This is a genomic window from Pseudotabrizicola sp. L79 (genome assembly GCF_036553525.1).
GTDB lineage: Bacteria > Pseudomonadota > Alphaproteobacteria > Rhodobacterales > Rhodobacteraceae > Pseudotabrizicola.
Map to the genome: position 1 here is coordinate 561030 of NZ_JAZHDA010000053.1, position 45419 is coordinate 606448.

40 protein-coding genes, 1 tRNA gene and 3 pseudogenes (1 of these 44 only partly in view) are annotated in these 45419 nt (G+C 60.6%); 23 read left to right on the forward strand and 21 right to left on the reverse strand.

The features are described from left to right. The 3 genes in view from V3C85_RS17650 to V3C85_RS17660 are tightly spaced (at most 39 nt apart) and all read right to left on the reverse strand, a layout consistent with a single transcriptional unit that may run on beyond the window. On the reverse strand, positions 1-137 hold the beginning of the coding sequence (locus tag V3C85_RS17650) for a BCCT family transporter (protein WP_331796752.1). The gene continues 1408 nt to the left of window position 1, outside the view; only the first 137 of its 1545 coding nucleotides appear in the window; it begins with the start codon at positions 135-137; the stop codon falls past the left edge of the window. 39 nt (positions 138-176) lie between these two features. Further along, positions 177-1190, reverse strand: a complete 1014-nt coding sequence (locus tag V3C85_RS17655) for a membrane dipeptidase (RefSeq protein WP_331796753.1) — start codon at positions 1188-1190, stop codon at positions 177-179. Then, positions 1187-2638, reverse strand: coding sequence for an aldehyde dehydrogenase family protein (locus V3C85_RS17660; protein WP_331796755.1), 1452 nt, complete (start codon positions 2636-2638; stop codon positions 1187-1189). Before V3C85_RS17660 ends, V3C85_RS17655 begins: the two co-directional genes overlap by 4 nt. Before the next feature lie 89 nt (positions 2639-2727). Between V3C85_RS17660 and V3C85_RS17665 the strand changes: the two genes are divergently transcribed. The 7 genes and pseudogenes from V3C85_RS17665 to V3C85_RS17695 all read left to right on the forward strand — a co-directional run bounded on the left by V3C85_RS17665 (position 2728) and on the right by V3C85_RS17695 (position 8495). After that, positions 2728-3591 carry a LysR family transcriptional regulator gene (locus tag V3C85_RS17665; protein ID WP_331796757.1) on the forward strand — a complete coding sequence of 288 codons (864 nt, stop codon included), beginning with the start codon at positions 2728-2730 and terminating at the stop codon, positions 3589-3591. A 132-nt stretch (positions 3592-3723) separates the two neighbouring features. Next, a complete protein-coding gene (locus V3C85_RS17670; protein ID WP_331796758.1) occupies positions 3724-4431 on the forward strand; it encodes an ABC transporter ATP-binding protein in 708 nt (235 codons plus the stop codon). A 20-nt stretch (positions 4432-4451) separates the two neighbouring features. Beyond that, positions 4452-5315: an ABC transporter permease gene (locus V3C85_RS17675; RefSeq protein WP_331796760.1), complete on the forward strand. Its 864-nt coding sequence runs from the start codon at positions 4452-4454 to the stop codon at positions 5313-5315. A 6-nt stretch (positions 5316-5321) separates the two neighbouring features. Then, positions 5322-5579 (forward strand): annotated as a pseudogene (locus V3C85_RS17680) (FtsX-like permease family protein); the annotation flags it as partial. A 195-nt stretch (positions 5580-5774) separates the two neighbouring features. Further along, a complete protein-coding gene (locus V3C85_RS17685) occupies positions 5775-6791 on the forward strand; it encodes an ABC transporter permease (protein ID WP_331796835.1) in 1017 nt (338 codons plus the stop codon). A gap of 5 nt (positions 6792-6796) precedes the next feature. Continuing rightward, positions 6797-8029 carry an efflux RND transporter periplasmic adaptor subunit gene (locus tag V3C85_RS17690; protein WP_331796762.1) on the forward strand — a complete coding sequence of 411 codons (1233 nt, stop codon included), beginning with the start codon at positions 6797-6799 and terminating at the stop codon, positions 8027-8029. 151 nt (positions 8030-8180) lie between these two features. After that, positions 8181-8495: an SH3 domain-containing protein gene (locus V3C85_RS17695; RefSeq protein WP_331796763.1), complete on the forward strand. Its 315-nt coding sequence runs from the start codon at positions 8181-8183 to the stop codon at positions 8493-8495. Positions 8496-8540: 45 nt separating this feature from the next. Here V3C85_RS17695 and rsgA read toward each other — a convergent pair whose 3' ends face one another. Then, entirely contained in the window at positions 8541-9575 is a 1035-nt protein-coding gene (rsgA, locus tag V3C85_RS17700) for a ribosome small subunit-dependent GTPase A (protein ID WP_331796765.1), read from the reverse strand. 332 nt (positions 9576-9907) lie between these two features. Between rsgA and V3C85_RS17705 the strand changes: the two genes are divergently transcribed. The 7 genes from V3C85_RS17705 to V3C85_RS17735 all read left to right on the forward strand — a co-directional run bounded on the left by V3C85_RS17705 (position 9908) and on the right by V3C85_RS17735 (position 18000). Then, positions 9908-11464 (forward strand): trimethylamine methyltransferase family protein, encoded by a 1557-nt coding sequence (locus V3C85_RS17705; protein ID WP_331796766.1) that lies wholly within the window; start codon positions 9908-9910, stop codon positions 11462-11464. Between the two features lie 702 nt (positions 11465-12166). After that, positions 12167-12337 (forward strand): hemin uptake protein HemP, encoded by a 171-nt coding sequence (gene hemP, locus V3C85_RS17710; protein WP_331796767.1) that lies wholly within the window; start codon positions 12167-12169, stop codon positions 12335-12337. Next, positions 12334-12849 carry a hypothetical protein gene (locus V3C85_RS17715; RefSeq protein ID WP_331796769.1) on the forward strand — a complete coding sequence of 172 codons (516 nt, stop codon included), beginning with the start codon at positions 12334-12336 and terminating at the stop codon, positions 12847-12849. Before hemP ends, V3C85_RS17715 begins: the two co-directional genes overlap by 4 nt. 15 nt (positions 12850-12864) lie before the next feature. Then, positions 12865-14127 carry an imelysin family protein gene (locus tag V3C85_RS17720; protein WP_331796771.1) on the forward strand — a complete coding sequence of 421 codons (1263 nt, stop codon included), beginning with the start codon at positions 12865-12867 and terminating at the stop codon, positions 14125-14127. A 297-nt stretch (positions 14128-14424) separates the two neighbouring features. Next, the gene (locus V3C85_RS17725; RefSeq protein WP_331796836.1) at positions 14425-15954 is read left to right on the forward strand and encodes a di-heme oxidoreductase family protein; all 1530 of its coding nucleotides are present in this window, start codon (positions 14425-14427) and stop codon (positions 15952-15954) included. Further along, positions 15951-16928: an imelysin family protein gene (locus V3C85_RS17730; protein WP_331796772.1), complete on the forward strand. Its 978-nt coding sequence runs from the start codon at positions 15951-15953 to the stop codon at positions 16926-16928. The genes V3C85_RS17725 and V3C85_RS17730 overlap by 4 nt, the downstream gene beginning before the upstream one ends. A 1-nt stretch (position 16929) precedes the next feature. Continuing rightward, on the forward strand, positions 16930-18000 hold the full coding sequence (locus V3C85_RS17735) for a DUF1513 domain-containing protein (protein ID WP_331796773.1): 1071 nt from the start codon (positions 16930-16932) through the stop codon (positions 17998-18000). 241 nt (positions 18001-18241) lie between these two features. On the opposite strand, the gene V3C85_RS17740 is transcribed toward V3C85_RS17735, so the two are convergent. Together V3C85_RS17740 and V3C85_RS17745 are read right to left on the reverse strand one after the other, a co-directional pair. Next, a complete protein-coding gene (locus V3C85_RS17740) occupies positions 18242-18595 on the reverse strand; it encodes a hypothetical protein (protein ID WP_331796774.1) in 354 nt (117 codons plus the stop codon). Positions 18596-18878: 283 nt separating this feature from the next. Further along, entirely contained in the window at positions 18879-19766 is an 888-nt protein-coding gene (locus tag V3C85_RS17745; RefSeq protein ID WP_331796775.1) for an AraC family transcriptional regulator, read from the reverse strand. A 157-nt stretch (positions 19767-19923) separates the two neighbouring features. Between V3C85_RS17745 and V3C85_RS17750 the strand changes: the two genes are divergently transcribed. Then, on the forward strand, positions 19924-20871 hold the full coding sequence (locus tag V3C85_RS17750) for an SDR family oxidoreductase (RefSeq protein ID WP_331796776.1): 948 nt from the start codon (positions 19924-19926) through the stop codon (positions 20869-20871). Positions 20872-20920: 49 nt separating this feature from the next. Beyond that, positions 20921-21424, forward strand: a complete 504-nt coding sequence (locus V3C85_RS17755; RefSeq protein ID WP_331796777.1) for a hypothetical protein — start codon at positions 20921-20923, stop codon at positions 21422-21424. A gap of 34 nt (positions 21425-21458) precedes the next feature. Here the strand turns inward: V3C85_RS17755 and V3C85_RS17760 are convergent, their stop codons facing one another. Further along, a complete protein-coding gene (locus V3C85_RS17760) occupies positions 21459-22247 on the reverse strand; it encodes an SDR family NAD(P)-dependent oxidoreductase (protein ID WP_331796779.1) in 789 nt (262 codons plus the stop codon). Beyond that, positions 22240-23268 (reverse strand): LLM class oxidoreductase, encoded by a 1029-nt coding sequence (locus V3C85_RS17765; RefSeq protein ID WP_331796780.1) that lies wholly within the window; start codon positions 23266-23268, stop codon positions 22240-22242. The genes V3C85_RS17760 and V3C85_RS17765 overlap by 8 nt, the downstream gene beginning before the upstream one ends. Before the next feature lie 107 nt (positions 23269-23375). Here V3C85_RS17765 and V3C85_RS17770 point away from each other — a divergent pair, with 107 nt between their 5' ends. Together V3C85_RS17770 and V3C85_RS17775 are read left to right on the forward strand one after the other, a co-directional pair. Then, the gene (locus tag V3C85_RS17770) at positions 23376-24281 is read left to right on the forward strand and encodes a LysR family transcriptional regulator (protein WP_331796781.1); all 906 of its coding nucleotides are present in this window, start codon (positions 23376-23378) and stop codon (positions 24279-24281) included. 159 nt (positions 24282-24440) lie between these two features. Then, positions 24441-25148, forward strand: a complete 708-nt coding sequence (locus V3C85_RS17775) for an NAD(P)H-dependent oxidoreductase (protein ID WP_331796782.1) — start codon at positions 24441-24443, stop codon at positions 25146-25148. Between the two features lie 79 nt (positions 25149-25227). Here the strand turns inward: V3C85_RS17775 and V3C85_RS17780 are convergent, their stop codons facing one another. From V3C85_RS17780 to V3C85_RS17800, 5 genes are read right to left on the reverse strand one after another with little or no spacing between them, the layout of a single operon-like run. Further along, positions 25228-25767 (reverse strand): RICIN domain-containing protein, encoded by a 540-nt coding sequence (locus V3C85_RS17780; protein ID WP_331796783.1) that lies wholly within the window; start codon positions 25765-25767, stop codon positions 25228-25230. 32 nt (positions 25768-25799) lie between these two features. After that, a complete protein-coding gene (locus V3C85_RS17785; protein WP_331796784.1) occupies positions 25800-26525 on the reverse strand; it encodes a DUF1499 domain-containing protein in 726 nt (241 codons plus the stop codon). 29 nt (positions 26526-26554) lie between these two features. Further along, on the reverse strand, positions 26555-27913 hold the full coding sequence (locus V3C85_RS17790; RefSeq protein ID WP_331796785.1) for an efflux transporter outer membrane subunit: 1359 nt from the start codon (positions 27911-27913) through the stop codon (positions 26555-26557). After that, positions 27910-31017 carry an efflux RND transporter permease subunit gene (locus tag V3C85_RS17795; protein WP_331796786.1) on the reverse strand — a complete coding sequence of 1036 codons (3108 nt, stop codon included), beginning with the start codon at positions 31015-31017 and terminating at the stop codon, positions 27910-27912. The genes V3C85_RS17790 and V3C85_RS17795 overlap by 4 nt, the downstream gene beginning before the upstream one ends. A gap of 3 nt (positions 31018-31020) precedes the next feature. After that, entirely contained in the window at positions 31021-32208 is a 1188-nt protein-coding gene (locus V3C85_RS17800; protein ID WP_331796787.1) for an efflux RND transporter periplasmic adaptor subunit, read from the reverse strand. A gap of 77 nt (positions 32209-32285) precedes the next feature. Between V3C85_RS17800 and V3C85_RS17805 the strand changes: the two genes are divergently transcribed. Together V3C85_RS17805 and V3C85_RS17810 are read left to right on the forward strand one after the other, a co-directional pair. Beyond that, the gene (locus V3C85_RS17805) at positions 32286-32888 is read left to right on the forward strand and encodes a TetR/AcrR family transcriptional regulator (protein WP_331796788.1); all 603 of its coding nucleotides are present in this window, start codon (positions 32286-32288) and stop codon (positions 32886-32888) included. A 561-nt stretch (positions 32889-33449) separates the two neighbouring features. Then, entirely contained in the window at positions 33450-34430 is a 981-nt protein-coding gene (locus tag V3C85_RS17810; protein ID WP_331796789.1) for an Ldh family oxidoreductase, read from the forward strand. Positions 34431-34779: 349 nt separating this feature from the next. On the opposite strand, the gene V3C85_RS17815 is transcribed toward V3C85_RS17810, so the two are convergent. The 5 genes from V3C85_RS17815 to V3C85_RS17835 form a co-directional block, all read right to left on the reverse strand. Next, positions 34780-36165 (reverse strand): aspartate ammonia-lyase, encoded by a 1386-nt coding sequence (locus tag V3C85_RS17815; protein ID WP_331796790.1) that lies wholly within the window; start codon positions 36163-36165, stop codon positions 34780-34782. A gap of 4 nt (positions 36166-36169) precedes the next feature. Then, positions 36170-36916, reverse strand: a complete 747-nt coding sequence (locus V3C85_RS17820) for an amino acid ABC transporter ATP-binding protein (RefSeq protein ID WP_331796792.1) — start codon at positions 36914-36916, stop codon at positions 36170-36172. Between the two features lie 14 nt (positions 36917-36930). Further along, positions 36931-37803 (reverse strand): amino acid ABC transporter permease, encoded by an 873-nt coding sequence (locus tag V3C85_RS17825; protein ID WP_331796793.1) that lies wholly within the window; start codon positions 37801-37803, stop codon positions 36931-36933. A gap of 1 nt (position 37804) precedes the next feature. Then, complete coding sequence (locus V3C85_RS17830; protein ID WP_331796795.1) at positions 37805-38539, reverse strand: amino acid ABC transporter permease; 735 nt, start codon at positions 38537-38539, stop codon at positions 37805-37807. 76 nt (positions 38540-38615) lie between these two features. Continuing rightward, on the reverse strand, positions 38616-39425 hold the full coding sequence (locus V3C85_RS17835; RefSeq protein ID WP_331796796.1) for a transporter substrate-binding domain-containing protein: 810 nt from the start codon (positions 39423-39425) through the stop codon (positions 38616-38618). Between the two features lie 194 nt (positions 39426-39619). Between V3C85_RS17835 and V3C85_RS17840 the strand changes: the two genes are divergently transcribed. After that, positions 39620-40474, forward strand: a complete 855-nt coding sequence (locus tag V3C85_RS17840) for a MurR/RpiR family transcriptional regulator (RefSeq protein WP_331796797.1) — start codon at positions 39620-39622, stop codon at positions 40472-40474. Between the two features lie 8 nt (positions 40475-40482). On the opposite strand, the gene V3C85_RS17845 is transcribed toward V3C85_RS17840, so the two are convergent. After that, complete coding sequence (locus V3C85_RS17845; protein ID WP_331796799.1) at positions 40483-42906, reverse strand: GcvT family protein; 2424 nt, start codon at positions 42904-42906, stop codon at positions 40483-40485. Positions 42907-43128: 222 nt separating this feature from the next. Here V3C85_RS17845 and V3C85_RS17850 point away from each other — a divergent pair, with 222 nt between their 5' ends. Together V3C85_RS17850 and V3C85_RS17855 are read left to right on the forward strand one after the other, a co-directional pair. Next, positions 43129-44040: a LysR substrate-binding domain-containing protein gene (locus V3C85_RS17850; protein WP_331796801.1), complete on the forward strand. Its 912-nt coding sequence runs from the start codon at positions 43129-43131 to the stop codon at positions 44038-44040. Positions 44041-44182: 142 nt separating this feature from the next. Beyond that, positions 44183-44467: pseudogene (locus tag V3C85_RS17855) on the forward strand (transposase); the annotation flags it as partial. 126 nt (positions 44468-44593) lie between these two features. Here V3C85_RS17855 and V3C85_RS17860 read toward each other — a convergent pair. Together V3C85_RS17860 and V3C85_RS17865 are read right to left on the reverse strand one after the other, a co-directional pair. After that, a pseudogene (locus tag V3C85_RS17860) lies at positions 44594-45022 on the reverse strand (DDE-type integrase/transposase/recombinase); the annotation flags it as partial. 226 nt (positions 45023-45248) lie between these two features. After that, a tRNA-Met gene (locus V3C85_RS17865) sits at positions 45249-45325 on the reverse strand. Between the last annotated feature and the right edge of the window lie 94 nt (positions 45326-45419).

The window sequence follows — 45419 nt, forward strand, 5'->3', positions numbered from 1 at the left end:
ACCAGCGCCGACAGCCCATCGATATCAACCAGCGCATACAGGCAAAACAGAAGGATAAAGCCCCCCGTCAGCGCGAACAGCGGTTTGTTGACATTGCCAAGCATCCCCCTGCCTCCCGTCAGTGTGAAATCCGTCATGCCCGTTCCTCCCCGAACGATGTTGCGCAACCGCTGGCCCTAGCCTGCGGCATGAAATCTGTGGCCATCGCGCGCTTGCTGCGGGCCAAAGCTAATGTCGAAAAAACGCATCCAGTTGGCGCCCATCACCCCGTCGATGGTGGCCGCATCCATCCCCGAGGCGGTCAGCCCGGCCCGGATGCCGCCGAAATCGCAGTTGTCGTTGAACCAGCCAGGCATCGGCGGAAAACCGGGCGCGTCGGCGCTGCCTTCGCCGTAATCCACCGTTTTGGTCCAACGGCCCGACCGCATCCATTCCACGATGCTGTCGGGTTGGTCCTGACACAGATCGCTGCCAATCCCCACTTGGGCCGGGCCGACCAGATCAACCGCGCGGGCCACCATGTCGCACCAGTCTTGCAACGAACAGGAGCTGCCGTTTTTCAGGTGATGCGGATAGACCGACAGCCCCAGAAACCCACCCGACGCCCCCAAAGCCCGCAACAGATCATCCGATTTGTTGCGCAGGGCGGGATGCCAACTGTGCGGATTGGCATGGCTGATGGTGATCGGGCGGCTGGAATGCTCGATGGCATCGCGGGTTGACCGCTCGCCCGAATGGCTCATGTCAACCACCATGCCAACGCGGTTCATCTCGGCCACCACAGCGCGGCCCATGCGGGTCAGGCCGCTGTCGGTGGCTTCATAACAGCCCGAGGCCAGCAGCGACTGGTTGTTATAAGTCAGCTGCATGAACCGCAGGCCAAGGGTGTGCAGCACCTCGACCAGCCCGATGTCATCCTCGATGCAACTGGGGTTCTGTGAACCGAAGAAAATCGCGGTGCGGCCTGTATCGCGCGCCCGCTGCACATCCGCCGCAGTGCGGCCCTGAAAGATCAGCTCGGGAAAGCGCTCAAACCAGCGGTTCCAGGCCTCGATCTCCAAGACGGTTTCGCGAAACGTCTCATGGTAGGTGATGGTCACATGAACCGCATCCACCCCCCCCGCGCGCATCTGGCGAAAGATCTTTTCCGACCAGTTGGCATATTGCAGCCCGTCGATCAGCGGCGTCATTCCGGCGCCCCCGCCGCAACATAGGCGGTCTTGACCGAAGTGTAGAACTCTGCCGCATAACGCCCCTGTTCGCGCGGGCCAAAGCTGCTGGCACCGCGCCCCCCAAAGGGCACATGGTAATCGGTGCCTGCCGTCGGCAGGTTCACCATCACGCAGCCCGCATTCATATTGGCGCGGAAATGGCTGGCCCGCGACAGACTGCGCGTCATGATGCCCGCCGTCAGGCCAAAGGCACTGTCATTGGCCAACGCCAAAGCCTCGCCATAGCTGCCGGCCTTGATCACGCAGGTGATGGGGGCGAACATTTCTTCACGGTTGATCACCATATCATTGCGCGTCTGCGCAAAAACGGCAGGGGCCATGAAATACCCGTCGGTTGCCCGTTCCAACCGCGTGCCGCCACACAGCAATTCCGCCCCTTCGGCGCGGCCCTTGTCGATATAGGCAAGGTTCTGGGCAAGCTGGCCTTCGCTGACCACCGGGCCAAGCTGGGTGCCCGCCTCTAGCGCATGGCCAACCTTGAAGGCATTGGCCGCCACAACCAGCTTTTCCACAAAGGCGTCATGCACGGCTTCGTGCACGATCAACCGGCTGGCAGCGGTGCATTTCTGCCCCGTGCCACCAAAGGCCGCCCCTGCCGCATGGGCCACCGCCAGATCAAGATCGGCGTCATCCATGATCAGCATGGGGTTCTTTGACCCCATTTCCATCTGAACCTTTGTCATGTTGGCCACCGCCGCTGCCGCGATGCCACGCCCCACCGGCACCGAGCCTGTAAAGCTGATCGCCTGCACGCGCGGGCTTTCCACCAGACGCTGCCCCACATCACGGCCCGACCCCAACACCATGTTGAACAGGCCTGCCGGAATGTCTTGCCGCGCGATGATCTCGGTCAGCGCCACAGCACTGGCAGGCGTCAGGTTTGCGGGCTTCCACACCACAGCATTGCCAAAGGCCAATGCAGGCGCGATTTTCCACGCAGGCGTTGCCACCGGAAAATTCCAGGGGCTGATGATCGCCACCACGCCCACAGGGTCACGCCGCACGTCAATTTCGATGCCGGGGCGCACAGACTCGGCCAGATCGCCTTGGTTGCGCAAGGCTTCGGCTGCGAAATAGGTGAAGAACTGGCCGGCGCGATAGACCTCGCCCTTGCCTTCGGCGGCGGGTTTGCCTTCTTCGCGGGCGATGATGCGGCCGATCTCCTCGGCCCGCGCCATCAACTCGGTGCCGATTGCCATCAGAACATCGTGGCGTTTCTGAATGCCCGCCGCCCACCAGATCTTCTGGGCGCGCGCCGCGGCGTCCAGCGCCTCGTCCAGTTGCGCGGCACTGGCCTGCGCATAGATCCCGATCAGATCCGACACATCCGAAGGATTCCGGTTTTCCACCTCGGACGCGCCTGCACGCCACTGGCCATTGATGTAAACCTGTGTGTTCTGGGTCATGGTATCGGCTCCTTTTGCGTCAGGCCTAGACCTGCGAATAATTTTAGGCAATCTGGAAGTTCTGAATGTAATTACAGGTTTTCTGAAGCATGAAGCTTGAGATGTTGCGCGTCTTTCAAGTGACCGCCGAACGCGGATCGCTGGCCGCCGCCGCCAGCAGCCTGGGCCGCACCCCTTCGGCGGTGTCGATGATGCTGTTGCAACTGGAAGAAGACGTGGGCGGCGCCCTGTTCGAGGCCGGACGCAAGAACCGGCTGACGCCTCTGGGGGCCTTGGTGCTAGAAGAAAGCCGCCGGGCGAATGAGGCCTTTGAGCGCAGTGCCAAGGCCATTCGCCGCTATGCCAGATCAACCGCCGGCTCGGTCCGCATCGCCGCTGTGCCTTCGGCCACCGTCAGCCTTTTGCCCGCAATCGTCTTGCAGTTTCAACGCGAACGCCCCGAGGTTCGGCTGGACATCAGCGATGTTGACAGCGCCGCCGTCCGCCGCCGCCTTCAGTTTGACGAGGCCGATATCGGCATTCTCTCTGCGGCGCCGGACGACGCCTTTGACAGCGTTCTGATTCAAAGCGCGCCCTTGGGCATCGTGTGCAGGCGCGGCGGCCCGATTGCAACGGCGGCACAGGCCAGCAGCGCAAGCTGGGCACTGTTGGCGCATGAACCCTTGATCGTGAATCCATTGTGCAATCGGGTGCAAAACCCGGTCGTGCAAGACCATGTGATCCGCTCTACGCTTGAGGCACGCAACACCACAGCCCTTTTGGCCTTTGTAAAGGCCGGGCTTGGCGCGACGATTCTGCCGGAAAGCGCGCTTCAAGGATCGCAGGATGCGTTGGTCTTTGTCGAACCAACCGACCCGCCCACCTTTCGCCACCTGCACAAGATCCGCCAACCCGGCCGACGCAGCAGCCCGGCAGTTGATGCCTTTTGGCACAGCCTGCCCAGCGTTTACTGAACCGCGGATCACATCAGGGCTGGTTGCACCAATGTTCACAGGGCGGCGCCACGCACCCGACGAACTGGCGTTACCCCCGTTTATCGCCCAGTATCTTCAGCAAGGACAAAGCACCATGGACATGATCGTGGGATGAGGAAGAACACGTTTTCAACCAAAGGGCTGACAAAAGTGTATGGGGAAGGCCGATCTGCCGTCCATGCGCTGCGCGGGGTTGATCTGGTCATTCCAGACGGGGAAATCGTAGTGCTGCTGGGCCCGTCAGGCAGTGGCAAATCCACCTTGCTGAATATCATCGGTGGCTTGGACAGGGCGACAGAAGGCGAGGTATTTTTTCAAGATCAGAATCTCGGTGACATGACGGACAGCCAGTTGACGCGCTATCGCCGCGACCATGTTGGCTTTGTGTTTCAGTTCTACAACCTGATGCCCAGCTTGACTGCACGCGAAAACGTAGAGCTTGTCACCGAGATTGCACTTGACCCGATGGGTGCAGACGAAGCCCTGGCCATGGTAGGGTTAAGCAAGCGGGTTGACCATTTCCCCGCGCAGCTTTCGGGCGGCGAACAGCAGCGTGTGGCAATCGCGCGGGCCGTCGCCAAAAAGCCAACTGTGTTGTTTTGCGACGAACCAACTGGCGCGCTTGACAGCACAACAGGGCGGGCCGTCCTGCAGGTGTTAAAAGATGTCAACGAGACGCTTGGGGCCACTGTGCTGATCGTGACTCACGCCGCAAGCCAGGCGGCCATGGCGGATCGGGTCATCCATTTCGCCGATGGCCGTATCCGCGAAATCATTGTGAATGCCACAAAAAGCCCGCCAGAGGAGATTCAGTGGTAAGCCCTCTTGATCATAAACTGATGCGGGACCTATGGCGCATGAAAGGGCAAGCCATTGCCATTGGAATGGTGATTGCCCTTGGCGTTGCCATGCTGGTCATGATGACCGGGCTGGTGACTTCGTTGAACGAAACACGGACGACCTATTACGAACGCTATCGCCTTGCCGATGTCTTTATCCCGGTGACCCGTGCACCAGAGCGAATGGCCGAACGATTGGCGGCCATTGAGGATGTGGGCACGGTTGAGACCCGTGTCAAAGGCACTGCTCTGATCGACCTTGCCCATCAAGACCTGCCGGTGCAGGCGCAGGCCTTGTCGTTGCCCGATCTGCGCTCGCCCCAGCTTAATGACGTCTTTCTGACCGCCGGGCGTGTGATCGACGCCAATCACACGGATGAAATCTTACTGTTGCAATCTTTTGCAAAGGCCCACGGCCTGCGGCCCGGAGACCGTCTTTCAGCTACGATGAACGGTGCCAGGCGCAGCTTTCAGATTGTGGGCCTGGCCCAATCACCCGAGTTTCTTTACACGACCGCGCCCGGAGAGATGATCCCCGACGATGCCCGTTTTGGGGTGATCTGGATGAGTCGATCTGCCATGGCCGCCGCCTATGACATGGACGGCGCTTTTAACGAGGCACTGCTTTCCTTGGTGCGCCCAACAAACCCGGCAGCCGCCATAGCTGCCGCCGACCGCATTCTGGCCCCGTTCGGCGGCACTGGCGCTTATGGGTTGGCCGATCACACCTCTGATCGTTTCATCAGCGACGAAATCGGCGGTCTTCAAGCCGCCGCCGCTGGTGTTCCCCCAATCTTCCTCGCCGTCGCTGCCTTCCTTCTTTACACCGTCATCAATCGAATGGTGCAATCCGAACGCGAGTAAATCGGATTGCTTAAGGCGTTTGGCTACACCAATGGTGAAGTTGGCGCACATTACTTCAAGCTGGTCATGGTCATAGCGATTGGCGGGGCATTGGCCGGTTGCCTGATCGGAATCGCGGGCGGGCGGGCACTGATCCAAGTATATACGGTTTATTACAAATTTCCGTTTCTGGTCTTCCAACTTGATCCGGCCTCCTTCGCGATTGGCATTTCTGTCAGCATTCTGGCCTCCTCCATTGGGGGGCTGATGGTCTTGCGCCACATCTTTGCCTTGACGCCGGCAGTTGCAATGCGGGCCCCTGCACCGGCAGATTACAGCCGCACAGGCAGAAGTGGCGCTGCACTGAATGCCTGGCTCGATCAGCCGTCCCGCATGGTTCTACGCCGGATCGTACGCCAACCTTGGCGCATGGCTGGTGCAATCGTCGGTATTGCCTGCGGTATGGCTTTAAGCGTGTCTATGATCACGATCTACGCGGGCTTCGACCGCACAATTGACCTGACCTTCAATGTCTTGGACCGCAGTGACCTGGCGGTAACTTTCACCCATGCAGCCTCGGATACGGCGATCTTTAATCTACGCCGGATGCAGGGCGTGATTCAGGTCGAACCGGTGCGGCATGTGCCCGCGATCTTGCGCAATGGCCTTGCCACCCACCGTGGGGTAATCACCGGAACCATCCCAGACGCCCGTCTGCACCCAGCACTTGACAGCAGGCTGCGCGACATTGATCTGCATGACAATGGCATCGTTCTCTCGACCGCTGTTGCTGATATTCTTGACATCAAGCCGGGAGAGCTTTTGACCGTTGAAGTGCGTGAGGGCCGCCAGCCTGTTTTGGTTGTCCCGGTGACAGCCATCGCAGAGAGTTTGCTAGGGGCACCTGTCTATATGGAAATAGCCGCTTTGAACCGCGCCCTGCGTGAGCCCAACCGCGTTTCGGGTGCCTATCTGACCATAGATCAGCGGAATGCCTCTGAAATCTATCAGGCCCTGCAAGCCATGCCCACAGTGGCGGGCGTCAGCCTGAAATCGCAGGCCGAATTCGCCTTTCAAACCTTGATGAACACAGGCGCAGGTGCGATCCGCTATGTGATGGGGACCATCGCCTTTGTCATCACCTTTGGCATTGTCTATAATGCGGCACGGATCGCCTATGCCGAGCGGGCCCGGGATCTGGCGAGCCTGCGGGTGATCGGCTTTACCAAAGCCGAGGTGGCCTTTGTTCTGCTTGGCGAACTGGCCGTCGTCGTGCTGGTTGCTCTGCCCGTCGGTGGTGTCTTGGGCTACTACCTCTCGTTCGGCATCGCCTCTGGCTTTTCAAGCGAGCTTTATCAGATCCCAGTCGTTTTCGACCCAACCAGCTTTGGGTTCGCAGCCATGGTCGTCCTCGGGGCAACACTGGCCTCAGGTTGGTTGGTCACACGAGATATCGACCGGGCCGATCTGGTTTCGGCTCTGAAGACAAGGGAGTAATTGCCATGGCCAAGGCACGAAGACGATCCCGGCTGATCCTGACCGCTGTGGCCGTATTGCTGGTCGGTGGCGCGCTGATGGTCGCGTTCTGGCCCAAAGCGACGATGGTTGATATCGGAGAGGTGACGCGTGGCTCTATGCGTGTGACCATCGACGAACAAGGCCGCACCCGTGTCAGGGACGCTTATGTCGTCTCGACCCCGGTGGCCGGGCAGCTACAGCGTGTCACAGTGCAACCAGGCGACCCCGTCGTGCGCGGTGAAACAGTTGTGGCGCATATGCACCCGACCAATCCGGCGGCCCTTGATGTGCGCACCCGCGAACAGGCACAAGCTGCGGTAGCTGCTGCCGAAGCGGCGTTGCGGGTGGCCCAAGCCGATCTAAATGCCGCCCTGGCAAATCTTGACCTCGCCCGGACAGAACTCACCCGAACCGAGCAACTGGTGGAACGCGGTATTTCATCTGCGGCCGCCTTGGACCGCGCCCGCCAGTTTGCACGGGTGACCGAGGCAAATGTTGATACGGCCGAGGCCGCGATCAGCATGCGCGAAGCCGAGATTGCCAACGCGCAGGCACAGTTGATCGGGTTCGACGATCAACGACTGGCAGCAGCCATCGGGATCACATCAAGCGACATACCGCTTTATGCCCCGGCAGATGGGCGCATTCTTCGCGTGATGCAGCAAAGTGAGACCGCCCTGCCCGCGGGCACCCCGATCATGGAAATCGGCGATATCACCAGCGATCTGGAGGTAGTGGTTGACTTACTGTCCACCGATGCAGTGCAGGTAGTCGTCGGCTCCCCCGTCATTATCACAGATTGGGGCGGGCAAACGGATTTGCTGGGAGAAGTGATCCGCATTGACCCTTTTGGCATCACCCAATTCTCGGCCCTGGGCGTTGAAGAACAGCGCGTCAAGGCCGTGATCGCCTTGACCAGCCCGGCAGAGGCCTATGCGGGCCTTGGTCATGGCTTTCGGGTCGAGGCCCGGATTGTCGTCTGGACCAGCGATGACGCCGTAATTGTGCCCGCCAGCGCTCTGTTTCGAAGCCGCGGCAACTGGGCGGTGTTTACGATCATCGACAATCTGGCCCATCTGCGCCTCATCAAGATTGGCCGCAATAACGGCATTGAGGCTGAAGTTCTTGACGGACTCTCTGAGAGAGATCAGGTCATTCTTTATCCCTCTTCTGGTCTTTCAGCCGGGATGAAGGTTGCCCAGCGTGTGATCAACTGACAGTGCAGGGCGCCCGCCCGACATAGTCTGCGCGATACATGACAGGCACGTTCCAATCAAAGCGGCCCACAGCGCCAAGGTGCCAAGACCTTGCCCGGCGCACCTTGGGACGCCTAAACTAAGGCACAGGCAGAACGAGCAGGAGATAACGATGCATAGCACTGTCTTTACCACGCTGGCCGTGGCATTGCTGGGTTTGGCCACCCACGTTGGCGCGGCACATGCTGGCCCGACCGGTTATTATGAGGTCACCGGCGTCTCGGAAGATGACATGCTGAAAATGCGGGCCGGTCCCGGAACCGGGTATCGCGTGATCGTGGGGCTGCCAAATGGCACCCTGTTGCGTGTCCGAAGCTGCGAGCAGACAGGCAGCACCCGTTGGTGCAGAGTCACGCTGAAGGAAGTGCGCGGATTAAAGGGCTATGTTTCGTGGGCCTATCTGCGCGAACAAATGAGCGCTCCGTGACACCCGCATGGGCGAGGCGCCGCCGCAGCAAACCCGAGCCTTGATCTAATGTCGCTTACCGCGCGGTTTGACTTTCTTGTTGCCGCGCGGCCCTGTCTCGACAGGGGTGTTGCTAAGGTTTTCCTCGGTCAGCTTGCGCCAACGATCAAGCCGCGCCGGATCAATCTGCCCAGCGGCGACGGCTGTCTGTACGGCACAGCCCGGCTCGTGGCTGTGGGTGCAATCATTAAAGCGGCACGACGGCGCCAGCTCTGCAATCTCTGCAAAAACAACCTCCAGCCCGAACGACACATCGCTGACATCCAGCGAGCGCATTCCGGGCGTGTCGATCACCCAACCGCCGCCCGGCATGGCATGCAGCGAGCGTGACGTGGTTGTATGCCGCCCCTTGGCGTCGTTTTCACGGATGCTGCCCGTGGGTTGCGCTGTTTCAGCCGTCTTCTCAGACAGTGCGTTCAGCAAGGTCGACTTGCCCACACCCGACGACCCGACAAGAGCGACGGTCTGCCCCGGCCCGCACCAAGGCGCCAAGCATTGCGCCGCCTCTGTTCCCTTGGCATTCACCATCACAACGGCCAGCCCACGCTGCAATTCTGCCGCTTGTTGGGCATAGGCGGTGGCATCGGAGGTTTGATCAACCTTGGTCAGCACAATCACCGGTGTCGTGCCCGAGTCGTTGGCCAAAGCCAAATAGCGTTCCAGCCGCGCCGGGTTGAAATCATCATTGCATGACGTGACGATGAACAACGTATCGACATTCGCCGCGATCAGCTGCGCGGTATATCCACCTTCGGTCCGCCGCTGCAAAAGCGCACGCCTGTCCAAACGCCGGACAAGCAGATGGGTGTCAGGCCTGACCAGTGCCCAATCCCCAACCGCGAAATCCGTGGTCTTGGCATTGATAGGCAACTCGATGCGGACCGGGCCCAAACCAGATTCAGCCGTCAACCGCGACCGGTGAACCGTAGCAATACGCATTGGCACCAAACCTTGATCTTCGACCGCCAGTTGATCGGCAAAGAAATCTGACCAGCCTAGGCTGCTATGCGGTGGGGGTGCTGGATCTGCAGGTTTGGTCACTGCCCCTGAATGGCCGCGAAATGGGGTCATGGCAAGCCATTTTGCATCTGCAGGACAACCTCTTGCAAAGCTATGCCCCCCACATGAGCCCCCCGAACCAACAGGTCCAGCCCGCCAGAAAACCGACCAGATTTGCGATCACGCGCAGTTGCTCTGCCTGCCTTGCAGCTGCCGATGCTTGGCCTGTTGGGGCGGAGAAGTTTTCTATGGACAGCAGTATCTATTGCTGCGCTGGATTCAAAAAACAGGTGAACAGCATGCTGACGGCATCAGTCGTAGGGAGGGCTGGATGAAAGCCCATTCTTATTCCTCTACGCAAGACGAGGCACAGCATGACAGACGCACTCTTGGACCAATCGCGAGGCAAGCGGCGACGTGGCCGTAACGATGGCACGCCTTCGATCCCGAAACGCGTGATGAACTACAGCCAGTTGCGCAACCCTTTTCCCACGATGAACGTGTTTTCAGCCGATGAGGTTGAGAGCATGCACGAAACCGCCCTTCGCACGCTGGAAGACCTGGGGGTAAGGGTGCTGCTGCCCGAGGCCCGCAAAATTCTGGCTCAGGGCGGGGCGCGGGTGGATGAGGCCAATCAAATGGCCTACATAGGGCGCGACATGGTGCAGGCCGCAGTTAAAGCGGCACCTAAGTCGTTCCTGTGCAAGGCAGGTGCGCGACCGCGTGACATCAAAATGGAGCTGGGCTGCCTGTCTTTTCAGCCCGGCGCAGGCTGCCCCAACGCAACTGACCTGCAACGTGGCCGCCGCTCTGGCAGCGGCCGTGACTTTCGCGAATTGATTCAACTGACCCAGCATTTTGACGTTTTCCAGATGGTGGCACCGCTGGTCGAGCCGCAAGACATTGCCACCCATCTGCGCCATTACTTCACAACACAGGCGCAACTGACGCTAAGCGACAAATTCCCTTTTGTCTTTTCGCGGGGCACCCCTCAAGTGTTGGAAAGCTTTGAAATGATTAAGGATTTCCGGGGGCTGTCAGCAGCAGATTTTTTGGCCAATCCTTACTGCTACACGATCATCAACACCAACAGCCCGCGCACTTTGGATATTCCGATGGCTCAGGGGCTGATCGACTTCGCACGCTATGGCCAGATGGCGATTGTGACGCCGTTTACTCTGATGGGGGCCATGGCCCCGATCACAGTCGCAGGGGCCATTACCCTTAGCCATGCCGAAGTGCTGGCAGCCATTACGCTGAACCAACTGGTGCGCCCAGGTGCACCGATCTGCTATGGCACTTTCACTTCAAATGTCGATATGAAGTCAGGTGCGCCCGCATTGGGCACACCCAGCCATTTTCAGGCCAGCCTTGCCGCAGGGCAACTGGCGCGGTTTCTGGGTTTGCCGTGGCGGTCGGCGGCCGGGTCTGCCTCTAACCTGAATGACGTTCAGGCCGCGAATGAAAACCAGATGGGCTTGTGGGGATGTCTGATGGCAGGGGCGTCCATTATTATTCATTCGGCTGGTTGGCTGGAGTCGGGGCTGAGCATTTCTTACGAAAAGCTGATCACAGATGTCGAAGTGCTGAACATGATTGCCGAACTTTGCGCGGGCAACACTGCCACCACAGACGATATCGGTTACGAAACCGCAATCAAAGAGGTGGACCCAAGCGGCCATTTCTTTGCCACCACCCAGACCATGGCGCGCTACAACAGCGCATTCTATGAACCCATCGTGCATGAATATGCCAATTTTGGAACATGGACAGAGCGCGGTGCCAAAGATGCCAACATACGGGCGACGGCAGTCTGGCAGGCAATTCTTGCCGCAGACCAGCGCCCCGCAACAGATGTTGCCCGCGTAGAAGCCTTGCAAAGCTATATTGCCCAACGCTCCAAGGCTGGCGGTGCACCACCAGAGAGTTGAGGTGACCGTAAGGCCCATCACTCTGCTTGGCCGGGACGACCCGGACAAAGGCCCATCGGTGAGGAACACGGAGGTAACCAGTGACACCAAACGTCCCGCGATCGGCACGAAACTGCTTCACGGTGTGTCACTGCTAGCGCAGTCGGCCCCATGTCGCACACTTGGGCGGACGCGTCTTAGCCTTCACATGCCTCTTGGCTGCGTTGCGGGGTGGGCCAGCCCATTGAACCAGCTATTCGGATCACAAGGCGATGTGACAATTGCGGCCTTCGGATGACGTTCCATGGCCTTGTGTAGATCAATTCGTGCCCCGTCGCGCGGTGCGCGAGTGAAGGGACAGATCGCCCCGATACTGGTTCTCGACGACGCCTCACCTGCGCTGAACAACCCCACCGGCAGAATATAAGACTATTTCAGTCAACTATTGATGTTGACATTCCTGACTGTTTCAGTAATTTTTTGATGATCTTCCTAGCCACCCCTGCGGGCAGCCCGGATCACATCCATGCCGATAGGTGCCAAATTGCCCGCAATGATTGCCCTGAGAAGACGTCTCTCGCGTGACTGCCCTACCCAGAACGCCAGCGAACACACCCGCGACCTCGGATTGTGCTGGCGCGAACTTTTCCAAATGGCGACAGGTGGCATTTGTCCATCGGATCAACGGCTGGAATTGCTGCTGGACCGCATCGAGCGCATGCCATGACCATACAACGCCCATGGCCCACACCCGCCCAAACGCCCGTACCGCCGCGCCCGACCTATTCAGCACGCGACCTGACCAATGGGGGCGAACAAGCGCAGATCGTGCTGGACGATCAGGTGTACACCCTGCGCATTACCCGCGCGGGCAAGCTGATTCTGACCAAATGAAGATGCGGTTCGACTTTCCCGACGACGCGTTCCCGGCCGAGCGTCGGCGTGGCGCTGCCCCAGTGGGGCATCTACAGGAACTGCCACCGGCTGAGTTGGCTGCAATCGTCTATCTGCGCGCATGGTGCGAAGGCGGAGCCGAGCGACAGATCATCAGCGAAGATTTTCGACGTGTGATGGGCGACGCTGAAGGCGTGCACGCAGTTGACACGTTCAATGCACTGATGGGTGTGCTGCTCAGAAATGCCCGCAGGCCAATCATGCGTCACGGCCTTGGGTGTCGGTGCTTTGGTGGGGACGAAAGCGCATTTGCCCAGATGCTGGCCGCCGCCGTCAGCCAGGATCGCGATGACGCCATGTTGTTCGCCGCAACGCTTGTGAAAGGCGATGCCGCGTGGGCCGCTGTTCAACTGGCTGTGGATTTGCAGCAGGTTTTCCTGCGCCTGACACGCATGCCGAGTGCGTCACAGCCACCAAAGCACGGGCCCAAGCGGTCCGCCTATCATCACTGAAAGGAATTAACCCCGATGAAACGCACCCTTTTGGCCGCCATCGCCACTACGACGCTGACCACATTGCCGGCATTTGCTGTGGAGCGGGCGGCGGTGTTGAACACCTATGCCGACATCGCTGCCGCGAAATACGCAGACAGCGTTGCAACCGCCGAGATCCTGCAACAGTCAATCGACGCCTTTCTGGCCGCGCCATCACCCAAGACGCTGGCCGCCGCGCGCGATGCATGGCGAAAGGCGCGTGTGCCCTATATGCAGACCGAGGCCTATAGGTTCGGCAACCCCATCGTGGATGAGTGGGAGGGGCGGGTGAACGCCTGGCCCTTGGACGAGGGCCTGATCGACTACGTCGATCCGGTTTATGGCGGCGCGACCGACGAAAACGCCTATGCCGTGCTGAATGCGATCGCCAATCCCAGCTTTACCCTTTCAGGGCAGCAAATCGATGCTGCCAGGATTACCCCCGCCCTGTTGCAAGACACCCTGCAAGAGGCGGACGGCGTCGAGGCGAATGTCGCCACCGGATATCATGCGATTGAATTCCTGCTGTGGGGTCAGGATCTGAACGGTACTGATGCGGGCGCAGGCAACCGGCCTTGGACCGATTACGCCATGGGCGAAGCCTGCACAAATGGCCATTGCGAACGGCGGGCCGAGTATCTGCGCGTCGCCACTGCGCTTTTGGTCAACGATCTGGCCGAAATGGCCGAAGCCTGGCGGCAAGGAGGGGCTGCACGCGCAGCCCTTCTGGCCGATGAAACCGCGGGCGTATCGGCTATTCTGACCGGGATGGGTTCGCTGTCTTACGGCGAATTGGCCGGAGAGCGGATGAAACTGGGCGTCATGCTGAACGACCCAGAGGAAGAGCATGACTGCTTTTCCGACAATACCCACATGAGCCATTACTACGACGGCGTCGGTATCCAGAACGTCTATCTGGGCCGCTACATCCGGGTCGATGGCACCGAGGTGGCAGGTCCGTCTCTGTCGGATCTGGTGGCAGCCGCCGCCCCCGATGTCGATGCGCAACTGCGCAGCGAACTTGCCGCTTCGGTCGCGGCCCTTGGTGCGATCCGCGATGCGGCGGAAAACGGCATGGCTTATGATCAGATGCTGGCCCGTGGCAATGCGACGGGCGAGGCGCTGATTTTGGGCGCAGTCGATGCGCTGGTTACCCAAACCCGGTCGATCGAGCGTGCGGTGGCCGCGCTGAACCTTGATGGCGTCAGCGTTGAGGGGTCTGACAGCCTCGACGACCCCAATGCCGTGTTTCAATGAAGGCGGCGATGATCGTCGCTGACTGGATCGCCATCATTGATCGCCATAGTCGCATTGCGACGGATTGGATGCGCGCCACTGACAGGCAGACAATCATCACCCGGAAAACACAGGGCGCCAATGTCGCAAAGACCCCGTGCAAAAATGAGGAAAGGCATATCCGTTTGCCTACCTCCCAGACGCTGCGGATTAAACACTTGGGGGTCGGCCCACGGCCAGATCGGCGCCGATGCCGCCCTCAAGAAAAGTAAAGGTGTTCAGATGACTGGCAAGCATAAGTGCCGGGGTGGCGTTACGATGGTTGCAGCGTTGCTGACCTTGGCAGGACCGGTGCAGGCAGACGTCGATCTGACCTTGCCCCACCTGCCAGTCATTCCCCGAACCGCAGACGAGGCGGCGCGTATCGCCACCGTCACCGCGCCCGCCACCGATTTCACTGCCCCCGAGCCATTCGAGGCAAACAGCGCCGGTGCAGCGACGGTGCGTGCGCGTGCGAATGCGGATGCGTTTTCGTTGGCCTCGGCCAATATGCCATTTGAGCGCGAATTGCAGTTCAAGGTTGGCAATGGGCTGTTTCGCAAGCTGTGGGTGTCCTCGCCATCTTCGACACTTGTGTCCGATGGGTTGGGCCCGCTTTACAATTCCCGCGGCTGCCAGAACTGCCACTTGAAGGACGGTCGCGGCCATCCACCCGAGGGTCCCGGCGACGACGCAGTGTCAATGTTCCTGCGGGTTTCGGTGCCAGCGCCCGATTCCGCCGCCATGACCCAGATCGAGGCCTATCTAAACAGCCTTGACGGCCAGATCGCACGCACCGTCCCCGACCCGACCTATGGCGGACAGTTGCAGGATTTTGCGGTGCAGGGCCACGTCGCCGAATATCGTCTGGCCATCAGCTATGAAGAGATCGAGGTGCCCCTGTCAGACGGCGAAATCGCGTGGTTGCGTCAGCCGACCTATGCGGCCGCCGATCTCGGCTATGGCCCTTTGGCCCCAGATGCCATGCTTAGCCCTCGGGTCGCACCACAGATGATCGGTCTCGGGCAGCTTGAGGCGATTGCCGCCGCCGATATCTTGGCACAGGAAGACCCGGACGACGCCGATGGCGACGGCATCTCGGGGCGCGCCCAGATCGTCTGGTCGGTCGAGCATGATCGTCCGATGCTGGGGCGGTTCGGGCTGAAGGCGGGGTCGCCCACGATCCGCGAACAATCGGCCAGCGCCTTTGCCAGTGATATCGGTATCGCTTCGCCTTTGTTCCCATCACCATGGGGCGATTGCACGGCAGCACAGGCCAATTGCCGCACCGCCCCCAACGGCAACAGCGGCACATCGGAAAACATGGAAATCGGAAACGAGGGACTGGACCTTGTCACCTTCTATTCCCGCAATCTGGCCGTGCCCGCGCGCCGCGATGTGGACGACCCCGAGGTGCTGCGTGGCAAGGCGGTGTTCCATGACATCGGCTGCACGTCCTGCCACACGCCGAAATATGTGACCGAGCGGCTGGTGGGGCAGCCGGAGCAGAGTTTCCAACTGATCTGGCCTTATACCGACCTGTTGTTGCACGACATGGGCTCCGGCCTGGCCGACAACCGTCCCGAAGGGCGCGCCAATGGGAAAGAATGGCGCACACCGCCGCTTTGGGGGATCGGATTGACCCAAACCGTTTCGGGATATAGCCATTTCCTGCACGATGGACGCGCCCGTTCGCTGCTTGAGGCGGTGCTGTGGCATGGCGGCGAGGCACAGGCACAGCGTGATGCCGTCGTGGCCCTGCCCTCAGCCGACCGCGCCGCCCTGATCCGATTTCTGGAGTCGCTATGAAACCTGTCCTAACCCTTATCTGCGCGCTGATGGCAACCCCAGTGGCCGCAGACGTGAACACTGTGATCGAGTCGCATATTTTGCCCGGTTATGCCGCCTTTGCCCAAGCGACAGAGACGCTGGCTGCTGATGCGCAGGTATGTGGTGCCGAAGCCTTGCGCCCAGCTTGGAACGACGCATTTGACGCCTGGCTGGGGGTCAGCCATCTACGCTTTGGCCCCGCCGAGCAAGATGGACGTTCAGTCACGATCGCATTCTGGCCCGATCCGCGGGGGGCGACGCCTAAGGCTCTTGATACTCTCTTTGCAGACCAAGACCCCATCATCAATACGCCTGAGGGCACAACCCAGATATCCGTCGCAGCGCGGGGACTTTTCGCGTTGGAATACCTGTTGTATGATCCAGAATTCGCTGAAGATACCCCCTATGGGTGTGCGCTGATCCGGGCGCTGACCACCGATCTTGCAGCCATCGCAAGGCATATTGATGACGAGTGGAAGGGGGGATACGCCACCACGCTGCGCACGGCGGGCCGTGCGGGCAACACCACCTTTCTAAGCGACCGTGAGGCGGATCAGGCCCTGTTCACTGCGCTGCTGACAGGGCTGGAGTTTACCGCCGACCAACGCTTGGGCCGCCCAATGGGAGAATTTGACCGCCCTCGGCCCGCCCGCGCCGAGGCGTGGCGATCCGACCGCAGCCAGCGCAACGTGGTGCTGTCGCTGCGCGCGCTATCTGATCTGGCGCACCATTTGACAGGCGGTGCCGTGAATACCGACGCCGCCCTAAACCACGCCATCGCCCTGGCGAGCGCGCTGAACGACCCCGCCTTGGCTGGTGTGTCCGATCCCTCGGGCCGCCTGAAACTAGAAATCGTGCAACAAGCGGTGCACGCCGCCCGCGATGCAGCCGTTGCCGAAATCGGGCCCTCCCTCGGCGTCTCTGCCGGGTTCAATTCGGCCGATGGTGATTGATATGACCACGAGACGCGGCTTTCTTGCGACGCTCGTCGCAGCAACGGCGGCACCGACCCTGACTTGGGCCGACGCGGGATCGCCCAGATTTCTGGCCGCCGCTCAGGAACCGACCGGAAGTTTTGCCCTGTTCGGCCTGACCTCCCAAGGGAAAGAGACTTTTCGCATCGCCTTGCCTGCGCGGGGACATGCTGGGGCGGGTCACCCTAAGCGGCCCCAGGCCGTGACATTTGCCCGCCGCCCCGGCACCTATGCCTTGGTGATCGACTGTGCCCGGGGCCGCGTTACGCAAACCCTGGCCGCACCAAACGGCTATCATTTCAGTGGCCATGGCGCATTTTCAGCCGATGGAGACACCCTGTTCACCGGAGAGGTGGACAATAGCACCGGCGCTGGCTGGATCGGTAAGTGGTCGCAGTCTGAAGGTTATCGCCGTATCGGAAGTTTCCCCTCGGGCGGGATCGGGCCTCATGAAATCGTTCGTCTGCCAGATGGCCACTTGGCCGTGGCCAATGGTGGCATCATCGCCGCCCTGGACGACGAACGCACCAAACTGAACATCGACACAATGCGCCCGAATCTCAGCTATCTGGCGCCGGATGGAACCCTTGTCGATCAGATCGAACTGCCGCAAGATCTGCACCAAAACTCAATTCGTCACCTTGCCACGCGACCTGACGGAACGGTCGCATTCGCCATGCAGTGGGAAGGGGACAGCGCCCTCCACCCACCGCTTCTGGGCCTGCACATGCGCGGCGAAATACCCGCCCTGTGCGACACGCCTGCCCCCCTTGCCCCCCGCATGCGCCAGTATGTCGGCAGCGTGGCATTTGATGCCGGCGGCCAACAGATTGCGATCACCTGCCCTAAGGGCGGGGTCGTTGCCCTGTTCGATCACAAAGGTCAGTTCACGGACATGGCAACCCGTGCAGATGTTTGCGGCATAGGGCCAGTTCCGGGTGGTTTTGTTGTAACGGACGGTTTCGGTGGAATACTGGAATTGGGGACAGACGGTCAAAGGCCACTCGCACTTTTTGACCGGACATGGGACAATCATCTGGTGCTTGTCTGATTGGCCAGCCGCCTAGGTGTTCAACTCGGCATCAGGTGGATCGGGTCTGGGATGAATCTGTCTGGCGCCAGAGGCCTCATTCGCAGGTATTTCGGTGGGGCATGTGGCAGCCGTGAAACTTAATATGTCCAACGTAGTTCGACGCTCGCGTGTCAAAACTTGCACTCCATCTGTTCGACCAGGCCATTGGCCCACGGGTAGTCGACCTTTGTTGGTGGCCGTTTGACCCCATTGGCGTCACTTATCTTTTCGACGCGGATCTGCAGATAATAGGCTGTACTTCGATGCCGGGCTGGTCAGCGAGATTGATGCAATTCTCGGCAAGGATCGCATGGTTACGCTTTAGGACTGCCTTGAGCAGATATTTCAAGGGCTTCCACGCGATTTTGAGAGACGTCTTATTCAGGAACTGAGAGACTACGTAGCTGCTAATCCGGTCAATGCGCACAAGGGCCGTATCTTGCCTTTCGCGGCCTGCTTCCAGGTAGCCGCCGCGAATAACCCAAACGGCAGCGACAACTGAGCCATCGATACCAATCAAGGCAATAAATACCAAACCACCTTGCATTGAAGAGCCCGGGCGTTGCGCAACCACCGAAATCCCTGAAGCCTTGGCGCGCGCAAACCTGAAACAGAGCAGCGCCCGAACCCCTTCCCCAAACGCCGCCGCACCACACCTTCGGCCTTGGGGTCCCTAAGCCTGTAGCCCTCCGGATGCTCAATCGTGTCGAATGTCTGCGGCAGGCTTTCCTTGCCCATGAGGCGCGACCACGCTTGCTTGGGCAGAAGGACCCCTAAACTGACCTCGCTTGTCGCAACGCGAATTTCCAAACGAACAGCCGATAGGGTGCGTGACCTTCTCTGTACCATTCGCCCGTTTATGCCAGCCCCAGTTGTGGGTGGTGCCTGTCGCCCCATTGTCTGGGCGACTGGCCGAACATCCGTTTGAATTCTCGGCTGAACTGTGACGCACTGACATAGCCGACAGTCATCGCGGCCTCTGACACGGTCATGCCGCCGGCAATCTTCATCGCGGCAGTGTTCAGGCGCATGGATTTCACGAATTGTATGGGTGAAAGCGTGGTGGCCTGCTTGAATTTGCGATGAAAGACCGCGCGACTCATCCCTGCGCGCAGGGCCATGTCGTCGATGGACAGCTGTTCATCCAGTCGGGTGGAAACCTGCGCGATCGAACGTGCGATGGCATTGCCGGGGCCAAAGGCTTGCCGGGCAAAGGCGCCGGCCTCGCCTTTGAGGATGGCATAATACAGCTCGCGCAACCGGGCATCGCCCAGAATGGCGGTGTCTGCCGGGCTTGCCATCAGTTGCATCAGCCGCAAAAGGGCGTCTTGAAAACCATCGTCCCACCGCGCCAGACGGATGCCGCGCGCATGGCCTTCGGCGGCGGGGATGCGGCTGCCGCTGGCCTGCATCTCAAGGGTCAGTTCCGTCATCAGTCTTGGGTCAAGGGCGATGTAGATGCCATATAACGGGTTTTCCGGGGATGCGGCGGGTGTTCCGGCCTTGACCGGCATCGACATCGGGCAGCACAGATAATTGCTGCTGTCATAGATATGGTGCTGCCCATCCAGCACGGTTTCCTTGCCGCCGCTGACAATCGCAATGACACAGGGTTCATAGACTGCCGGGGCGCAGGGAATGGCCTGGGTGGCGCGAAACACTTGAACGCCCCTGATCCCGGTCTGGGCCATGCCATCCCTTGGCATCCGGGCTTCGATGATCTGCCTGATGATGGTCTTGCTCATCGCGGTTTTATAGCTGGCCGGATGACTGCCGTGCAATGCGATCAAGACGATTGGGCAAGTATTCGCGAGGATTTCGCCTGTTTCGTGCGTGACCCGAGATTTATCTACGCTTTCGACCAGGCCGCCACAGGGCGCGGTGTTTGAAAGGAAGAAAACGATGGCAGATACACGCTTTGGCCCCCAGGGATGGATGCCCGACCGTCTGCCCGCACTTGGTGGCCAGACCTATGTCATCACGGGGGCCAATGCAGGTGCAGGGTTTCAGGCGGCGCGCATTCTGCTGGCGCGCGGCGCAAGCGTGGTGATGCTGAACCGCAGCGCCCAGCGATCGGCAGCGGCGATCACGGCGTTGCAGCAGGAATTTGGCGCAAAGGCCGATGTCCGCTATGTGCCGGTGGATCTGTCAGATTTGTCCAGCGTGCGGGCCGGTGCGCAAGAGGTATTGAAAACGGTGCCGCGCATCGACGCGCTGATCTGCAATGCCGCCATCGCACAGGTGCCCAGGCGGCAGTTGACCGTGGACGGGTTTGAAAGCCAGTTGGGCACCAACCACTTTGGCCATTTCCTGTTGTGCGGGCTGCTGTTTGACCGGGTTGAGGCCGCAGGCGGTCGGATCGTCGTGGTTGCCAGCCTTGGCTACAAGATGGGTCTGCGCCGCATCAAGTTCGAGGATCTGAACTGGGAACAGAATTACGGCGCCAACACCGCCTATAGCCAAAGCAAACTGGCGCAGATGATGTTCGCCTATGAACTGCAAGACAGGCTTGCTGCGGCTGGTCGCAAGGGGGCCGTGTATGTCTGTCACCCCGGCTCCTCTGCCACGTCCCTGATCCGCACCAGCGGCGGGTTGCTGACGCGGTTCACATGGTGGCTGATGACCAAGACACCCATGGTGCAAACCGCCGAACAGGGGGCCTATCCCGAGGTGATGTGCGCCACGGAAACGGGGTTGGAACAGCGCGCGCTTTACGGCCCCACCGGGCGGATGGAATTCGTGGGCCCCGTGGGCCGTGGCACGTTGCAAGCCCACGCCCATGACAAGGCCGCCATGGCCCGGCTGTGGCAATTGTCAGAGCACGCCACTGGCTTTACCTGGCAGGTCTAGCCGCCCGATCCTTGGCACAACTCCCCAAACATCAGACCAGAAGGTGACTATGGATATCCTCAGGGCCGCGACAGATTGGGCCAGGGCCGAAATGCTGTCCAACAGTGTCTTCATCCTGTGTGGGGCGCTGTTTCTGGCGGTTGGGTGCGCCTTTTGGCATGTGGGGCGCACCGATATGGTGCGCGCCTATGTCGTGCCAATGGTGGTGGCGGGCCTTTTGCTGCTGATCCTTGGCGGGGGCCTGCTGTATGGCACAAGGCAAAGTCTTTCAGGCTTTGCCCCGGACTTTGGGCAGGACGCTGCCGGATTTGTCGCCCGTGAAATGGCGCGTGTGGACAAGACGATTGCGCAGTATCGCAGGGCGGCGTTCACCGTGATGCCGCTGCTGATCGCGGGTGCGGCGGGGCTGATGATCGTGCTGAACGGCCCCCTGTGGCGGGCAGGCCTGATCACCGGCATTGCCGTTCTCAGCATCGTGATGCTGGTGGACAGCACGGCCTGTGCGCGGCTGGAAAGCTATCGGCTGCACCTGATGGCTGCGGCGCCGGGGTAATACGGAACCGGGCCGGGGGCAGCCGGGTTTGGTGCTATTGCCCCTGGCCCGACAGATCGCGGATCGCAGCCATGACGCTTGCCACATGCGCCGCATCGCGCGCTGCGGCATTTGGCTGGGCGAAATCCCTAATGTCATTGTCAAAATAACGGCCCGAGGCTTGCGCAAAGTCATCAGACAGGGCGGCGCGGCACAAGATCTGTGCCCCGATTGCCAGATCGCTGCCCGCAATGCCAAAGCCTTCCCTGACCATTTTCGACGCCAGCAAGGAACCGGGGTTCACGGCCAGAAACACTGGCCCCGATGGGTGCGCCTTTGCCAATTCTTGCGACCATATGGTGATCGCCAGTTTGCTTTGGGCATAGGCCGCCATGTGATCAAGGCTGCGCGCACCGCGCAAGGCAGCCACATCCACGGCCGCCTGCGCCGCCGAAGACAGGTTCACCACACGGCCCGTTGCCGGGATGATCGGCAACAGCCGTTGGGTCAGCAGATAGGGCGCAAGGGTGTTGACGACAAACCGCACATCCAGCCCTTTGGCCGTGCGGGGCTGCGCTGTCTTTAGAACACCTGCATTGTTGATCAGCACATCAATCTGGTCGTGCTGGGCCGTGATCTCATCCGCCAACGTCTGAACCTCGTCCAACCGCGACAGGTCGGCGCGATAGAGCCTGGGCGCAGAGCCCATCTGTGCGGCGGCATGGGCCAGTTTGTCGGCGCTGCGGCCGTGCAACAGCACGTTATGGCCCGCCTCGGCCAGCATCTGTGCCGTCAGCAGGCCAATGCCGTCTGTCGCGCCGGTGATCAGGATGGTCTTAGTCATGGTCGTCTCCTGTGCTTGCAAAGTCGGGCAGGATTTCATCTGCCAGCCGTTGCAGGGTTGGTTCGGTTGCAGCGCCGTTGAACCGCAGGTTCAGCGCAACATGGTTGATGCCCAGATCCCGAAGCTGGAAAAGATAGCGCCGCAGATACTCGGTGCCCGATTGAAACCCCAGATGAATGGGGCGGGGCGGGGCATCCGCCTGATCGACAAGATCCACATACAGCGATTGCATCACCGGCTTGTCGGGCAAACCTGCCGCGCGGATCTGTTGGCGATACGCGGCAACCACGCGGCCCTGCGCCGCCGCATCGCGCGGATAGGTCATCCAGCCGTCACCATTGCGGGCAACCCAGTCGGGCGATTGCTGACTGCCCCCGGTGATCAGCAGCGGCACTTGGCCACCCGTGGGCTTGGGCAGCATGTTGATGCCGCCCGAAAGCCTGCCGTGATCCAAATCGCGCTGCGGATAGGGCTGGGCCATGGTGCGGATATAATCGACGCTGTCGCGGAACCGCGCACCACGATCTGCAAAGCCCCTGTCCAGCGCCGGATATTCCTCGGGCCGGTCGCCCGACGCCACGCCCAAAAGCAATCGCCCCCCCGACAACACATCGGCCGAGGCCGCCGCCTTGGCCACATGCGCCGGGTGGCGCAGCGGCAGAACGATGCTGGCCACACCCAGCGCGATCTTGCGGGTGGTCGCCGCAAGGGCCCCCAGATAGACAAAGGGATCAAACACTTGCCCGGCATCGCCGAAAGACGGCACGTTGAACGGCACATCCCGCAGCCACAGCGCCGAAAACCCCAGCGCATCCGCCATCTGGGCGCGGTCCAGGTGGCGCGCCATATCAGGCACCGCGCTGTCGGGATACCGCGCCAGCGGCACCACAAGGCCAATGGTCAACCGTTCGGGCTGAAAGACCGTGTTATAGGCGCGGTTCAGGCGGGGAAACGTCTTGGCCGGGTCGATCAGGGGCAGGGGGTCGGCTGGTTCTGCGGTGCGGCCACGGAAGGGGGGCATCTGCTTGTCCTTGTCGGCCTTTTGCGTGTCGCCAAAGTATCTCTTGCATAAATCCAGAAAACCGGCTGTTTTCGGATTTCATTTTTCCGGTTTGGAATATAATCGCCATGGATACTGACAGTCTTCGCCTGTTCGTGATGGCCGCAGATCGGCTGAATATCTCGGCTGCCGGGCGCGAGCTTGGCCTTGCCCCTGCGGTTGCCAGTGCGCGCTTGGTCAAGCTGGAGCAGGAACTGGGGGTTGAACTGCTGCGCCGCACCACGCGCAGGGTGGCGCTGTCGCTTGAAGGATCAGATTTCCTGCCCCATGCGCGCGAAATTCTGGCGCAGGCCGATGCGGCAAGGGCCGTGCTGGGGGGGCCCGAGGCAGGCCCCAAAGGCACGCTGCGCTTCGCGGCCCCCAGCAGCTTTGCGCAATTGCACATCATGCCGCTGCTGCCCCAATGTCATGCGCTTTATCCCGATCTGACACTGGATCTGCGCCTGTCGGACAAACGGTTCGATGCAATCGAGGGCAGCTTTGATCTGGCCCTGCGCAGCGCCCCGCTGACCGACAGCAGCCTCAAGGGGCGCAAGCTTTCGGATGACACGCGCGTGCTGTGCGCCTCTCCGGGCTATCTGGCCGCCCATGGCACACCGATGGTGCCAAAGGATCTGGCAGGCCATCACCTGATTGCATGGGCCAATCTTGAAAAACGCGAGGTGATCAACACCGCTGGTGCAACCGCCACGCTTGACCCGGCAGCGATGATCTGCCGAACCATTCTGGATGACGGTGCCGCGCAACGCGAAGCCACCCTTGCAGGGGCCGGCCTTTCGGTGAACTCTCTGTGGAGCGTGGCCCATGAGATTGCCGCCGGGCGTCTGGTGCGGGTGCTGCCTGACTGGCGGTTGAATGATCATGCGGTGCTGTGGCTGGTCTATCCGCGATCCAATGTGCTGACCCCCAAGACCCGCATTTTCATGGATTTCCTGATCACGCATCTGGGCAATCGGCCTGATTGGCGCGCGTGATCCGGAGCGGTGGCCGTTCCGCGGCATCCGCGTCGGGGGGGCGGTGTTGGGTGCAATTATATGCGAAAGGCGAAAACTGAACTCGGATTCCTGCCGATTTCATGCGGAATTTTTGATGATATCTGGGGGGCAGGAAACACCAAGACGTTGGAAACAAACATGAACGCTATCGCCGGCATCGCCACCGACATCCAGACCCAGATTCTGGATGCCTTCAATTTCCGTCATGCGACCAAGGTTTTTGATCACACGCGCAAGATCGACGACTCGGCCTTTGCGACCATGCTTGAAGCCGCGCGCCTGTCGCCCACGTCTTTCGGGCATGAGCCGTTCAAGGTGCTGGTCATTCAAGCCCCGGAAAAGCGTGAACTTTTTCGCGAATTTTCTTGGGGTGCCAATGGCATGATGAATGGCTCGCGCGGTCAATTGGGCACGGCCAGCCATTTTGGCATCATCCTTGCCAGCACCGGGCAGATGATGAAGGCCGGGTCAGACTACCTGCAAACCCACTATCGCAGCGTCAAGCAGTTGCCCGAGGACGTGATCACGCTGTTCAACGGTGCCTATGGCAATTTCCAGACCACCGATCACGACATCACCACTGACCGCCAGATCACCGATTGGTCGGGCAAGCAGGCCTATATCGTGCTGGCCAACATGATGACGGCGGGTGCCTTGATGGGCATCGACAGTTGCCCGATCGAAGGGTTTGACATGGGGCGCACGACGGAAACGCTGGCCCAGCATTTTGGCATTGATACCGCCCAGTGGAAGCCTGCGGTGATGTTTGCCTTTGGCTACCGGGCCAAAGAGCCGGAATTTGCGAAAACCCGCCGGTCGATGGATGAAACCGTCAGCTGGTTCTGACCCTGCGCATCCCGCCCAGATCACTTTGGGCGGGATGTTGCTTTCGGCTCGGCGCGGTGAATGCGCGCCTTGCAGCCGCTTATTCCCGGATGACCCATTGCTTGAAACCCGGCGTCAGGTCGGCACAGGGGGCAAGGATCAGATCGCGCGATTGAGACGGCCCTGCGTCATCAATGGTTGCGGCCACGGTCAAGCATTGCGCTGGGTCGATGCCCAGCCGCAGTTCCATGCTGGTCGCATCATAGATGAACTGCTGGGCCGGATCTGCATCGTCACAACTGATCAGGCCAAAGGGGTTTTCCGCGTTTTCCGGGGAGTTGTAGGCCATGCACAGGCCCGCGTAAGTGGCTGACGTGATCATGCCCCGGTCTGCGGCATAGGAAAACAGCACGTCATCCCCCGTGGGTTTGCAGGAATGGGCGTGAAGCTGGTCGCTGACCCCCCGGCCTTCGGTGTCGATGCACCAGCCCAGCTTCGCCTCTTCGTCCAGATTGTCGGCAAGGTGGATCACCGGCCCTTGGGTCTTGATCACCGGCGCCTCGGCCAGGGCCGCCCGAGGATGCGTCAGGCCCACCGATGCGGCAAGCAGGGCGATGGCGATTGCGGAAATGTGGGTCATGTCTGGTTCCTGTCTCTGATCAGCCCCCAGGATTATTGGCCGAACCGGTGTTGAAAGTCGCGGATGCGGGCGGCGTTGACGCCCTGATCGCTGCGCCCCACGCGAGAGACGCCGCGCATGTCAATACGGCTGCCCGTGTCTTGTGGCGTCACAACCACCACGACATCATCGGCAAAGTAAAAGACAGGCGTGCGGGCGGTGGCTTCGATCCGGTGTCGCGAGGAGTCTGCGGCGACGATTTCCCATCCCATGTCCTGCGCCAGTGTCAGCGCGCGTTGATAGGCGGCATCGGGGGCAAGGGCGGTGGTCAGCGGTGCGATATCGGGATAGGCGGCGGCCTGTGCTGCGGCCAGTTCAGGCCCGCCATGGTCCAGCGTGTTGCTGGCCCCGGCGCGGCTGGCATCCAGCACCTCAAAGCGTGGCGGGTTGACGGTATCGGTTGAAATATCGTGGATCGGCGCCGCGCGCATCGGCGGGTTCAGCGTGGCGGCGGCCAAAGGCACAAGGCATGCCGTGCCGACAAGGGCGGCCACCCCGCCCATGACCGCGCCGGCAGTTTCCTTGCGGATCAGGTGCAGGGCCAAGGCCAGCAGGCCAAGGCCCAGAATGACCGCGCCCAGCGGGGTCAGGGCGCTGCGATACAGGCCAAAGCCGGTGATGGGCTGCCACAGGCCCAGACGTGCGCCAAACAGCATCAAGGCCACGCAGACCGCGCCAATCATGGCTGCGACAATGGCGATTTTTCCGATATGTTTCATGGTGGTCTCTGGCCTTTCTCTGCCCGGTGTCAATTGCTGCGTGGCCCGGTCGCGGCAGAGCCTGCGCCGATGGCGATTTTCAGGGTTGCCCAGGCCTGTGCGGCATCATTCGCGGCCGAGGCCGCGGAAATCCGCGCTGCGTTGGTGTTGCGGTCTGTCTCAAGCAGATCCAGCAGGGTGATGGCACCGCTGCGATAGTTTTGCTGGGCCAAGGCCAGGGCGCGTCCGTGGTCATTTGCGGCTGTGTGCAAAAGCGCGGCTTGCTGGCGATAGCGCGACAGAGAGGATTGAGCGGTCTGCACATCCTCGACCGCGCCGGTGATTGCGGCGCGCCACCTGATTTCCGCCTGCCGTGCGGCCGAAATCCGGGCATCACGGGTGGCCCGCAACTGGCCTTGATTGAACACGGGCAGCGACAGTTGCGGCCCGAAACTCCAGTCCGTTGCACCGTCCGAGCGGCCAACCGTGCCCGACAGGGTCAGCGACGGATAAAGCGCCGCCTCGGCCACACCAACCGTTGCCAGGGCGGCGGCCAGATCGGCTTCGGCGCTGCGCACATCGGGGCGGTTGCGCAGCAGATCGGCTGGCACGCCTGTGCGCGCGCCCTTGGGCACAGGCAATTGCGGGGCCCCGCGTTGCATCTGGGCCATGATCGGGCCTGCGGGTTCATTCAGCAAGGTTGCGATGGCAAACACATTCGCATCAAACAAGGCCGCATATTGCGGCAGGCTTGCGCGCGCCGTGGACAGCAGGGCCTGGGCCTCGGCCACTTCATATTCGGTGGCCGCCCCGGCATCGCGTTGCGTGCGGGTGATTTCCACCGTCTGTTCGCGTGAGGTGATGGTCGTTCGGGTCAGGGCAAGCGCCTCTTGGTAGAACCGCGCATTCGAATAGGCGGCCAGCAGTTCGGCCAACCAGGCCAGCCGGATGGTTTCGGCATCTGCCTGCGCGCCGGTCAACGCGGCGGCGGCGGCGTTGCGCGCGTGTCTGATGCCGCCGAACAGGTCGATCACCATCGACGCGCCCAAGGTGCTGCTGTTGGTGCTGACGGTGCTGGACGCCCCGCTGCCACCTGACCGGGTGGCCGATGCTGCAAGCGCGCCGCTTGTCGCGGCATTGACGCCCGTGGCCCGCAATTCGGCCTCGGCTTGCCGGATCGCCTCGGTTGCGGCCATCACATCAAGGTTTTGGGCCAGACCCCGCTTTACCAACGCGGTCAGAGTTGCATCGTTATAGGCCAGCCACCATTGCTCGGTCGCGAGCGCTTGGATGGCCTGTGCGTCGCCCCCGACAAAGCGAGCCTGCATGGCGACTTCGGGGCGCTGAACATCGGGGCCAACGGCACAGCCGGCAAGCAGCAGGCCGATCACAAGGGAACGGGCCTTCATTGCGCCGCCCCCTTTTGCAGACCAAGCAACTGTGTTGCCTTGATGACGGCGACATAGAACACCGGCACCATCACGATCCCGATCACGGCGGAAAAGATGATCCCGCCCAGCAGCCCCGTGCCGATGGCCTTTTGCGCATTGGCACCCGCGCCCGAGGCCAGAACCAGCGGCATGATGCCAAAGCCAAAGGCCAGCGATGTCATCAGAATGGGGCGCAGGCGCTGGCGTGCCGCGGTGACGGTTGCATCCAGCAGGGCCTTGCCGTCGGATCGCAGGGATTGTGCGAATTCAACGATCAGGATGGCGTTGCGCGCGGCCAGGCCGATCGTGGTCAGCAAGCCAACCTTGAAATAGACGTCATTCGACTGGCCCAGCATCCAGGTCATCAGCAGCGCGCCCAGAATACCGACCGGAACCGACAGCATCACCGCAAAAGGCACGGCCCAGCTTTCGTAAAGTGCGGCAAGGCTGAGAAAGACGACCAGCGCCGAGATTGCGTAAAGGATCGCTTCCTGATCGCCCGACAGCCGCTCTTGATAGCTTAGCCCGGTCCAGGCGGCGGCGTAAGAGCCATCCAGATCGGCGGTCAGCTGTTCCATCACCTCCATCGCATCGCCCGAGCTGATGCCTGCCGCTGCCTCACCCGACAATTCCAGCGCGCGGGTGCCACCATAGCGTGACAGTTTGGGCGTGATCATCTCCCACTCGCGGCTGACAAAGGCCGACAGCGGCACCATCTCGGCGCTGGTATTGCGGACAAACCAATGATCGACATCATCGGGCTGCATGCGCCAATCGGCATCGCCCTGCACAATCACCTCGCGCAGGTCATTGCCCAGCGGGAAGTCATTGACATACGACCCCGAGAACACCGTGGACAGCATCGCGTTCACATCCGACAGCGAAACGCCAAGGGCCTCGGCCCTTTGCTGGTCGATCCGCAGCTTCAGCGACGGTTCGCTGGCCGCATCAGCCCCGCGCAGGTTGGTGACCCGCCCATCGGCAAGCCCGTCTGCCACCAGTTGGCTGGCGGCGGCTGTCAGCGCCTCTTGCCCCGCGCCGGATTGATCGACCAGATACATGGTGAACCCCGATGAGGTTCCCAAGCCCGGAATGGCGGGCGGTTGCAGCACAAAAACGCTGCCCAGACGGGACTGGAAGAAGGCACGGTTTGCGCGCATCATCACATCGGCCGCATTCTGGCCCGGACGATCGGCGTAATCCTTCAGCCGGATGAACATCATCCCGTAGTTCTGGCCCGATCCGCCAAAGCTGAACCCCACATTGCCAAAGACGCTGTCCACCGCCGCCGTTTCTTGCGTCAGGAAATACTGTTCGATCTGTTCGACCGTGTATTGTGTCTGCTGTACGGTCGATCCCTGCGGCAGTTCAACCATCGCCATCAGAACGCCCTGATCTTCGGTCGGCAGGAAAGAGGACGGCAGGCGGTCATAGACCCAATAGGCGCCAAGCCCGACAAGCCCCAGCACCACAACCATGCGAAAGGGCCGCAGCGAAAGCCGCCCGACCGCAGCACCATATCCGCCGGTCAACCGGTCAAGGCCTGTGTTGAACCAGCGCAGCAGGGCGAAAGGGGGGGTGTGATGCCCGGGTTTCAGAAGCTGCGCGCACATCGCCGGTGTCAGGATCAGCGCCACGAACAGCGACAGCACCATGGCCGTGATGATCGTGACCGAGAATTGCCGATAGATCACCCCGGTCGAGCCGGACAGGAAGGCCATCGGCAAGAAAACCGCCGACAGCACCATGACGATCCCGACCAGCGCGGTCGAAATCTCGCCCATGCTCTTTTCAGTGGCCGCCACCGCGTCCAGCCCGTCTTCCTTCATCACCCGTTCGACATTCTCGACCACCACGATGGCATCATCGACCAACAGGCCGATGGCCAGCACCAGCGCGAACATCGACAGGGTGTTGATCGACATGCCAAAGGCCGCCAGCACGCCGAATGTTCCCAGCAAGACCACCGGAACCGCAATCGTCGGGATCAGCGTTGCACGCCAGCTTTGCAGGAACAGGAAGATGACCAGAAACACCAGAACGATGGCTTCGATCAGCGTTTCATAAACCTGATCAATCGATTCTTCGACAAAGGGTGACGTGTCATAGGGATAGACGACACTGACCCCGGCAGGCAAAGCCGAGGCCAGCCCGTCCACGACGCTGCGCACCCGTTCGGCGGTATCGACAGCATTGGCCCCAGTGGACAGGTTGACGGCAAAGCCCGCGGCAGGATGGCCGTTGAACCGGCTGACACTGCCGAAATCCTGTTCGGCCAATTCGATCCTTGCCACATCGCCCAGATAGATCGCCGACCCATCCGCAGCGGTTTTCAGCAAGATGGTTTGGAAATCCTCGACCGTTTCAAGCTGGGATTGTGCCGAGATCGAGACGGTGAATTGCTGGCCCTTGCTGACCGGCTGATCCCCCAGACTGCCCACGGTGACATTGGTATTTTGCTGCGCCACGGCTGCGGTCACGTCGGATGGGGTCAGTTGATACTGATACAGGCGATCGGGGTTCAGCCAGATCCGCATGGCATATTCGGTGCCAAAGGTATTGATCGACCCCACACCTTCGGTGCGCTGCACCGCATCGGTGATGGTGCTGCCCAGGATGTCGCCCAATTCAAGCGAGGAATAGCTGTCATCCTCGCTGACCAGGGCGCCGACCATCAGGATCGAACTGGTTGACCGGGTGACAGAAACCCCCCGGCTGGTGACAGCGTCGGGCAATTGCGACTGAACAAGCTGCAGTTTGTTCTGCACCTGCACTTGCGCCATGTCGGGGTCGATACTGTCATCAAAGGTCAGCGAGATGCTGGCCGCCCCCGCGTTGGAGGATGAGGTCATGTAGGTCAGCCCCTCGAGCCCGGTCAGCCCGTCTTCGATCACCGAAGTGACCGAGTTTTCGACCGTTTCCGCCGAAGCCCCGGTATAAGACGCGCTGATCCGCACCGTTGTCGGGGCGATATCGGGGTATTGCGAAATGGGCAGGCTGGTCATGCTGAACGCCCCCAGCAACATCGTCGCAATGGCCAGCACCCAGGCAAAGACAGGGCGGTGAATGAAGAAAGTGGCCATGGATCATTCCCCCGTTGCTGGGGCGTTGGCATCGCGGGCGATGCCGTCTTGATCGATGACAGCGGCGACCGGCGTCACCGCCTGACCGGGGCGCAGGGCCGACAGCCCATCCACGATCAGCTTGTCCCCGTCCTTTAGCCCGTCGCGCACGATCCAGGCGTTTTCATAGCTGCCGTCATCTTGCAGCGTCACCTGTTGCGCCGTGCCATCCTCGGCCAGGATATAGGCCGTCAGTTCGCCAGACGCCCCACGCGTGGCGGCGCGCTGGGGCACCAGATAGGCCTGCACCGTGCCGACCGCGACATCCCCGCGCACGAACATGCCCGGCAAAATGACATGCTGGGGATTGTCGAACTGAAACCGGATCGTCACCGTGCCGGTCGAGGTAGACACAGTATTGCCCGGTGTGACCAACTGCCCGTTGCCGCGATACACCTCGCCGTTTTCCAGCGTCAGGGTGGCTTGCAGGGTGTCGTTCTGTTCCAGCGTGCCATCGGTCAGCGAACTGCGGATCGAAAGAATGCGCGCACTGGCCTCCATCATGTCAACATAGATCGGGTCAAACCGGATGATGGTGGTCAAGGCATCCGCTTGCCCGGCGGTCACAAGATCGCCCACCGACACGGTTGACACACCGGCGCGCCCCTTGATCGGGCTGGTCAGGGTCGTCCATGACAATTCCGTTTGCGCATAGTCCAATGCGGCCCGCGCCGCGTCCAGCGTTGCCTCGGCTTCCTCAAGATTGGCCAGCGCGGCTTCCACTTCGGCGGTGGACGAGCCGCGGCCCTCTAACTGCTGGGCGCGGTCATAGGCGGCCTGCATCAGCGTCAGTTTGGCTTCGGCGGTGGCAGCATTCGCCCGCGCGGTGGCGGCGGCCGCAAGATAGGCGGCATCGTCGATCCGAAACAACGGATCGCCAACTTCCAGCATCTGGCCCGGAGTGTAGAGGATGTCTTCGATCACCCCGCCGACACGCGGGCGCAGCCCGACCTCTTGAAACGCGACCGCACGCCCCGGCGAGGTGACAACCCGCGGAACGGCCTGCCGGGCCATCTCAACCACGCCGACCTGAAGATCGACAGGCGGCATTGCCCCCATCGCCCCGGGTGGGCCGGACTGGGCATTTGCCGCCGTGGTTGACATCAGCACCGCCAGAACCATGCCAAATTTCCTGAATGTGCTGATGGTCATATTTGGATCATCCTTGACGAAATGGTGAATTTGGTGCTTAATACGCAAAGATTGCACAGTATGCAAGGATTTGACCAGTGACACTTTCGTTACGCGAAAAGCGGCGGCAGGCAACGGCGCGCGACATCCAGTTGGTCACGCTTCAATTGGCGCTGAAACAGGGGCTTGATGCGGTCACGACCGAGGAAATCGCCGCTGCTGCCGGGATCAGCACGCGCACCTTTTTCAACTACTTCCCAAACAAAGAGGCCGCCGCAATCGGGGCACCGCCCGCCTTTCGCGCAGAGGACATGGCCGCACTGGCCGAGGGTGAGGGGCCCTTGGCGCATGACATCAAGCTGTTTCTCGACAAGCACATCAAGATCCTGGTCGGGGATGAGCCTGTTCTGCGGATGATCGGAACGGTCCTGCGGTCGAATGAAAAGGCGCGGGGCATCATCGAAGGCTTTGTAAACCAGGAGCGCCGCGAACTGACCGATTGCCTGTATCGCCGGGTGAACGACCGTCAGGCCGCTGCCGCACTTGCCAGCACTGTGATTGACGCCCTGCCAAGGACGATTTTCTTGTGGGAAAAGCAACAGGATATGTCTTTGGCTGCTGCGCTGGACATCGTCTGGGCGGGGATGATGGCCGCGGCCCATATCTTGGCCGCGTCAGGTGATGGGCCGCACATCGAGTGATGGCGCAGCGCGGTTGCGCTTGCATGCAGCAGGCCAAGCTGCACTAGCCCGATACTGCGGGCTGCAATAGTGAACCGCGTCATGCAAAGTCCTCCGGCCCCCTCAAGGATTGACGGCAATAGCCCTCGGCGACCACGCGGCGAGATCACATGTGCATTCCTGCGCTGTTCAGTGTTTCAACGCGATCAGTTGGCCCTGTTTTAGGTTTGAAACCGATTTCACCCTGTTACGACTGTCGTCGGTTTCAATCAGAAGATCAGGCTGGTCTGGCGAGCTCGTAATTCGCAGTTCCGGCGAAACATTATCTGACCGCAACGGTCCAACAGGCGCAATGCAATGGCATGTGTGCCCCTGTCCGAGTCTGGCGCGCAAGAGCGGAAACGTACGCAAGGGCGGCCACGGGAAGAGGCTGAAACATGCGGCGCGTATCAGGCAGTCCTGCGCAGACCCGTGCGCAGCGAAGTAGCCACGCATGCTGCGCGGGATAGTGGCCTGATAAAGGTTGCCTTTCTCCCGCCCCATATGTTCTCAGTGCAATCAAGCGTGAATGGAGGGCCTCACATGGTCAGAGCGACGATAGAAGAAGTGTATGCAGCCACTGCTGCGGCCCTGCGTGCGCATGGTGCCGGGGCCAGTCAAGCCGAGGAAGTCGCCCGTGCGACCGCGCATTCCGAGGCCCATGGCAATGTCATCTGTGGCCTGCAATATGTCGAAAGCTATTGCCTGCAACTCGACTCGGGCCGTGTTGACGGCAAGGTTGAACCACAGGTCACCCAACCGCGTGCCGCTGCGATCCTGTCAGATGCGCGGTGCGGCTTTGCCCAGCCAGCCTTCGCCGCCGCCCGTGACCGGGCTTGCGATCTGGCCCGGCAGACCGGCGTTGCGATGCTGGCCGTGGCGCAAAGCCACACCTGCACCTCACTGGGCTATTTCACCGAACAGATCGGCCGCGCCGGGCTGATTGGCATCGGCTTTACCAACGCATCGCCCGTGGTTGCTGCACCGGGGGGCAAATCGCGGGTGATTGGCACCAACCCGATTGCCATGTCGGTGCCCGATGGCGCAGGCGGGTTGGCGCTGCATTTTGACTTTTCCACCTCGGCTGTCGCTTTGGGCAAGATTGCGATGGCGAAATATGCAGGCGAAAGCATTCCGCTGGGCTGGGCCTTGGATGAACACGGCCAGCCGACCACAGACCCCGAGGCCGCTTTGCGCGGGTCTTTGTGCAGTGCCGGGGGGCACAAGGGCTGGGGCTTTGGCCTGATGGCCGAGTTGATGGCGGCGGCCATGACGGGGTCCGTCAATTCGCTGGATGTGGGTGGGCTGAAGCTGGCCGACGGCCCGCCACACCGGCTGGGCCAGATGTATCTTTTGATGGATACGACCAGCTTTACCGACCAGTTCGGCACCCGTCTGGCCCGCCTTGCCGACGCGATTGCCGCCGATGAGGGCGCCCGCCTACCCGGAAAGGACCGCATCGCAATGGCGGCAGTTGATGTGCCCGACGCTTTGTGGACGAAAATCCTGCGGCTGGCACAGTAATCCTACCCGGTCGCGGCAGTAGACCGCCATATCAGACCGATAGATTGACAGTAACGGGCCTATCGTCTGCACCGAGGCGGAGAGAGAAAGGCCAAAGGCGCGGCGTCACTGATCTGGCTATCTGATGCGATCAGGCGGGCATCGTTGTGAGATGAGTGATGGATCATGAATCTGATCTGCCCCGTTTTCAGCAAACCCTCTTTGTGCGGCCAAGATCATGGGCGCCAAAGACGTGAAACCTTTGCCCCCTGCCCCCCTTGGGCCGTGCGCGATTGACAAAAATCGCCATCATCCATCGACGCCCCCCCGTCTCTGACGGGTAGCTCTCTGCCATCCGGGGGGATGTCGGTCATAAAGGCAATGTTGCGGCCGACATGATGGCACGCAAATCAGCCTCTGACATCAGCCCCTCTTGCACGGCAAGGGTGGCAAGCGGGATCTGCGCCTGCTGCGCCTGCTTGACCAGTGTCGACAGCCGCGCATAGCCCAACTGTCTAAGAAAAACGGTCGATACGGCAAAAGACGCCGCAAGGTTCTGATACGATCTGTCGGCATCCACGATCAGGCCATGGATGCAGCGGTCAGCGAACAGGGTGTAACCGCGGGTCATCAGGTCGATGGCATCGAACAGGGCCTCGGCCATCACCGGCTCGAAATGGTTGATCTCCATCTGTCCGGCCTGGGCGGCAAGTGCCACGGTTGCATCGCGCCCGTGAACGGCAAAGGCGATTTGCTGCACCGTCATGCACATGACCGGGTTCACCTTTCCGGCCATGATCGACGACCCCGGTTGAACGGCGGGCAGAATGACCTCGCCTATGCCCGAGGCACCATCGCTGCCCAGGATCACCAGATCGGCCGCAATCCGCGAGACGACAGAAGAGAGGTTGCGCAGTTCGGACGACAGCCGCAGAAAGCCATCGGCCGATGCCATTGCATCAAAGGCATCTTCGGCACGCGAAATCGGCAGATCAAAAGCCTGCGACAGCGCAGGTGCAATGGCCGCGCCATAGCCCGGTGCAGCCCCAAGCCCGGTGCCGATTGCCGTGCCGCCCATGGGCACCACACAAAGGCCAAGACGGGCCGCTTCCAGCGCCTCGATCGCGCGGCGAATGCTGGCGGCATGCCCTGCGAACAATTGGCCGTAGGTCATTGGTTGGGCCGCCTGCATGCAGGTGCGGCCCACACGCAGCGTGTCATGATAGGCATGGGCCTTGGTTTCAAAGGCCTGCGCCAACTGCCTTGCCGCAATCACAAGCGGGGCCAAGGCCAGAACACAGGCCAGCTTGACAGCCGTTGGCACCACATCATTGGTCGATTGGCCCAGGTTCACATGGTCGTTCGGGTGCACTGTGGCATAGCTGCCCAAAGGATCACCCAACAGTTGCCCGGCCCGATTAGCGATCACCTCGTTGACGTTCATGTTGATCGACGTGCCGCCAGACCCCTCGGCCAAGGGCACAGGAAACTGATCGCGGTGTTTGCCCGCCGAAATTTCATCGCAAGCCACACAGATCGCATCGGCACGCTGTGGCGACAGCGCGCCAACCGCCCTGTTGGTCCGGGCGGCCGCCTGCTTGACCCTGGCCATGGCCGTCATGAAGAACGGAAATTCGCCCATGCTGCGGCCAAGGCCCGCAAAGTTCTGCGCACCCCGCACGGCGTTTGACCCATAAAGTGCGTCAGAGGGCAGGCTGATGCTGCCAAGGCTGTCGTGTTCGGAACGCGTGGTCATGGCCTTACAGGATCTGGCTTAGGAATTGTTTGGTGCGCGGGTCTTTGGCATTTTCGAAAAAGGTCTGCGGCGGGCCATATTCAACGATCACGCCCTTGTCGGTGAAATAGATGCAATCGGCGATTTCACGGGCAAAGCCCATTTCATGGGTGACAAGGATGCAGGTCATCCCCTCGGCCGCCAGATCCTTGATGGTGACCAGAACCTCTTTCACCGTTTCCGGGTCAAGTGCTGCTGTCACTTCGTCAAACAGCATCACATCCGGGTTCATCGCCAGCGACCGGGCAATCGCCACCCGCTGCTGCTGACCGCCCGACAATTCGCCCGGATAAGCGTTTTCCTTACCCTCTAGCCGCACTTTTTTCAGCAAGGCCCGGGCGCGCAGCTCGACTTCGGAACGGTTCTGTTTCAGCACCTTGATCGGGGCCATCATCACGTTTTCAAGCGCGGTCTTGTGCGGGAAAAGGTTATATTGCTGAAACACCATCCCCACCTTTTTGCGCAGGGCCAGCATATCCAGCTTTTGGTCGTGCACCTCTTGGCCTTCGACGGTGATCGACCCGCTTTGAATATCGTTCAGCGCATTGATGCAGCGGATCAGCGTCGATTTGCCCGAGCCGGACGGCCCGATGATGCAGACGACTTCGCCTTTCATCACATCCATGCTGATGCCGCGCAGCACTTCGATCTGACCAAAGGATTTGTGAACGTCTTTCAGCGAAATGATCGGTTGATCGGGTGTCCAGGGCATTGACCCGTTCTCCTTCAGAGTTTGACGGAATAGCGGCGTTCAAGACGGCCGGTCAGGGTGCTGATCGGATAGCAATAGATAAAGAACCAGCACAGGATGTAGAGATACATCGGGATCAGCAGGTCAACGCGGCCTTCGGCGCTGAGTGCGGCGCGGGTCAGGCTCATCACCTCGCTGACACCCACAATCGACACCAACGGGGTGGCCATCGTCAGCACGGCATAGAGGTTCATCCAAGGCGGCAGCACCCGCTTGATCGTCTGCGGCAGAATGATGTCGCGCATGGTCTGGCCCCGGGTAAAGCCGAGCGATTGGGCCGATTCCCATTGCCCTGTCGGGATCGAATTGATCGCGCCCCGCATATATTCCGACATATAGGCCATCACCGGCAAGGACAGGCCGATCACGGCCTTGATCCACCCCGGAAAGGGGATGGTCACGCCGAACAGCGTAATCTTGAACGGAATCAACAGGATGCAGTAAAACAGCAGCACCAGCCACGGCGAGTTGCGGAAAAACTGGGTCACCAGCCAGGCCGGGCGGCGGATGACAGCACGGGGCGAGACCTGCAAGACGCCCAGCCCCACCCCCAGCACGGTGCCGATGGCCATGGCAAAGATCGAGATCAGGACGTTGAAGCCAAAGGCCTTGGCGATAGAGGGCGTCCAATCCAGCAAAATGGTGATGATCGAGCGTGCGGGCCCCGCACCGGCCTGGGCAAAGGAAGGCCCGATGGCACTGGCAAGAAAGGCGATCAGCAGGGCGCCGGCTGTCCAGATATTGAACAGCCGATCGTGCAGGGGAATATCTGACAGCATCAGTTTGCGGGTGGGCAACAGCACGGGCAGATGCCCTTTGATCTGCTCTGGGGTCACAGCTTTTTTCATCTTAGCCCCCATATCCCGGAAAACGCAGGGCCTTTTCCCAGCGATGCAGCACCCAGACCAGAACGGCGACGATGCCAACATAGGACAGCAACAGCACGTTCATCATCTCGCGCACATTCAGGTCTTCTGACCATATCTGCGCGGCCACATACAAAAGTTCGGGCACCGCAATCGCGTAGGCCAGCGTTGTGGTCTTGACGAGATTGACCAGATTGGTGCCCAGCGCCGACATCGAAATGCGCAACGCAAGCGGCAGCACGATGTAGCGATAGATTTGCAGGCGGGTATATCCCAGCGCCTCTGCCGCCTCGATCGTCGCTTTGGGCACGGCCTCGACGCCAGAGCGGAAGATTTCGATATTCAGCGCCCCCGCAAACAACGACAGCGAAATGATGGCCCAGCCGAAACTGCTGACCAAGGGTTGCGGCAGCCCGTTTTCGCCAGTGATGCGCAGAATGGTGCCAATGGCGAAGTAAAAGAAATACAACTGCACAAGCGGCGGCGTGTTGCGAAAGAAGGCGACGAAAAAGCCAACAGACACCCGCAAGGCCCGGCTTTTCGCGCCTTGAATTGCTGCGCCCAGGATGCCGATACCCAATGACAACAGAATGCAGATCACCGACAGCTTTACGGTCATCCACAGGCCATTCAGATATCTTGCCCGGTTATAGTCGTCACCGACAACAGACAGGTCAAAGAACCAGTCCGGTCGCAGCCAATCAAGCACAGTTTCCATGCCGTCCCTCGCGAATGTTCCGGGGCGGCGCCGATCACGGCGCCGGCCCAGTTTTTTGTTGAGTGGTGAGCGGTGCTTACTTCAGCAGGTCATGCTGTTCTTGCAGGAACGGGCTGGCGGCAATGCCGTTTGCGGCATTGCGCTCGATCAGAAAGCCCGACTTGTGCCAGTCGGTGACGATCTCGCTCATCATCTTGCCATAGGGGGCGTCGCGTTCTTCCAGCGGCACCGCAATCGACCATGCCTGCGGGTCTTCCGTCACCAGCGGCATTTCATATTCGGCCCACTGCGCTTCGGTCGCCAGTTGCGACTCGATCCAGGTGTTGTCATAAAGGAAGGCAACGCAATTGCCGTTTGCCAGCGCCGAAGTCGCCTCGGGGATGCCGGCGAAGGCAACAAGGTTCGGTCCGTAAAGCTGGGTCACGCGCTTGTTGTAATACGACCCCTGCACGGCGCAGACATCCTTGCCCCGAATGTCTTCCCAGGTTTTCAGGCCAACCGCCTTGGGCGCCAGCACATTCGTGCCGCCCGCGTAGTAATTCGGTTCGATCATGCCCACGACGGTGCGGCGCTCGGGGTTGTCACCCATGGTGGCGATGATCAGGTCGATCCGGCCCTGCTGCAGGAATTCCATCCGGTTTGACGCGACGACGGGAACAAGTTCCACCTCTACGCCCATCCGGGTGGCCACGTCTTTGGCCAGATCAATCTCAAGCCCCGCCAAGGCGCCATCAACAGTCAGATAGCCCCAGGGCTTGTAGTCTTGCTTGACGCCCACCACCAACTTCCCGGCCGCCTTGATGTCATCAATCTTGTCGGCCTGCGCGGCTGTGGCAAAGCCTGCGATCATGGCAAGGGTTGCAAGGGTCTTTATGGTTGTTTTCATTGGTATTCTCCCTGTTTTTCTGTTGGCGGTGGTCATGCCGACGGCATGTTCGAAACTTCTGTCTGCGCGTCATCTGACAGAATCGTCTTCATCACCATTATGATGCAGATGCTACGTTTGGTGATTTTTTCTTTCAATCGCTTCACGCCCGAAATAGCGTGAAATGCGACAGCATCCTGATGGTGACAGCCCAAATGAAAGATCCGATGGCGCATTTGGCGCAGGCCCTGCCCGAACTGCCTGCAAAACTGGCACAAGCTGCACGCTATATGATCGACAACCCCAATCAGGTGGCGCTGGAGTCGATGCGCACCGTTTCGGCGGCCTGCGGTGTCACCTCGCCCACCATGGTGCGACTGGCACGCAAGATCGGCTATGACAGCTATGAAGACCTGCGCGCAGATTTTCAGAAACAGCTTCTGGAACAAGGCTTTGGCCCACGCGTGACGGCGCTGCGCTCTGCCTTTGGCGACGAGGGCGGCGGCAAGCCCGGCGCCCAGATCGCGGCCGTGGCCGTCAGGAACCTGAAACAGGCCTATGGTCAACTTGACCCGGCCGCAATCGAGCGGTGTGCCGAGGCCATCATTCAGGCCGAGCGAACCTTTGTCATCGGAACGGGGTCGATGTACTGGATGGCGGGTTTGCTGAAATCGGTGGCGGGTATTGCCGTTCCCGGCACCATCCTGACGCTGTCGGGTGATCTGACCGCAGGCGAGCTGGTGGCCGACGTTGGCCCGCGCGATGTGGTGCTGGCCGTGTCTTTCGCCCCCTATTCGCGGCAAACGATCGAAGCGGTTGCCTTCGCCAAAGAAAGCGGCGCCTCCATCTATGCTGTCACCGACAGGCGCAGCTCGCCCCTTGCCGCTTTGGCTGGCACCGTCTTTCTGGCGCCAACCGACAGCCCGCATTACTACCCGTCGCTTGTGGCCGTGTTCTACATCGTGGAACACCTGCTGACCGCCATCGCCACCTCGCGCGGAACCGCAATCGAAGAGCGGCTTCGGGCGGTTGACCATGCGCGCCGGTTGAGCGGGGCCTATATTTTCTGACCCCGCGGTCACGCAACACCGCGCAGACGGGTGCCTTCGGGATCAAACGGGGGGCGGTCCAGAATGCGGGCGGTGTGGTCTTGCCCCAGAATGGCGACATGCACAGTGTCGCCGGGGTTGGCCATTCCAGCCTTGAGATAGGCAATCGCAAGCGATTTTCCGACCGAATAGCCATAGGCGCCCGAGGTCACTTGCCCGGCGGGCGTGCCATCGGTCAAGAAGATCGGCTCGCCCCCCGACGCATCTGCGGGGCCTGCATCAATCTCTAGCATGACCATCTTTTCGCGTGGCGGGGTCGCGGCGATCGCCTGCCAAGCGGCTTTGTTCAGAAACTCTTTGTCGGCCTTGACCAAACGATCCAGCCCGCTTTCCTGCGGCCAGTATTCGGGGCTGTAGTCACGGCCCCACGACCCATAGCCCTTTTCAACCCGCAAGGACATCAGGGCGCGGCTGCCCACGGGGCCTGCACCAAAGGCGCGGCCTGCCGTCAGCAGGGCCGTGTAAAGCGCGACCTGATCATCTGCATCGCAGTGCAATTCCCAGCCCAGATCACCGGTAAAGCTGACACGGATCGCAACCACCGCGACCCCGGCCACCGTGATCCGGGCAGAGCGCATGAAGGGGAAAGCCGCATTTGAAAGATCAGCATCCGTCAGCGTCGCCAGAATGTCGCGGGCCTTTGGGCCTGCAAGGTTAAAGCCGCACATGGCCTCGGTCCGGCTCTCAAAGCTTGTGCCCTTTGGCAAGGGCACCGCCTTGAAAAACCGCTGGTGAAAGCGTTCGGCCATGCCCGAGCCGACAACAAGAAACTCATCCTGCGCCAGTCGGGTCACGGTGAAATCACCCGCCACACCGCCGCGTTTTCCGATCAGCGGGGTCAGACAAGACCGCCCCACGGCAACCGGCATCCGGTTGGCAAACAGTGCGTTCAACCAATCTTCGGCGCCGGCCCCTTTGACACTGTATTTGGCAAAGTTCGAGATATCGATGATGCCCGCATGCTCGCGCAGCATCTTCACCTCGCGCCCGACAGGTGCCCACCAGTTTTGCCGCACAAAGCCATAGGTTTCATGATCCGGCTCGCCCTCGGCCGCGAACCACAAGGGATGTTCCCAGCCGAAATTCAGCCCAAAGATCGCGCCCATCTGCTGTTGCAGCGCATAGGCGGGGCGGGTGCGCACGGGCCGACCGGCCTCACGCTCTTCATTGGGGAAATGAATCTTGAACCGGTTGGCATATTGATCCTCGACCCGCGCCTTGGTGAAGGATTTGTCGGCCCAATGGCCATAGCGGGCCAGATCCCAGCCGAACATATCAAGCGACGGCTCGCCCTCGACGATCCATTCAGCGGCCAGTTTGCCCAAACCGCCTGATTGCGAAAAGCCGGGGATAATCCCGTTGCAGCAGAAATAGCCGGTCAGTTCCGGCACGGGGCCGAACAGGGCCGAGCTGTCGGGTGACCAGATCATCGGCCCGTTGATCACGCGCTTGATGCCCGCCGTGCCCACAGCAGGCACCCGGTCGATGGCGCGCAGCATGTTGGGCTCGATCCGTTCCAGATCATCGGCAAACAGTTCGTGCCCAAAGCCCTGCGGCGTGCCATCTTCGGCCCAGAATTTCATCTGTTTTTCATAGGCCCCGACCAGCAGGCCAAGCCCTTCCTGACGCAGGTAATATTCGCCGTCACGGTCAGCGACCGACGGCAACCGACGGTCAAGCCCTGCAATTTCCTGAATGGTCTCGGTGACGAAATACTGATGTTCGGTGGGCATCAGGGGCAGGTCAAGCCCGGCCATCCGCCCCACCTCACGCCCCCAAAGCCCGGCGGCGTTGATCACCCAAGGCGTTGCTATATCGCCCTTTTCGGTGCGCACGATCCATGTGCCATCAGACTGCTGTTCCGTGCCTGTCACCGGGGTAAAGCGCAGGATCTCGGCCCCCATCTGCCGGGCACCTGTGGCATAGGCATGTGTCACCCCCGAGGGGTCCACATTGCCGCCTTCGGGTTCATACATGATGCAGCGAATACCGTTGAAATCGACCAGCGGATGCAGGCGTTCGGCATCATCCCGGTTGATTTCATAGAAATTCATGCCATAGCGCTTGGCCTTGGCTGCCTGAATCCGCAGTTGATGTTCACGCGCCTCGGTCTGTGCCAGATACAACGAACCCGGCTGAAAAATACCGCAGCCCTGACCGGTTTCCGCCTCAAGCTGTTTGTACAGACCCATCGTATAGTGCTGCAGGCGCGAGATGTTGGTGACATCATGCAACCCGTGGATATTGGCCGCCGCATGCCAGGTTGAACCGCTGGTCAGCTCTGATCGTTCCAACAGCACGACATCTGTCCAGCCTTTCTTGGCAAGGTGGTAGAGGATCGAACAGCCGACAAGGCCACCTCCGATCACGACGGCTTGGGCGTGGGTGCGCATGGATGTCTGCCTTTGTCGCTGACCGGTCGCCCGGCGTTCGAAACCTGGGTTAAGCGGGGGCCGGCTTGCATCGCCTGATCGGGCCCCCGATATCGTCACGCGTCGAAAATAGTGATCGTGAACAGAAGATCACGCGATTAAACTGGCGCCAATGAGGTGGTTTTATTTATGCGTTGATGCAATGCTTGCAAAACGAAATGGTCAGAGACTTGGTTGTTACAGATGAACAGGCCCCCCCCGCCGCTGAATTTCGTCCGCTCTTTCGAAGCTGCGGCGCGGCATCTCAGCTTTACCAAGGCGGCGCAGGAACTGGGCTATACGCAGGCCGCGATCAGCACCCATATCCGGGGGCTTGAAAAGTATCTGGGGCGTGATCTGTTCGTGCGCGGCACCCGCACCATCGCCCTGACCGAGATCGGAGAGGCCTTTCTGCCCACCCTGCGGCAGGCCCTGCATCAGATCGACAGCGCAACCGAAGGCATCGCCACCACCTCCCGCGACCGCTCGGTCATCATGGCCTGTCCCCTCAGCCTTGCCGAAAATTGGCTTCCGGGCTGTCTGGCACGGTTTCGGGCCGCCAATCCGGGGATAGAGGTCGTGGTCAATGCCACGATCTGGGATAGCCCGACCGATGACATCGCCGATATCTCGATTTCAGTGAACCGTGATGACGAAGTGCCCGCTGGCGCAACCCGCCTGTGGGATGAAACCCTGTCGCTCGTTTGCAGCCCAAAGATGGCCGCTTTGGCGGCAGAGCGTAATAATCTGGCGTCCCAACCCAAGATCCTGATCGCCGGGCGGCAGGAATATTGGGGCATGTTCCGTCACGCGCCCGGATTTGCGGCGATTGAACTGGGGGCTGCGATCAAGACGAATTCAACCAACGTGGCGCTTGAAATGGCGGCGCATGGGATGGGCGTGACCATCGCCCTGTCATCGCTGTGTGACAGGTTTCTTCAGCGAGGCTTGCTGGTCGAGCCATTTGACATCAGACCCAAAAGCCCTTGGACATATTACGGCCTGGTCCGGCAAACACGACGTGGCACGGGGGCACAGTTACTGTGGCAGCACATTGTGGGCAGTGCGGGTGAAGCTGGGTCAAAAGAGGCAGCACCCGTCGTCATCCCAACTTGAGCAAGGGTGATCCGCCCCCCAACGTTGGACCGCCCGGAGGCAGAGTTTTCCGGCTTCGCTCAGGGTGACGGGCTAGTGATGACCTGCCACGGTATTTTTCCTCCAGTTGCGACTAGAGTCCGCCCCAAGGAAGGGACGGACGATGAAGCGAACGATACGAAGCGAAGAGCAGATCATTGGCATTCTGCAGGAGCATGAGGCCGGAGCGAAGTGCGCCGATCTCCGCCGCAAGCACGGGATGTCGGAAGGGACGTTCTATGCCTGGAAGGCGAAGTATTCCGGGATGACGGTGTCCGAGGCCAAGCGGCTTGAGGTGCTCGAGGGCGAGAATGCGAAGCTTAAGAAGCTGCTGGCCGAGCAGATGCTCGACATGGCGGCGATGAAGGAGCTCTTGTCAAAATGTATGGTCCGCCCCGCTATTGCAAGGTTTTCGTTTGTGACCGTCCGGCTTGCGTAAATGTATCCGGCCTCTGATCAGTCAGCCGCTTTTGGCGACAAGGCCTTGATGAGATCTGAACCGCCCCGAGTTTACCGGAGGGTGGTTTGTTCATTTTTAGGCAACCATATCGAGTGAGTTCAGGTTTGCATAGAACGCCTCCTCTGCTTCTGCGGGCGGGATGTATCCTCTTGGGCCGAGGAGGCGGCGGTTGTTATACCAATCGACCCATTTGAGGGTTTCCCATTCGACTTCACGCATCGATTTCCAGGGGCCGATTTGGTTGATGACCTCGGTTTTGAACAGGCCGATCACGCATTCGGCAAGGGCATTATCATAGGCATCGCCGACGGTGCCGACTGAAAGATCGATCTCTGCCTCGGCCAGGCGCTCAGTATACTTGATGGACAAGTATTGGGAGCCAGGGTCCGAATGATGAACCAAGCTCTTGTTATTTGGCGTCTTTCTTTGCCAGATCGCTTGTTCCAGTGCGTCGAGCACGAACTGTGTCTTCATCGATGTCGAGGCACGCCATGCTGTTACCCGAAAGGGTTTCGGTGCTTCACATCGACCGCGGCCTTCAAGTCCCACGTCGAGGGACTCAGCGCGCCGAACACCGGCCTTGCGGCGGAGTAGCGACATGGGACGGAACGCTGCAGGCACCGCTTTTCAGGGGGCTCGGTAAACGTTGACCAGGTGTTGACAAGAATTTCAAAAGCAAAAACTCGACGGTTTACGTCGGGTTCTATATATTTGATATCATTTAGTTTTTTGGTTGCGGGGACAGGATTTGAACCTGTGACCTTCAGGTTATGAGCCTGACGAGCTACCGGGCTGCTCCACCCCGCGTCCGTTTGTTGCCCGAGGGCGCTTTTTGGTGCGATCGGGTTTGTTTTATCGTTGAGAGAGAGAAGTGTCTCTGTTTAGGTTTGGCGGTGACCTA

Excerpts from the sequence above, each read along its gene's own strand:
- V3C85_RS17655 (WP_331796753.1), bottom strand. The coding sequence starts at position 1,190 with ATGACGCCGCTGATCGACGGGCTGCAATATGCCAACTGGTCGGAAAAG.
- V3C85_RS17660 (WP_331796755.1), bottom strand. The coding sequence starts at position 2,638 with ATGACCCAGAACACACAGGTTTACATCAATGGCCAGTGGCGTGCAGGC.
- V3C85_RS17665 (WP_331796757.1), top strand. The coding sequence starts at position 2,728 with ATGAAGCTTGAGATGTTGCGCGTCTTTCAAGTGACCGCCGAACGCGGA.
- V3C85_RS17670 (WP_331796758.1), top strand. The coding sequence starts at position 3,724 with ATGAGGAAGAACACGTTTTCAACCAAAGGGCTGACAAAAGTGTATGGG.
- V3C85_RS17675 (WP_331796760.1), top strand. The coding sequence starts at position 4,452 with ATGCGGGACCTATGGCGCATGAAAGGGCAAGCCATTGCCATTGGAATG.
- V3C85_RS17685 (WP_331796835.1), top strand. The coding sequence starts at position 5,775 with ATGATCACGATCTACGCGGGCTTCGACCGCACAATTGACCTGACCTTC.
- V3C85_RS17690 (WP_331796762.1), top strand. The coding sequence starts at position 6,797 with ATGGCCAAGGCACGAAGACGATCCCGGCTGATCCTGACCGCTGTGGCC.
- V3C85_RS17695 (WP_331796763.1), top strand. The coding sequence starts at position 8,181 with ATGCATAGCACTGTCTTTACCACGCTGGCCGTGGCATTGCTGGGTTTG.
- V3C85_RS17705 (WP_331796766.1), top strand. The coding sequence starts at position 9,908 with ATGACAGACGCACTCTTGGACCAATCGCGAGGCAAGCGGCGACGTGGC.
- hemP (WP_331796767.1), top strand. The coding sequence starts at position 12,167 with ATGACCATACAACGCCCATGGCCCACACCCGCCCAAACGCCCGTACCG.
- V3C85_RS17715 (WP_331796769.1), top strand. The coding sequence starts at position 12,334 with ATGAAGATGCGGTTCGACTTTCCCGACGACGCGTTCCCGGCCGAGCGT.
- V3C85_RS17720 (WP_331796771.1), top strand. The coding sequence starts at position 12,865 with ATGAAACGCACCCTTTTGGCCGCCATCGCCACTACGACGCTGACCACA.
- V3C85_RS17725 (WP_331796836.1), top strand. The coding sequence starts at position 14,425 with ATGGTTGCAGCGTTGCTGACCTTGGCAGGACCGGTGCAGGCAGACGTC.
- V3C85_RS17730 (WP_331796772.1), top strand. The coding sequence starts at position 15,951 with ATGAAACCTGTCCTAACCCTTATCTGCGCGCTGATGGCAACCCCAGTG.
- V3C85_RS17735 (WP_331796773.1), top strand. The coding sequence starts at position 16,930 with ATGACCACGAGACGCGGCTTTCTTGCGACGCTCGTCGCAGCAACGGCG.
- V3C85_RS17745 (WP_331796775.1), bottom strand. The coding sequence starts at position 19,766 with ATGAGCAAGACCATCATCAGGCAGATCATCGAAGCCCGGATGCCAAGG.
- V3C85_RS17750 (WP_331796776.1), top strand. The coding sequence starts at position 19,924 with ATGGCAGATACACGCTTTGGCCCCCAGGGATGGATGCCCGACCGTCTG.
- V3C85_RS17755 (WP_331796777.1), top strand. The coding sequence starts at position 20,921 with ATGGATATCCTCAGGGCCGCGACAGATTGGGCCAGGGCCGAAATGCTG.
- V3C85_RS17760 (WP_331796779.1), bottom strand. The coding sequence starts at position 22,247 with ATGACTAAGACCATCCTGATCACCGGCGCGACAGACGGCATTGGCCTG.
- V3C85_RS17765 (WP_331796780.1), bottom strand. The coding sequence starts at position 23,268 with ATGCCCCCCTTCCGTGGCCGCACCGCAGAACCAGCCGACCCCCTGCCC.
- V3C85_RS17770 (WP_331796781.1), top strand. The coding sequence starts at position 23,376 with ATGGATACTGACAGTCTTCGCCTGTTCGTGATGGCCGCAGATCGGCTG.
- V3C85_RS17775 (WP_331796782.1), top strand. The coding sequence starts at position 24,441 with ATGAACGCTATCGCCGGCATCGCCACCGACATCCAGACCCAGATTCTG.
- V3C85_RS17780 (WP_331796783.1), bottom strand. The coding sequence starts at position 25,767 with ATGACCCACATTTCCGCAATCGCCATCGCCCTGCTTGCCGCATCGGTG.
- V3C85_RS17785 (WP_331796784.1), bottom strand. The coding sequence starts at position 26,525 with ATGAAACATATCGGAAAAATCGCCATTGTCGCAGCCATGATTGGCGCG.
- V3C85_RS17790 (WP_331796785.1), bottom strand. The coding sequence starts at position 27,913 with ATGAAGGCCCGTTCCCTTGTGATCGGCCTGCTGCTTGCCGGCTGTGCC.
- V3C85_RS17795 (WP_331796786.1), bottom strand. The coding sequence starts at position 31,017 with ATGGCCACTTTCTTCATTCACCGCCCTGTCTTTGCCTGGGTGCTGGCC.
- V3C85_RS17800 (WP_331796787.1), bottom strand. The coding sequence starts at position 32,208 with ATGACCATCAGCACATTCAGGAAATTTGGCATGGTTCTGGCGGTGCTG.
- V3C85_RS17810 (WP_331796789.1), top strand. The coding sequence starts at position 33,450 with ATGGTCAGAGCGACGATAGAAGAAGTGTATGCAGCCACTGCTGCGGCC.
- V3C85_RS17815 (WP_331796790.1), bottom strand. The coding sequence starts at position 36,165 with ATGACCACGCGTTCCGAACACGACAGCCTTGGCAGCATCAGCCTGCCC.
- V3C85_RS17820 (WP_331796792.1), bottom strand. The coding sequence starts at position 36,916 with ATGCCCTGGACACCCGATCAACCGATCATTTCGCTGAAAGACGTTCAC.
- V3C85_RS17825 (WP_331796793.1), bottom strand. The coding sequence starts at position 37,803 with ATGAAAAAAGCTGTGACCCCAGAGCAGATCAAAGGGCATCTGCCCGTG.
- V3C85_RS17830 (WP_331796795.1), bottom strand. The coding sequence starts at position 38,539 with ATGGAAACTGTGCTTGATTGGCTGCGACCGGACTGGTTCTTTGACCTG.
- V3C85_RS17835 (WP_331796796.1), bottom strand. The coding sequence starts at position 39,425 with ATGAAAACAACCATAAAGACCCTTGCAACCCTTGCCATGATCGCAGGC.
- V3C85_RS17840 (WP_331796797.1), top strand. The coding sequence starts at position 39,620 with ATGAAAGATCCGATGGCGCATTTGGCGCAGGCCCTGCCCGAACTGCCT.
- V3C85_RS17845 (WP_331796799.1), bottom strand. The coding sequence starts at position 42,906 with ATGCGCACCCACGCCCAAGCCGTCGTGATCGGAGGTGGCCTTGTCGGC.
- V3C85_RS17850 (WP_331796801.1), top strand. The coding sequence starts at position 43,129 with ATGAACAGGCCCCCCCCGCCGCTGAATTTCGTCCGCTCTTTCGAAGCT.